The organism is Streptomyces paromomycinus (genome assembly GCF_003865155.1).
GTDB classification, from domain to species: domain Bacteria; phylum Actinomycetota; class Actinomycetes; order Streptomycetales; family Streptomycetaceae; genus Streptomyces; species Streptomyces chrestomyceticus.
This window is the reverse complement of the sequence record NZ_BHZD01000001.1, coordinates 4,263,853-4,320,873: the sequence shown is the minus strand read 5'-3', so window position 1 is coordinate 4,320,873 and position 57,021 is coordinate 4,263,853. Positions and strand designations below refer to the sequence as shown.

The window sequence follows — 57,021 nt, the reverse complement described above, 5'->3', positions numbered from 1 at the left end:
AAGTCCAGGAGTACCTGCGGCTCGCCGAAGCGGTGGACGAGGCGGCGCGCGAGGGCGGGCGGCTGCGCGCCTTTCTCCTCGCCGACCTCGCCCGCTACCGGGACGCCCTTCCCGGCTCCGCCCACGGCTACCTGGGGCAGCTCCAGGAGGCCCTGGCGGCCGGTTACGACCCCGTCCCCGCCGACCTCGCCGCCCTGCGCCTCCTGTGCGCGCGTCAGCGGGGGCCGGAGGAGCACGCGCGCCGTACCGCCCTGCTGCGCCACTGCGAGCACCTGGCCGAGCGCTCCGTACGGGCCAGGCTGCGCGCCCTTCCCGGTGGCCGGGTGGCGGACGAGCCCGCGCCTGTCCCCGCGCCCGCGCCGGATCCGCGCCCGAAGGCGCCGCGCACCGGCCGCCCCGTCCCCACGCCGGGGGAGGTCTTCCCGCCGCGCCGCAAGCCCGTGCGGCCCCCCGCGGCCCGGTCCGCGTGAGCCCTGCGTACTCTGGAAACCTCACTCCCGAAGGAGGCCCCTGGTCATGGATTACGTCGCAGCGCTGGTACCGCCCGTGGTGATGGCCGTGGCGTTCGTCGCGCTCATCGTGACGATCGTGAAGAGCCAGGGTGGCGAGAACAAGTCCAAGGAGGACGCGGCGGTCGACGCCGCGCTGGCCCGCGCCGAGGGCGCCCGCCAGGAGCCCAAGGCCCACGGCGCCTGACCGGCGCCGGCCGGGTCCGTCCCCGGCCACCCGCACCCGTCCGTACGGCCCGAGATTGCACATCTCGGGCCGTACTGCCTTTTTCCGGGTAAATCAACCGGGTAAGAACCGGCATTCGCGACATCTCCCACTATTGTGCTGGTGTGCCACGACGCTTGGGTGATCTGGAAGACGCGGTCATGACGCGGGTGTGGGAGTGGAACCGCCCGGTCACCGTTCGGGAAGTCCTGGAAGATCTGCAGAAGGAACGGTCGATCGCCTACACAACGGTGATGACCGTATTGGACAACCTCCATCAGAAGGGCTGGGTGCGCCGGGAAGCCGAAGGACGCGCCTATCGATATGAGGCGGTCTCCACTCGTGCCGCCTACTCGGCCGCACTGATGAACGAAGCGTGGTCCGCGAGTGACAACCCCGCGGCGGCGCTGGTGGCCTTCTTCGGGATGATGTCGCCGGAACAGCGGTACGCCCTCAGGGATGCCGTACGCATGGTGCAGGGCGACGAACCGGCGGAACCCGCACCGGCCCCGCCACCGGGCGGCCGCGCCGAACGCGAACCGCCCGTACCCCCGGAACAGGCCGAAGAGGGGGAAGCGGATGCGGGAGAAGTACCCGCGGCGGGATCCGGTGACCCGGGGCGATAGCGTCGCGCCATGCCGCCCCTGACTAATGGACTCACCGTCCGCCGTGCCCGGACCAGCGATGTACCGGCCGTACGCCGGCTCATCGACGCCTACTCCCCGGACGGCATCCTCCTCGACAAAGCCACCGTGACGCTTTACGAGTCCATCCAGGAGTTCTGGGTCGCCGAGCGGGACCAGGACGCCGAGGTCGTCGGCTGCGGGGCGCTGCACGTCATGTGGGAAGACCTGGCCGAGGTGCGCACATTGGCGGTGGACCCGCGGCACAAGGGCACCGGTGTCGGCCACCAAGTCCTCGACAAGCTGCTGCGCACCGCGGGCTGGCTCGGAGTGCGGCGCATTTTCTGCCTCACCTTCGAAGTGGACTTCTTCGCCAAGCACGGCTTCGTGGAGATCGGTGAGACGCCCGTCGACGGCGATGTCTACAGCGAGCTGCTGCGTTCCTATGACGAGGGCGTTGCCGAGTTCCTCGGTCTCGAACGAGTGAAGCCCAACACCCTGGGCAACAGTCGGATGCTTCTGCACCTGTGATCAGCGTTCTATGTCCGAATCGCGCCCCTATCTCATAGCTGTGGAAGCAAGCGTTCCCCGGCCGCGGAGCAACTGAACCCTACCCAGGGGTTTGTGTTTTTCCCGGAAAAGCGGTTTGCTTTCCGTCGTAATCCGCATTCGATGAAAGGGAAACCGGTGGCACAGAAGGTTCAGGTTCTTCTTGTCGACGACCTCAACGGCGGCGAGGCCCATGAGACCGTGACGTTCGCCCTCGACGGCAAGTCCTACGAGATCGACCTGTCCGACGACAACGCGCACAAGCTGCGCGAGTCGCTGGCCGAGTTCGTGAAGGCGGGCCGCAAGACCGGTGGCCGTTCCGGTGGCCGCGGCAAGGCGCGCGCGTCTTCCGGCGGCAGCCCGGACACCGCGAAGATCCGCGCGTGGGCGAAGGAGAACGGCTACAACGTCAATGACCGCGGCCGTGTGCCCGCGGAGATCCGTGAGGCGTTCGAGAAGGCGAACGGCTGACCGCCGTACCCGCAATCCGTTTGTCTTCGAGCTTGACGGCCGCGCAGCAGACGGGCCCGGTGGCATTCCGTTGCCGCCGCGCTCACGAGTCGTACGAGGTCGGGGGCGCGCCCCTGGCGATCCGCGAGGGGACCACCGCGGCCCCCGTGCCCTGCCCCTGTCCCCGTGGTGGGCAGAGCCGCCTCGATCTCGCGTCCCGGCTCGGGAGGCCGCACCCACCCGGCGGCCTCCCGTGGGCCCGATCCGTACGGCCACCACGCCTGCGGTGACGGCGGCGGGGACGGCGCGGGCATCCGGTCCCCGGTGCCGCGTGCGGTCAGATCCAGCCCCAGCGAGCCCCATTCCAGCCATTCCAGAAGCTCCGGCAACTCCTCCGCGGCACCCGCGGTCACGAGGACGAGCATCCTGGGACCGGCGGAGCCGCTGCGGTCGATCAGTACGGGCCCCGTGGGGCCCACCCGTCCCAGTACGGCCCGGCCCGCGTCGGCCGGCAGGTCGAGGGCGTCGAAGCGCACCCCGGTCAGCAGCTCCACCGGCTCCGTGCCGGTGGTCGGCCAGCGCAGCTCGTCCTCGTACCACTGCCGTACGGCGGCGAGGGCGGGGCGGGAGCGCGGGAGCGCGACGGGCATACCGGGAGCAACTCGCGAAACCCCGAGAAGTTACGCTGGGTTGACATGCGGGTACGGACTGTCGCCACGGAAGGGGGCGCGCGGGGGTGTGACGGCGCATCGGGCGGCGCTCGGGTGTTCGCCCATAGCGGATGGAACGGGCCCGCGCCGCATGGACCGTCCGGGGCGGCGGGTAGGACATCCCCAGTGGGGAGAGACGGTGCAGCGGCGTGCGCAGCGCTTTTTCCGGAGTTGCGGCGGACTCCGGGCGGGCGTGTCGGTGAGGGGCGCGTTCGCCACGGGCGTACTGGCCCGGGGCGTATATGCCTGGCCTGCGGGAACATCGTCTCGCACCATCGGGTTGGAGCAGATGTCGGCTGTTCGGCAGCAGATTTCCCCGCCGTCGCGGGGGTGATCCGGACGGATGTCGGCAGTTGGAATGAGCTGTCCCGTCCCACGGGACTAGCATGCGGAAGGACAGGGAGGGGACCGACCCCTAACTGCCTGACCGCTCTGAGGAGCGATTAACGATGTTCGAGAGGTTCACCGACCGTGCGCGGCGGGTTGTCGTCCTGGCTCAGGAAGAAGCCCGGATGCTCAACCACAACTACATCGGCACCGAGCACATCCTCCTGGGCCTGATCCACGAGGGTGAGGGTGTCGCCGCTAAGGCCCTGGAGAGCCTCGGGATTTCGCTCGAGGCGGTCCGCCAGCAGGTGGAGGAGATCATCGGCCAGGGGCAGCAGGCCCCGTCCGGTCACATCCCCTTCACCCCCCGTGCGAAGAAGGTCCTGGAGCTGTCGCTCCGCGAGGCCCTTCAGCTCGGCCACAATTACATCGGTACGGAGCACATCCTGCTCGGCCTGATCCGCGAGGGCGAGGGCGTCGCCGCCCAGGTCCTGGTGAAGCTGGGCGCCGATCTGAACCGGGTGCGGCAGCAGGTCATCCAGCTGCTCTCCGGCTACCAGGGCAAGGAGGCCGCCACCGCCGGCGGCCCGGCCGAGGGCACCCCCTCGACCTCGCTCGTCCTGGACCAGTTCGGCCGCAACCTGACGCAGGCCGCCCGCGAGACCAAGCTCGACCCGGTGATCGGGCGCGAGAAGGAGATCGAGCGGGTCATGCAGGTGCTGTCCCGCCGTACCAAGAACAACCCGGTCCTCATCGGCGAGCCCGGCGTCGGCAAGACGGCGGTCGTCGAGGGCCTGGCCCAGGCCATCGTCAAGGGCGAGGTGCCCGAGACCCTCAAGGACAAGCACCTCTACACCCTGGACCTGGGCGCCCTGGTCGCCGGCTCCCGCTACCGCGGTGACTTCGAGGAGCGCCTGAAGAAGGTGCTCAAGGAGATCCGCACCCGCGGCGACATCATCCTGTTCATCGACGAGCTCCACACCCTGGTGGGTGCGGGCGCCGCCGAGGGCGCGATCGACGCCGCGAGCATCCTCAAGCCCATGCTGGCGCGAGGCGAGCTGCAGACCATCGGTGCGACCACGCTCGACGAGTACCGCAAGTACCTGGAGAAGGACGCGGCCCTGGAGCGCCGCTTCCAGCCCATCCAGGTCGCGGAGCCGTCGCTGCCGCACACCATCGAGATCCTCAAGGGCCTGCGCGACCGTTACGAGGCGCACCACCGCGTCTCCATCACGGACGAGGCCCTGGTCCAGGCCGCCCAGCTGGCCGACCGCTACATCTCCGACCGTTTCCTGCCGGACAAGGCGATCGACCTGATCGACGAGGCCGGCTCCCGGATGCGCATCCGCCGGATGACCGCGCCGCCGGACCTCCGCGAGTTCGACGAGAAGATCGCCGACGTGCGCCGGGAGAAGGAGTCCGCGATCGACTCGCAGGACTTCGAGATGGCCGCGGGCCTGCGCGACAAGGAGAAGCAGCTCCTGGCCGCGAAGGCGAAGCGGGAGAAGGAGTGGAAGGCCGGCGACATGGACGTCGTCGCCGAGGTCGACGGCGAGCTGATCGCCGAGGTCCTGGCCACGGCGACCGGCATCCCGGTCTTCAAGCTGACCGAGGAGGAGTCCTCGCGGCTGCTGCGGATGGAGGACGAGCTCCACAAGCGCGTCATCGGCCAGAAGGACGCCATCAAGGCGCTCTCGCAGGCCATCCGCCGTACCCGGGCCGGTCTGAAGGACCCCAAGCGCCCCGGTGGTTCGTTCATCTTCGCCGGTCCGTCCGGTGTCGGTAAGACCGAGCTGTCCAAGACGCTCGCCGAATTCCTGTTCGGCGACGAGGACGCGATGATCTCCCTCGACATGTCGGAGTTCAGCGAGAAGCACACGGTCTCCCGGCTCTTCGGCTCGCCTCCCGGCTACGTCGGCTACGAAGAGGGCGGCCAGCTCACCGAGAAGGTGCGCCGCAAGCCGTTCTCGGTCGTGCTGTTCGACGAGGTGGAGAAGGCCCACCCCGACATCTTCAACTCCCTGCTGCAGATCCTGGAGGACGGTCGCCTGACCGACTCCCAGGGCCGGGTGGTGGACTTCAAGAACACGGTCATCATCATGACGACCAACCTCGGGACCCGGGACATCTCCAAGGGCTTCAACCTGGGCTTCGCCGCCCAGGGCGACACCAAGAGCAGCTACGAGCGGATGAAGAACAAGGTCAACGAAGAGCTCAAGCAGCACTTCCGGCCCGAGTTCCTCAACCGTGTCGACGACACGGTGGTCTTCCACCAGCTCACCGAGGAAGACATCATCCAGATCGTCGACCTCATGATCGCCAAGGTGGACGAGCGCCTGAAGGACCGCGACATGGGCATCGAGCTCAGCGGTGAGGCCAAGAAGCTGCTCGCCAAGCGCGGCTACGACCCGGTGCTGGGCGCCCGCCCGCTGCGCCGGACCATCCAGCGCGAGATCGAGGACGCTCTCTCGGAGAAGATCCTCTTCAGCGAGCTGCGCTCCGGGCACATCGTGGTCGTCGACATCGAGGGCGAGGGGGAGAACGCCAAGTTCACCTTCCGCGGCGAGGAGAAGGCGGCCCTGCCGGACGCCCCGCCCGTCGAGTCCGCGGCCGGCGGCCCGGACCTGTCGAAGGACGCGTGACGGCCGCCGGTACGGACCGGGCGCCCGGCGCCTGACCGGCACGGCACATGACGCCGCGGCCCGGGACCTCTTCCAGGTCCCGGGCCGCGGCGTTGCCGTGTGCGGGCAGCCGTACGGGCGCTGCAGCACAGGGCGCGGAGTACGGGGTACGCGACATCCGCAGCCGTGCGCGGAAGTGTTTTTCCGTAGCGGGTGCGGACGGATATCCGTAACCGCCGGGATGCGGGGCCGTCCGCTCCGGTACGGCAGCGGCACCGGCTATTGCCCGGCCCTCCCGGGCGTAAAGGGAAAACGCCATTCCGGATTGCTCCGGCGGCATTGCGCGGGCGCCACCCGCCCGAATGCGCCCCGGGCAATTCTGCGGAACCGGGAAGCCGAAGGCCGACCGCCGGGCACGGCCCCGGTAAGACAGGCCCCTGGGCCGCAGAGCCGCGATTTCACAGCTCGACGACGCGGATTGCGTCCGGAACGCCGGTGACCCGCGGCAGCCGGCGGCTGATCCGCAGTTCCTCCAGCCGGGGGAACGCGGCCAGCCACTCCATCGAGGCCCCGAGGCCGTACGCCAGCCAGAGGCGGCGCAGGCCGTCCGCCGGGACGATGCCGTCGATCAGCTCGGCCACCGTGAACTCCCCGGCGACCTGGAGGTACGGCCGGCCGCCGAGGTCGCGCAGCGCGGACAGCTCCGCCACGTCCGCCGCGGGGAAGAAGAGCTGGTCCGGGTCCAGGTGGGCGATGATCTCCCGGGCGTAACGGGCGGTGTCGTACCGCCGCCAGGCACCGGCGAGCTGGGCCCGCACCGGGTGGTAGGCCCGCTTGCGCAGCCCGGTCAGGTAGTCGATCGCCATGTCGTCGGCGATGGAGGTGGCCGTGACGGCGAGCAGGTACGCCTCGCCGTCCGAGACCTCGGCCGGCTCCGGCAGCATCTCCAGGACGATCGGGCCGATCCAGCCCAGGGCGCGGGCTCCGGCCACGGTGCTGGGGCGGACCATGTCCCGGGTGAAGCGCCGCACCCGGTGGCGGACCTCCGGGTCGAGTTCGGCGGCGTGCTCCACACAGGCCGCGGCGAGCAGCTTGCGGTGCCGGGCCTCCGCGGCCCGGATGCCCGGGAGCGGGGCCAGCAGGCCGTTCAGCAGCGCCGCGCACTCGTCGGGCCGGGCCAGGGCCACGGCCATCCTGATGACGTCCTCCCACTCAGAGAGGTGGGCGTGGTTCAGCAGCAGCCCGAAGTCGTGGCGCTGGACGGTGGCGCGGGCGGCCAGGAAGTCCTGGAAGGTGCGGTGCACGAAGTCGACGGTGTTCGGGGCCGGTTCGCGCAGCAGCCCGGTGCGGTTGAGCAGGTGGCGGTAGATCTCCTCGGGACCGCCCTGGCGCGCGGCGTCGGGGATGGCCGGCAGGTGCTGGGCGAGGGTGTCGACGGCGATCTCGCGGTCCATCTCCGAGCGGCCGTTGACCAGCATCCAGTGCGCGATCTTCTGGAGCAGCTGGATCTTGGGCTGGCGTGGCAGGTCGATGCCGTCCGTGGTGCCCATCGCCCGCTCCCGGTCGCGCCGCTCCAGCAGCATCGACAGGGCGGCCTCGTACAGCTCCTTGCGGCCGTCGGGCAGGTAGCCGCGGCGGTCGCGGTGCAGCGCGCAGAGCATCCCGCACATCAGTGGGTTGGTGGCGAGCCGCCCCAAGTCGCGGGTGATGCGTACGGCGTTGAGGAGGGTGCGTTCGTAGTGGCCGAGGCGGTCCAGGTCGTCCGGCTCCTGCTGGGCCGCGGCGCGGTGCCAGCGCTGGATGAACGCGGCGATGTCCTCGCGGCTCATCGGGGCCAGCGACAGTTCGGCGAAGCCGTCGGCCGTCAGCCAGTCGGCGCGTACGGCGGAGGGGCGGGAGGTGACGATCCAGATGTTGCCCGGGTACAGGGCGGTCCAGTCCCGGAGCTTGCGCCGCAGCCGCTCACGCCCGTCCTCGGGGGCCTCGTCCACGCCGTCGATCAGCAGCAGCCCCCGGCCGGCCCGCAGGACGCGGTCGGCCCAGCCCGGCGGCTGGGCCTCGGCGCCCGGGTAGCCGACCGCCGCGAGGAAGTCGCCGGGGGAGGGCAGGCCGTGCCGGGCGAAGCGGCGTACCGGCAGGAGGAAGGGCACCCGGCCGTACAGGGCGCGGTGCAGCGGGGCGGGCAGTTCGCCGCGGGCGGTGGCGACGGCCAGCCACTGGAGCAGCGTGGTCTTGCCGGAGCCGGCCACGCCCCGTACGAGGATCCGGCACCGGCCGGACAGGGCGTGCTCGGCGGGCACGGCGGGCTCCGGAGGGCCGCCGCTGTCCACGGCGGGCGGCTCGGTCTCGCAGCGCAGGCCCAGGTAGGCGGCGTCCAGCGGCCAGCTGTCCGGGGAGTGCGCGAGATCGATGCCGAAGATGGTCAGGTGGTTGTGGAGGACGGCGGTGTCGTGGGCGTACCGCGTCTCGAAGCCGGCGTCCTCGGCGGAGCGGGACGGCAGCCGGGCGGCCAGCGCGCCGACGGCGTCGTCGAGCCTGCCGAGGGCGCGCCGGTTCTCGACGAGGGTGCGGGCGCCGAAGCCGGACAGCCGGGTGAAGAACTCCAGGACGTGCAGGGCCGCGGTGTGCAGCAGGATGCCGTGCAGCTCGGCGCCGTCGCCGGTCAGGCCGTGGGTGGCATCGGGCGCGGCGCGGCGCAGCTGCCGGGTGAGCGCGGCCGCCTCCAGCCGGGCGTCCTGCACGATCTCCAGGTCGAGGTCGCCGAGGGCGCAGAGCGAACGGGCGAGGGCGTCCGCCACGGCCCGGTCCTCGTCGGGGGCGACGGGCCGCTCCCGTGCCGCGCCGGTGGCGCCGGGCAGCGGGGTCACGGCCCGGTCGACGAGCTTGGCGGCGATGCGCCGTACGTCGCGCTCCCCGAGGGTGCGCTGCTCGCCGCGGAAGGAGACCAGGCCGCTGATCCGTAACGGGCGGTCCACCAGGAAGGCGCCGGGGCCGGGGCGGACCAGGAGCTTCCTGACGAGCGGGGCGACGACTTTCGGAAGGAGCCGGGCCGTGATGATCATCGGGTCCATGCGGTGATCCCCCATCACCTGGTCGACGCCGGCCGGGCCGGGCGCCGTGGACTTCAAGCCTAGAGGCGACGGGGCACCAGGGGTTGCCCGGCCGAGTGATGCCGTACGGGGGAGCGCATTCTTCCCACGGGGGCTTTGGTCCCGATACGGACAGGCGAAAGACCCCGCGGAAGACGGGGGAGAGCCGGGGCCCGGTGACATGACGCACAGGCCCTCGGGCGCCTACTACGCGGAATAGCGGGTGCTTCGCGAGGTGCGGCGGGCGGGTGCGGGCGTGGGGAGCGCCGTGGCGCGGCGAGGGGGTTTCCGGGGTGTTCGGCAACGTCGTACGCCGTAGCAAATCCCCAGCTCAGAGGGGCGGTGACGGGAGCGGCCGGCGGTCGGAGGAGAGCGGTGGCCGCAGGGTTTGAGGCCGGGTGGCGAGGGTAGTCGCGGGGGCTTATTTCCCCAGCTTTTGCTACGGGATGGGGTAGTAGAAAGGGGTATTGGCAGCATGTCGGATTCGGGTTACCAAGGTGGGGCGTTCCCGGACGACGGCCGGGGCGCGGCCCTTTCCCTTTCCCGGAGGTAGTCCCCGCATGTCGAAGCACCACCCCCTGCACCGCCTGACGAAGAAGTCCACTCTCCGTACCCGCGCCTCCGTGCTCGCGGCGGGCCTGGGCGTCTCCGCGGCCATGGGCGCCGGGGTGGCCATGGCCGCCGGGAACGACGCGCCGGCGATCGCGCTGGACGGCCTGGCGTCCGACGTCCGCTCCTCGGTGGCCGCGCAGGCCGATGCCCAGAAGAAGGCGGCCGAGGCGGAGCAGCAGGAGGCCGAGAAGGCCAAGAAGGCCGCCGAGGAGAAGGCCCGCTCCTGGGTGAAGCCGGTGGACGACTACAAGCTGGGCATGACCTTCGGGCTGGCGGGCAAGCACTGGTCCCACAACCACAGCGGTCAGGACTTCGTGGTGCCCAGCGGCACGGCCGTGCACGCCGTGCACGGCGGCACCGTCGTCAAGGCCGGCCCGAACGGCGGCGGTGACGGTCCCGCGTACGGCAACGCGATCGTGATCAAGCACGACAGCGGTACGTACACCCAGTACGCGCACCTGACCAGCACCGAGGTCAAGCCGGGCCAGAAGGTGGAGACCGGCCAGGAGATCGCCAAGTCCGGCAGCACCGGCAACTCGACCGGGCCGCACCTGCACTTCGAGGTCCGTACCGGCCCGAACTACGGCTCCGGTGTCGAGCCGACCGCCTTCCTGAAGGCGCGCGGCGACGGCGTGTGATCCCTGCCCGCGGCGCCACCGGTGCCGCGGGTGCCGTCAGCCGAGGCCCGGCGGCTGGGCGGCGGTGATCAGTTCGGTGGCGACCTCCAGGACGGCCTTGCGCTTGTCCTCGGGGTCGCCTTCGACGTTCTGCATGGCGAACAGGCCCGCGTGCATCGAGAAGATCGCGGTGATGCAGCGCACCTGGTCCGTCAGCTGCGCCTCCGGCTCCCTGAGCAGCCCGGTGAGCCGGAGCATCCGCTGCTTGAAGGTCTCCCCGATGCTCAGGTCCCGTACGGTCGCCTGGTTCTCCTGCATGAAGCGGAAGAGGGGCTCGGCGGAGCGCAGCGCCTCGCTGTAGCGGCGCAGCACCTCGTGCTTGGTCTCCAGGGTGCGCGGCTGCGCGGCGGCCCACTCGATCAGCTCGTCGATCGGCCTGGCCAGATCCTGGAAGAGGCTGATGACGATGTCTTCCTTGGTCTTGAAGTGGTAGTAGAGCGCCGCCTTCGTGACGTCGAGCCGCTCGGCGATCTCGCGCAGCGAGGTCTTCTCGTACCCCTGCTCGGCGAACAGCTCCAGGGCGACGTCCTGAATGCGCTGGCGGGTGTTGCCCTTGCGCGCGTGCGGTGTGCCCATGCTGCTGTTCTCCTGCGTCGGTCGTCCGGGCCGTGGCCGAGGGGGCCGTACAAAACTTACTTGACGCCCGGCTAGTTGCTGGCTACCTTACTGCACTGTACTGAACTAGCCGGGCGGCAAGTAAGTGGGAGAAGCGAAAATGGGGATGTCGCAGACGAAAGCGACCCCGACGGGGGAGATACCGAAACCGGCGGAATCCGGGGGGAAGCAGCCGGCCAGCGTCCGTGTGGTGCTGTTCGCGCTGATGATCGCGATGCTGCTCGCGATGCTGGACAACATGATCGTGGGTACCGCGATGCCCACCATCGTGGGCGAACTGGGCGGGCTGAGCCATCTGTCCTGGGTGGTGACCGCGTACACGCTCGCGACCGCCGCCTCCACCCCGATCTGGGGCAAACTGGGCGACCTGTACGGCCGTAAAGGCGTCTTCCTGACGTCCATCGTGATCTTCCTGATCGGCTCCGCGCTCTCCGGCATGGCCCAGGACATGGGCCAGCTGATCGGCTTCCGGGCCGTACAGGGCCTGGGCGCGGGCGGTCTGATGGTCGGCGTCATGGCGATCATCGGCGACCTGATCCCGCCGCGTGAGCGCGGCAAGTACCAGGGCATGATGGCGGGCGTCATGGCCGTCGCGATGATCGGCGGGCCGCTGGTCGGCGGCACCATCACCGACCACCTCGGCTGGCGCTGGAGCTTCTACATCAACCTGCCGCTGGGCGCGATCGCCCTGGTCATGGTGACCGCGGTGCTGCACCTGCCGAAGAAGCGGTCGCAGGCGCGCATCGACTACGTGGGCGCCGTACTGCTCACCGTCGGCATCACCTCGCTGGTCCTGATCACCACCTGGGGCGGTACGGAGTACGACTGGCTGTCGGCCCAGATCGTCGGGCTCGGCGCGGTCGGCGTGGTGGCCCTGCTCGCCTTCGTCCTCACCGAGACCAAGGTGCGCGAGCCGGTGCTGCCGCTGCACATCTTCCGCAACAACAACTTCAGCCTCGTCACGCTCATCGGCTTCCTGGTCGGCTTCGTGATGTTCGGGTCGATGACCTTCCTGCCGCTGTTCCAGCAGACCGTGCAGGGCGCCTCGGCCACCAACTCCGGGCTGCTGCTCCTGCCGATGCTGCTCGCGATGATGGCGGTCTCGCTGGTCGCGGGCCGGGTCACCACCAACACCGGCAAGTACAAGATCTTCGTGGTGGGCGGCGGCGCGCTGATCACCGCGGGGCTGGCGCTGCTGTCCCTGATGGACACCGGCACCACCCGCTTCACCTCGGGTGTGTACATGGCGGTGCTCGGTGCCGGCATGGGCTTCCTGATGCAGACCACGATGCTGATCGCGCAGAACAGCGTCGAGATGAAGGACATGGGCGTCGGCTCCTCGTCCGCCACCCTGTTCCGTACGATCGGCGGTTCCTTCGGTGTCGCGATCTTCGGAGCGATCTTCAACAACCGGGTGACGGACGTGATGACCGAGCGGCTCGGCGCCGCGGGCGCGGGCGCGGCCGCAGGTGGCGGGCAGATGGACCCGAAGGCCCTGGCCAAGCTGCCGGCCGCGGTCAAGGACGCGTACATGCACGCGGTCTCCGGTGGCACCCACCAGGTCTTCGTGTGGGGCGCGCTGATCAGCGTCATCGGCTTCGCCGCGGCCTGGTTCCTCAAGGAGGTGCCGCTGCGCGGCGGGCCTGCCAAGCCGGCCGAGGGCGAGGGGCCCAAGGACGGCGGGGAGGCCCCGGCGAGCAAGGCCCCCTTGGTGGAGGCCGTCTGATCCGGCACTGAATTCCCTGGTCAGTGGCCCCGGGCGTGCGCGTCGGGGGCCACTGGCGTGTCTGGGGGCAGGTCGCCGCCGGGCCGTTGTCAGTGGTGCGTGTCAGCATCGGAACATGAACGGCGACGGGGTGCGGGACGAGCGGAGGGCCGGGCGCGCGGGCGGCGGTGGCGCGGCCCCGGTGCCGTCGGTGTCCCCGGCTCCGTCGGTGCCCCCTGCGCCCTCGGCGTCCCCTGCGCCTCCGGTGCCGCCCGCGCGGCTGCGGCAGCTGCGGCCGGCGAAGGACGCCATGGACCGCGACTGGGCCTCGCCGCTGGACCTGGGCGCGGTGGCGGCCCACGCCGGGTATTCACGCTTCCACTTCATCCGGGCCTTCAAGCAGGTGTACGGCCTGACACCCGGCCAGTACCTGAGCCGCCGCCGCATCGAGCGCGCCGAGGAACTGCTGCGTACCGCCGATCTCTCCGTCACGGAAATCTGCTGGCTGGTCGGCTTCGGCAGCCTGGGCACCTTCTCCGCCCGGTTCAAGGAGCAGACGGGGCTGACGCCGAGCGCGTACCGCCGGCGGCATGCGGGACAGGGCGCCGGGCTGATACCGGGCTGCTACGCCCTGCTGTGGTCCGGCGGCTTCAAGTCGTTCGGGAACCGGGACGGGACGGCCCCGGCGGACCGCAATTTCCGAGAAGGCGGGTAGCGGACGCGCTGCCTACGGTGAACAGGACCGCGCGGAAAGGCAACGGAGGCACGTCATGATCAAGGGTCTCGCCATCACCACCGTCTGGGTCCTCGACCAGGACCGGGCGAAGGAGTTCTACACGCAGAAGCTCGGGCTGGAGGTCCGTACAGACATGCGGATGGGCGGCGAGGACGGGATGCGCTGGCTGACCGTCGGCGCCGAGGACCAGCCGGGGGTGGAGCTGACACTGATGGTCCCCGGCCCGCCCGGCATGGACCCGGAGTCCGGCGAGCACCTCAAGCAGTTGGTGAGCAAGGGGCTGATGGGCGCCGGGGTGCTGGCCACGGACGACGTCAAGGCCGACTACGCGGCCCTGAAGGCGAAGGGCGTGGAGTTCCTCCAGGAGCCGCAGGAGCGCCCGTACGGCACCGAGGCGATATTCCGCGACGACTCCGGCAACTGGTTCTCGCTGACCCAGCGCAGCGAGCAGCTCGACCTGGGCAAGGACTGGGGGGAGTGCGTGGAGTAGCCGGCGCACCGAGGACGGCGGGCCGGGGCCGCCGGGCGGCTGGGCAGGCCGGGGCAGCCGCTCCTCACCGGTCCGGCGGTCGGCCCGGTCCGGCGGTCGGCCCGGTCCGGTGGCCGGCCCGGTCCGGTGGCCGTCCCTACCGGTCCGGCAACTGGATGACCGGGAAGCTGCCGGTGTTCGTCGGGGCGTTCTCCGGCAGCCACAGGACGGAGACCGCGCCGGTGGAGCCGTCCGTCAGCTCGTCCGCGTTGCGGAACGTCAGCCGGGCGCCCAGGACGCGGGCCTGGCCCGCCGCGATGGTCAGGCCGAGACCGTGACCGCGCCCGGCCCGGTCGCTGCTGCCGGTACGGAAGCGGCTGGGGCCCTCGCGCAGCAGGGCCTCGGGGAAGCCCGTGCCGTGGTCGCGTACGCGCACGACCCGGCCCTCGACGGTCACCTCGATCGGCGGCTTGCCGTGCCGGGCCGCGTTCGCGATGAGGTTGCCCAGGATGCGCTCCAGGCGCCGCGGGTCGGTGGAGACCTCGGCGTCCCGCAGGATCTCGATCTTGATGTCGGCGTTCAGAGCCCGCACCCGCCGGGTGACGAACTCGCCGAGCGGCACGTCCTGCAGTTCGGCCCGCTCCGCGTAGCCGTCCAGCCGGGCCACCTCCAGCACGTCCTCGACGAGGGTGCGCATCGCCTGGGCCCGGTCCCGTACCAGCTCCGAGGGGCGGCCCGGCGGCAGCAGCTCGGCCGCCGTGAGCAGCCCGGTGACCGGGGTGCGCAGCTCGTGGGCGATGTCGGCGGTCACCCGGCGCTCCGCCTCGATGCGCTTCTGGAGCGCGTCGGACATCGCGTCCACCGCCCAGGCCAGGTCGTCCGTCTCGTCCCGGATACGGCCGCCGACCTCGTCCCGGATGCGGACGGAGGTGTCGCCGTCGGCCAGCTTGCCGGCCGCCGCCGCGGCCTTGCGCAGCCGCTGGGACAGCCGTCCGCCGATCAGCACACCGAGCGCGCAGCCGCCGACCACGACCGCCGTCGAGCCGATCAGCAGCGCCTGGTCGAGGTCGTCGAGGACGGCGAACCGGTCGGGGAAGTAGCCCTCGATGGACAGCACCCGGCCGCCCGCGACCGGCGCCGCGGCCCACACCTTGGGCGTGGTCTGGCCGGTGTCCTCCAGGTAGGTGGCCCGCTTGCCCTTGGCGACCTCGTCCCGCAGCTCCTTGGGCAGCGCCGGGTCGTCCAGCTTCGCGCCGAAGCGCAGCTGGTGCGTGGATTCGTAGATCTTCTGCGTGAAGTTGAGGCGTTCGGTCTGCACGTCGCGGCTGTTGTCCAGCATCGAGCCGCGGGCCGCGTTGTGCACGACCAGGCTCAGCGCGATCGCGACCAGCGCTCCGACGAGCGCGATCGCGGCGCTGAGCTTCCACCTCAGACCGGTCCGCAGGGCGAGCCTGACCACCGCAGGAGTCAGCCTCTCAGCTTGTAACCGAAGCCGCGGACCGTCTCGATGCGGTCCTGGCCGATCTTGCCGCGCAGCCGCTGGACGTGGACGTCCACGACCCGGGTGTCACCGCCCCAGCCGTAGTCCCAGACCCGCTCCAGCAGCCGGTCGCGGGAGAGGACCGTACCGGGCGAGTTGGAGAACTCCAGCAGCAGACGCATCTCGGTGGGCGTCAGCGCGACCGGCTGGCCGCCTTTGCGCACCTCCATGCCCTCCGTGTCGACCTCCAGGTCGCCGAAGCGCAGCACGGCCTCGGCGGGCGCGGCCGCCTCCGTGGCGGCGGCGCCCGAGCCGTCCGGCCCCGAGGCGTGCCCGAAGCGGCGCAGCACCGCGCGGATCCGGGCGACCAGCACGGCGCCGTCGAACGGCTTGGTCACATAGTCGTCGGCGCCGGCCTCCAGGCCCAGCACCACGTCGATGGAGTCGGCCCGCGCGGACAGCATGATCACCGGCACGGTGGACTCGTCCCGGATGCGCCGGCACAGGCTGACGCCGTCCAGGCCCGGCACCATCACGTCCAGCAGGGCGATGTCGGGCCGGTCGGCGCGGAACGCCTCCAGTCCCGCCAGCCCGTCGGGCATGGCGGTGACCACGAAGCCGTCCCGCTCCAGCGCGAGCTGGGTCGCCTCGCGGATGACGTCGTCGTCCTCGACGAAGAGCACATGGGTATCGGCCATGCGGTGTTCTCAATCCTCCGGTGCGGGTTCCGGGGTCGCGGTCTCCGTGCCCCCGTTGTTGCTGTAGTCGGTGTGGTACCGGGCGTACTCGACGAAGCGGCCACCCGTCCAGCGGTAGGTCATCACATCCTCGCCGGAAGCGCAGCACACCTTGTCGCCGGTGTCGTAGGTCTGCTTGGAGACCTCCAGTTCCCCCTTGTTGACGCCCGCGCGCACCGAAGGCTGCTCGTCGGCGAAGACATTCTCGTACGTCCCGCCCTTCTTACGGTAGACGTACGAACCGATGCCGACCGAGTCCGCACAGGTCATCACGTTCACCACGACGTCGGGGTCCTTGCCGTGGGTGAGCGCGGCGTAGGTGACCTCGACCGGGTACTCCTCGGCGGCGCACGGCTTGCCGAGCGACTTCTTGACGTCGTCGCCGACCTTCGGGTCGTGCCGCACCAGGTCCACCGCGTCGACCTTCTCGTACGGGGCCGACACCGAGGGCGACGGGGACGGCGCGTGGACCGACCGGCCCGTGCTCGCCGGCGGGCTGCCGGCCGTGCCCTCGGTCCGCACCCCCTCGCCACCGGGATTGCACCCGGCCAGCAACAGCGAAAGGGCGGCCACTCCCGCGAGGGCCGCTCCGCCGCTGGTCCGCCGGACGGTGCTCCGTCCTCCGGCCGGCCTGTTCCTGGTCAAACCGCTCCCGCTCACAGTCCCTCTGGCTAAGCCACCGGTACCGCAGCCGGTCAGGCCGCGCACCGCTCCCGCTCCTGCTCGCCGCGCTCCAGCATCCGCGCGTCGATGTCGCGATTCTCCAGCTCCTGGCGCAGCCGGGCCAGGGCCCGGTGCAGCGTGCTCTTGACCGTACCGGTGGACATGCCCAGCGCCGCCGCGGTCTCCTCCGTGCTCATCTGCTCCCAGTGTCGCAGCACGACCACGCTGCGCTGCTTGGGCGCGAGCACCCCGAGGATGTCCATCAGCAGCGCCCGGTCGGCGCGCTGCTCGGTGCCGTCGTCGACGCTCGCGTCCGGGAGCTGCTCGGTGGGCACCTCCTCCAGCTTGCGGGCGCGCCACCACTCCGTCCGCGTGTTGATCATGACGCGGCGAAGGTAGGCGTCGGCCAGCGACTTGTCGGCGATGCCGTCCCAGCGCCCGTACGTACGCACCAGGGCCGTCTGGAGCAGGTCCTGGGCGTCGACCGGGTCGGGTACCAGGCGCCGGGCGCTGCGCAGCAGGGCCTCCTGCCGCGTCCGCACGTACTCTTCGAAGTCCAGTACCTTGCCGCCGCTGGTCGCCATCCCGACGCCTCCGATCCGCTTGCGATTCCCCACGTTGACCGCGCTGGTGGTCATCTCCAGCACGAGGAAGACGCTACGGAGGGGGTGTTGCGGCGTAATGTGCGAGGGCCCCACAAGGAGTGCACGGAAAACCGTCGGTTGTGTAACAGCCCCCCGGGGGTCATACCTCCGGCTGACGGGGGCCCGGGTCGGGTCATCCTCCTGGGGGACAGCCGGAGTGGCCGGAAGAGCTAGGAGCGGGCCCGGGAAGCGGTGACGCGGACCGCGCCGTCACCCGGCTGTCACAGAGCGCCCAGCACGGCCCTCACGTCTCACGACGTGCTCCGGCCGAGCGGCAGGCGGTACATGCCGCCCGGCAGCGGCTCCACCAGGCCGTCCGAGACAAGACCGTCGAGCGCCCGCGCGCGCTGCACCGGCTCGTCCCACACCGTGTCCAGCACCGCCTGCGGGACGGCTCCGACGGCTTCCCGCAGTACGGCGAGGAGCTTGCCGCGCACCTGGCGGTCCGTACCGGCGTACGTCTGACCGCGCCGCGGCGGCCCGTCGTGCGCGGGCGAACCCGCCAGCCGCCAGGCGCACTGCGCGGAGATCGGGCAGCGCACACACTCCGGGCCGCGGGCGGTGCACACCAGCGCGCCCAGCTCCATCGTGGCGGCAGCCCACTTGGCGGCGGTCTCCTCGTCCTGCGGCAGCAGCGCGCGGGCCAGCTTCCGCTCGGCGGCCGTGGTGGCGTTCGGCGGGTACTGCTGGCCGGAGACTGCGCGCGCGAACACCCGGCGGACGTTGGTGTCCAGTACGGCGTGCCGCTGTCCGTACGCGAAGGACGCCACGGCCGCGGCCGTGTACTCGCCGACGCCCGGCAGTGCGAGGAGCTGCGCGTGATCGCGCGGTACGTCGCCGCCGTGACGCTCCTGTATGGCGGAGGCGGCGGCGTGCAGGCGCAGCGCGCGCCGCGGATAGCCGAGGCGGCCCCAGGCGCGCACCGCCTCACCGGGCGGCTCGGCGGCCAGGTCGGCGGGGCGCGGCCAGCGCGCCAGCCACTGCTCGTACACCGGCAGCACTCTGCTGACCGGCGTCTGCTGCAGCATGAACTCGCTCACCATCACGCCCCAGGCGCCCGCCTCGGGGCGGCGCCAGGGCAGATCGCGGGCGTGCTCGTCGAACCAGTCGGTGACGGGGCCGTGCAGCCGGGCCCCTTCGGCGGCTTCGTTGGCGGCGGTGACAGCGGCGGCGCCGGTGGCGGCAGGAGTGGAAGTCATGGCACTGCCGATCCTGGCACGACGGCGCTCCGCCGTGAAACGCACGGGGCGCGCGCCACGTTGCGCCCACCCGCTCGCGGGAACGCCGGGCCGGTCCGGCCCGGGCCCGGCAGGGCCACTGAAGGCACGCGGAACGGGAGGGACGAGGATGTCCCCATGATGTGGACAACGACGGGACCGGCGGGAGAACGGCGATGACCACCACGGCGACCACCGAGGGTGACTGCCCGGACGCGATCCGCCGGGCCCTGGCCGCCCATACGACGCTGACCCTCGCGTACACCGACGACGAGGGCCCGCAGGCGTGCGCCGTGCTCTACGCCACCGCGGACGGGCCGGCGCCCTCCCTCGTCCTGGTCACCGCCGATTCGACCCGGCACGGCCGGGCCTTCGCACGGGCCGCCGACGCCGGGGACGGCGCCCGCGTCGCCTTCACGGCCCAGCGCGACGGCCAGGAGTGGACCGCGCTGACCGGGGTGCAGGGCCGGGGCTCCTGCCACCGGCTGGCGGGCGCGGACCGGGCGGCCGGGTGGCGTACGTACCTGGAGCGTTTCCCGTTCGTCGCGGCCGACGAACGGCTCGGCGCGGCACTGGAACGGACCGCACTCTGGGAAGTCCGCCCGACCTGGCTGCGGTTGATCGACAACGGCCGCGGCTTCGGGCACAAGGAGGAGTGGCACGCGCCGTGAGGCCACGGCCTGCCGAGGGGCGCCCCGAGGGGCGCCCCTGCCCCGGGAGGACCGGTCAGGCCCGTACCAGGATCTTCCAGCGTCCCGCTCCCAGGCGCACGACCAGAGAGGTCAGCGGCCCGGCGAGCAGCGTCACACACAGCGTGGCGGTCAGAGTGCCCAGCGCCAGGCCGGCCACCACGTCGTGCGGGTAGTGCGCACCGACGAACACCCGCGAGAAGCCGGTCAGCAGCGCGATCGGCAGTACCAGCCAGGCCAGCGCGCGCCAGGCGAAGACGATGCCGACGGCCAGTGCCGCCGCGATCGTGGAGTGGTTGCTGGGGAAGGACCAGTCGCCCTGGGGCGGGCACGGGACGATGGAGGCGGCGGCGCCCGCCACGGCCCGGCAGGGCCGCTCCTCGTTCACGAAGCTCTTGACGATCTCGCTCACCAGATACGCGACCGCCGTGGCTATCGGCACCAGGATCGCCAGCGCGACCAGCCGCTCCTCCCCCTTCCGGGACCGCCACCAGCCGACTACGGCCAGGGCCATGAGCAGCAGGATGCCGCCTTCGGTGCCTCCCGCGGCCAGTGAGTGGACCCAGCCGGGAGTGTCGTGCGCGAAGTCGGTGACGTCGCGATAGAGATCGGTGCTGTACATGAACGCATACGGTACGGACTGTTACGGGAAAGCCGCACCTGACCACCGTCGGGGGAAACCCCTGACGAAAGTGGGTGGCCGGGGGCGGGTGCGGGCCGGGCGGCGGCCCGCCGTGGATCACTTCGGGGCCGCCGCGCCGGAGCCACCGCGCCCCGCTCCGGAAAGATGATGTGAAAAGTTGCTGCTTCCTGCGGCGGGTACTGGCCGGTGTGACACCTGATCTCTCGTAGAGTTTCCGCGTGGGATCTCTGCGCAATCCGATCGGGCCGCTTCCCTCCTCCATCTACTGGCGGCGGAGGGCCGTTGCGCTGGCCGTCCTCGTCATGCTCGTCCTGTTGGTGGTGTGGGCCGTCAACTGGACCGGCAACGACGGGAAGACCGGCGACGAGGGCAAGGGGCGGGGCGGGCCGGGACCCGCGACGTCCATCACACCGGGCCCGAACGCGACGGATTCCGGGAACGACCAAAAACCGGGCGGCCGCGACGAGTCGGGCAGCGGCGGCTCCGCCACCGGCTCCGGAGGCGCGGCCGGCAGCGGCGCCGGCACGGGTGGCTCCGGCGGCGGTACGGGCGGTGGCGGCGCCTCGGGCGCCGGTGGCGGCGGCCCCATAGGGAAGGGTGACGGCGCCGTGGCGGCCGGCTCGGCGCTCGCGAACTGCGCGGCCGACAGCACCGAGTTGACGCTGCGCAGCCTGAAGGAGACCTACGCGCCCGGCGAGACGCCCACGTTCGAGGTCACGATCGAGAATTCGGCCGACAGCGCCTGCAAGGTGGACCTGGGGCGCGGCTACGCGGCCCTCACCATCAGCGGCCCCACCGACGACGAACGGGTGTGGTCCTCCGGCGACTGCCCGCCGGGCGGCGGCGGCACCGCGCCCGTGCAGGTGCCTGCGGGCGGCTCGGTCAAGCGGACCGTGGAATGGGACCGCAAGCCCAGCAACTCGGAGTGCGCGACGGCCGCCGCCAAGGCCGTCGGGCCCGGTACGTACCAGGTCGAGGCCAAGGTCGGCGGACTGGACGCGGTACGCGCCGAGTTCACCCTGGCCAAGGACTGACCCACTGCCAAGAGGCCTTCCCGGCACGGCGGGCCGGGCCGGGACGGTACCGATTGCGCTGTGAGCGTGAGCTGTTCCACTGCCGCCCGTGATCGGGGACAGTCGGCTCCATGAAGCTACTGATACTGGGCGGAACGGAGTTCGTGGGACGAGCGGTCACCGAAGCGGCGCTGGCCCGCGGCTGGCAGGTGACGGTCTTCCACCGTGGACAGCACGCAGCGCCGGCGGGGGCGTCCGCCGTACGGGGCGACCGCACCGACCCGGCCACCCTCGCCGCGCTCGCCGACAGCACCTGGGACGCCGTGGTGGACACCTGGGCCTGGGCGCCGACCGCGGTGCGCGACGCCGCCCGGCTGCTGGCCGACCGGGCCGGACGGTACGTGTACGTGTCCACCGGCTCGGTGTACCGGCACCCGGCCGGACCCGGGCACACCGAGGCCAGTCCGCTGGTGGAGGGCTCCCCGGACGCGGACGCGGTGGCGTACGCGGAGGACAAGCGCGGCGGCGAACTGGCCGCGCTGGCGGCCTTCGGGGAGGACCGTACGGTGCTGGCCCGCGCCGGACTGATCCTCGGCCCCTGGGAGAACATCGGCCGGCTGCCCTGGTGGCTGACGCGCATCGCCCGCGGCGGACCGGTGCTCGCGCCCGGACCGCGCGACCTGGGCCTGCAGTACATCGACGTCCGTGACCTGGCCGAGTGGGTCCTGCACGCCGCGGAGACCGGTCTGTCCGGCCCGTACAACCTCATCAGCGAGCCGGGCCACACCACGATGGGCGAGCTGCTGGAGTGCTGCGTGCAGGTCACCGGCTCCGACGCCGAACTGCGCTGGCACGGACCGGAGGACGTCCTCGCGGCCGGGCTGACCCCCTGGACCGAGCTGCCCCTCTGGCTGCCGCCGGGTGAGCTGTACGACGCCATCCACCGCGGCGACCCGGCCAAGGCGCACGCGGCGGGGCTGCGCTGCCGGCCGGCCGCGGAAACGGTCGCCGACACCTGGACGTGGCTCCGGAAGCTGGACGGCCCGCCCCCGCTGCGGCCCCGGCAGCCGGTCGGGCTGGCGCCGGAGAAGGAGGAAGCGTTCCTGCGGGGGTGAGCCGAGGCCGGCGGCGTGCGGGCGTCCGGACGCCCGCACGCGGTACGGCGCCGCGCGCCTACACGTACCGTTCGAGGATCGACGACTCCGCCAGCCGGGACAGGCCCTCGCGTACGGACCGGGCGCGGGCCTCGCCGACCCCGTCCACCGCCTGGAGGTCGTCCACGCTCGCCGCGAGCAGCTTCTGCAGCCCGCCGAAGTGGTCGACCAGCCGGTCGATGACGGCGCCCGGCAGCCGCGGCACCTTCGCCAGCAGCCGGAAGCCGCGCGGCGAGACCGCCGAGTCCAGCGTCTCGGGCGAGCCGCTGTACCCCAGCGCGCGGGCCACGATGGGCAGTTCCAGCAGCTCGGCGTGGCTGAGCGCGTCCAGTTCGGACAGCGCCTCCGGCACCGTACGGGAGCGCTTGGCCGTCGGCTCGGGAACGTAGTCGCGGGCCACCAGCTCGCGCTCCGGCTCGACGCCCGCGATCAGCTCGTCCAGCTGGAGGGAGAGCAGCCGGCCGTCCGTGCCCAGCTCGACCACGTACTCGGCGATCTCGGTCGCGATCCGGCGCACCATCTCCAGCCGCTGGGCGACCGCGGTGACGTCCCGGACCGTGACCAGGTCCTCGATCTCCAGCGCGGACAGCGTGCCGGCCACCTCGTCCAGCCGGAGCTTGTAGCGCTCCAGCGTCGCCAGGGCCTGGTTGGCGCGGGACAGGATCGCCGCCGACTCCTCCAGGACGCGGCGCTCACCGTCCACGTACAGCGCGATCAGCCGCATCGACTGGCTGACCGAGACGACCGGGAAGCCGGCCTGTATCGAGACGCGCTGCGCGGTGCGGTGCCGGGTACCGGTCTCCTCGGTGGGGATGGAGGCGTCCGGGACCAGCTGCACACCGGCCCGCAGGATCTTGGTGATGTCCTTGTCCAGGACCAGCGCGCCGTCCAGCTTGCACAGCTCGCGCAGCCGGGTCGCGGAGAACTCCACGTCCAGCACGAAGCCGCCGGTGCACATCGACTCGACGGTCTTGTCGAAACCGAGGACGATCAGACCGCCCGTGTTGCCGCGCAGGATGCGCTCCAGGCCGTCCCGCAGCGCGGTGCCGGGCGCCACGGCGCTCAGCGAGGCGCGCATCAGGCCCTCCGTGCCGCCGCTGTCGCCCGACCTGCGGGCGGGCGGCCCCCAACCGGACCTGCCACCAGACGACGATGCCCGGTCGTTGGCTGCCACTGCACTCCTCCGTCGCAAGGTCTGTCGGTGCCGCAGGCCGCCCGGCAGATGCCTTGGTCACGCAGCTCACGGGCTGCGCGGGCCGACGGCATGACTTCATTGACAGGCGAGACCGGGGCAAAGTCTACCGGCGCCCAGGCTAGAGGCTGTCTGCAAAGTCACGCCGTCCGCCCGCGCGGCGGCCGTGTCCCCGCGCGTCCGCCGCGCGCGCACGCCTGACCGGCGGGGCCGACGGCGCGGCCGCCGCCCCGCGCGGAGCGTCGTCACCGGCGGCTATCCGGCCGCGGCCGTCTCGCGCGGCGGCTCCCGGCGCGGCCGCTTGGGCAGCACCCGCAGCGCCTCGCCGACGTCGGCCACCTCCAGCACCCGCATGCCCGCCGGAATCTTGCCCGGGTCGGCCGGGACCAGGGCGTGGGTGAAGCCGAGCCGGGCCGCCTCGGCCAGCCGCCGCTGCACCCCCGTCACCCGCCTGACCTCGCCCGCCAGGCCCACCTCGCCGATCGCGACCAGGTTCTTCGGCAGCGGGCTGTCGCTGGCGGCGCTGGCCAGCGCGAGCGCCACGGCGAGGTCGGCGGCCGGTTCGGTCAGCTTCACACCGCCGACCGTGGCGCTGTAGATGTCGCGCTTGCCGAGGGCGGCGATCCGCCCGCGCTGCTCCAGTACGGCCAGCATCATCGAGACGCGGGAGGTCTCCAGGCCGGAGGTGGTGCGGCGGGGGGAAGGGATCTGCGTGTCGACGGTCAGCGCCTGCACCTCGGCGACCAGCGGGCGGCGGCCCTCCAGGGTGACCGTCAGGCACGTACCGGGCACCGGCTCGTCGCGGCGGGTCAGGAAGAGGCCGGACGGGTCGGCGAGTCCGGTGATGCCTTCGTCGTGCAGCTCGAAGCAGCCGACCTCGTCGGTGGTGCCGTAGCGGTTCTTCACACCGCGCACCAGGCGCAGCCGGGCGTGCCGGTCGCCTTCGAAGTTCAGTACGACGTCGACCAGGTGCTCCAGCAGGCGGGGGCCCGCGATGGCGCCGTCCTTGGTCACGTGGCCCACCAGCAGGGTCGCCATGCCGCGCTCCTTGGACGCCCGGATCAGGGCACCGGCGACCTCGCGGACCTGCGCCATGCCGCCGGGCGCGCCGTCGATCTCGGGCGAGGCCACGGTCTGGACGGAGTCCACGATCAGCAGCGACGGCTTGACCGAGTCCAGATGGCCCAGGACGGCGGACAGGTCGGTCTCGGCGGCGAGGTACAGGTGGTCGTCGATGGCGCCGATGCGGTCGGCGCGCAGCCGCACCTGGCTCGCGGACTCCTCACCCGTCACGTAGAGGGTGCGGTGGTCGGCGTTCGCGGCCTTGGCGGCCACGTCCAGCAGCAGCGTGGACTTGCCGACGCCGGGCTCGCCGGCCAGCAGCACCACGGCGCCCGGCACCAGGCCGCCGCCCAGTACGCGGTCCAGCTCGTCGACACCGGTCGAGCGGGCGGTGGCCTGGCGGCCGTCCACCTGGCCGATGGGCAGGGCCGCCGTCGTGACACGGCCGGGCGCGGTCGTCCGTACGGCGGGCGCGCCGCCGAACTCCTCGACGGTGCCCCACGCCTGGCACTCCGGGCAGCGGCCGAGCCACTTCGCGGTGGTCCAGCCGCATTCGGTGCAGCGGTACGAGGGCCGCTCCTTGGCCGAGGATTTACGAGTCGCCATGGAGTTCACCGTAGTCGCGGGGTGTGACAGCGCAGGGGCCGGGAGGCGGCGGGGGCGGGCGCTCGGGCGTGCCGTGGGGGGCGGACGGGGCCCGCGATCGGGGTATGTGTCTCCGCGACGCACGTGAAACCCGGCTCCGGTGTCCCCTTTTGAGGGAGAACATCACCCGTATGGATTAAAAGTGTCCATGCGGCGCGATAGTGCCTGCATCATCCGCCTACCGTCGCCGGGTGATGAGCAGCAGGTCCGATCACCCCACGCACGCCACCGGCGCACACCGGGCGGCCGCCGGCCGTGGCGCCGCCGCTCAGCGCCATGACCGGCCGCGGCTTCCCGAGCGGTACGAGCCCCACTTGGACGGGCTGTTCACCTACTGTCTGTCCGTCCTGTGCGAGCACGACGCGGCGACCGCCGTCCTCGGCGAGGTGCTCGCCGTCGCCGAACGGCACCACGGCCGGCGGCCGCCCGATCCCGGCCTGTACCGGTCCTGGCTGTACGCACTGGCCCGGTGGGCCTGCCTGCGGCGGCTGGTCGACCGCGTACCGGACGGCGGCCCGGCGCCCGAGAGCGGCCCGGCGCCCGGCACTCCCACCCCGCCCGGCACGGGAACGACCTCCGGCACGGGAACGACCTCCGCCACGCACACCCCCCCCGGCACGGAAACGACGTACGGCACCGGAGCGTCGTCCGCCCCGGGCGCCGCGCCCGCCATCCCTGGGCCGTCCGGCGAGGCCGCCGAAGCGGCCCGGCAGCGGCGCGAACTGGCCGGGCTGGCCTGGCCCGAAGCCGCCGGGACGACCCCCGAACAGCGCGAGGCGCTGGAGCTGTCCGTACGCCACCGCCTGTCCGCCGAGGAGGTCGCGGCGGTCCTCGGCGGCGACACCGACGCCACCCGGGCCCTCCTGGCCACCGCCGCCTGCGAGGTCGAGCGCACCCGTGCCGCGCTCACCGTCGTCGAGTTCGGCCGCTGCCCGGACGTCGCGCAGCTGGCGGCCGACACCCAGATGCTGCTCGGCGGCGCCCTGCGCCGGGAGCTGGTCCGGCACGTGGACGACTGCGCGGAGTGCCGCCGTACGGCCGAGCGGGCCACCGCGCACGGGCCCTGGCCGGGCACCGCGCCCCTCGATCACGGCGCGCTGCCGCTGGTCACCGCTCCGCGTACGGCCGTGCGCACCGCCATGGCGGCGGCGCGGGATTCGCGTTCGGGGCGTGCCGAAGGAGTGGCGGGCGCGGGCGTCTTCGTACGCTCCGGGCGTGCGGGGCGCACGGGTGGCGCAAACGGTTCTCCACGCTACGACCGGCGCGGATTCCCCGTCCGGCCCAAGGACCCGGCGGCCCGCCGACGCCGGCTGCGCACCCGGGCCGTGACCACGACCGTCATCGCCACCGTTCTCGCGGCGCCGGTGCTCGCCCTGTGGGCCGCCTACCGGGGCGCGCCCCTGACCGGCGAGAGCGAGGGCCCGTCGGTGTCGGCCGGCGACCCGGGCAGCGGCCCCTTCGACGGCCATCCGTACGAGAACGCGGGCAGCGCGCGTACGCCCACCGCGCCGCACCTGTTGTCGACGGGCAACTGGCCGGCCGGCCCCGATGTCTCGGTGCAGGTCGTGGGCGCGGACGGCACGCTGCTGCGGCCCGGCGAACCGGACCGTTCCGGCACCGGCCCCGGGCGGCTGACCGTCACCGCCGCACCACGTGGCGCAGCCACGGCCGTCACCCTCACCGCGTCCGGCGGGGAGCCGGTGCACTGGTCGGCGCGGACGGGCGCGCCGTGGCTCCGGCTGAGCGCCGCGGCAGGCGTACTGCGGCCGGGGGAGTCCACCACGCTTCTGGTGTCCGTGGACCACGGCCGGGAACCGGACGGCTACTGGAACGCGCGGGTCACCCTGGCACCAGGGGGCACGACGGTGACGTTGGAGGGGTGGGGCCAGGGGAACAGCGGCCACTGGCCGGGGCACCCGAGGCCGACGGGTCCCGGCCCCCGGCCCGAGCCGACGGCACCGGCCACCCCGACGCGGGAGCCGACCGGCGAGCCGCCGACATCCCCGACGCCGAGCCCGACGCCCACACCCACCACCCAGGAGCCGACGACGGGCCCGAGCCCGTCCCCCACCCCGTCCGCGGAGTGACCGCCGCAGGGGCGCGCGGCCCCTACTTCGGGTCCGCCGGATGCGGCGCCATCGGCAGCGTCGCCGCCAGCCGCTCCTCGCACAGCTCCACCAGGCGGTCGTACCCCTCCTTGCCCATCAGCTCGGTCAGCTCGGGCCCGTAGGACACGTACACCGGGTCGCCCGCGCCGTGTGCGGACGTCGCCGACGTGCACCACCAGTGCAGGTCATGGCCGCCGGGGCCCCAGCCGCGGCGGTCGTACTCGCCGATGCTGACCTCCAGGATCCGCGTGTCGTCGGGCCGGTCGATCCACTCGTACGTACGGCGGACCGGCAGCTGCCAGCAGACGTCCGGCTTGGTCTCCAGGGGCTCGCGGCCCTCGCGCAGCGCGAGGATGTGCAGCGAGCAGCCGGCCCCGGCCGGGAAGCCGGGGCGGTTCTGGAAGATGCACGAGCCCTTCCAGCGCCGGGTCTGGCGGTCGCCGTCCTCGTCCTCCTGGGTCCAGCCGGTGGACGTGCCGACGTCGTGGAACTGCCACAGGTCCGGTGTGAGGCGCGCCACGTGCTCCGCGACCCGCTGCTCGTCCTCCTCGTCGGAGAAGTGCGCGCCGAGCGTGCAGCAGCCGTCGTCCGCGCGGCCCGCCTCGATGCCCTTGCAGCCGCTGCCGAAGATGCACGTCCAGCGGGAGGTGAGCCAGGTCAGGTCGCAGCGGAAGACCTGCTCGTCGTCGGCGGGGTCGGGGAAGGTGACCCAGGCGCGGGCGAAGTCCAGGCCGCCGACCTCGTCGGCCCGAGCCCCCTGTGCCTGCGCCGCCGCCCGCGCGGCACGCTGCTTTTCCGCCTTCTTCAGGGCTTTTTCCTGCTTCGCCTTGTTCGTCTTAGCCACTGTTCCAGCCTAAGGCGACCGGCCGCTGCCGAAGTCGCTCCACGGTCGGGGGCTCGCCGTCGGTTCCCGGCCGCCCGCAGTAGGTTCGACGGTATGAGACTCGGAGTCCTCGATGTGGGGTCGAACACGGTCCATCTGCTGGTGATGGACGCGCACCCGGGTGCGCGCCCGCTGCCCGCCTACTCGCACAAGGCGGAGCTGCGGCTGGCCGAACTTCTCGACGAGGACGGCGCGATCGGTGACGCGGGCGTGGACCGGCTCGTGGCGACGGTACGGGCGGCGGTCGAGGTCGCGGAGGACAAGGGCGTCGAGGACGTCCTGCCGTTCGCCACCTCCGCGGTCCGCGAGGCGTCCAACGGCGAGGAGGTGCTGCGCCGGGTCGCCCGGGAGACCGGCGTGGAACTGCGGGTGCTGTCCGGTGAGGACGAGGCCCGGCTGACGTTCCTCGCGGCCCGCCGCTGGTTCGGCTGGTCGGCGGGCCGGCTGCTGGTGCTGGACATCGGCGGCGGCTCGCTGGAGATCGCGTACGGGCTGGACGAGGAGCCGGACGCGGCGGTGTCGCTGCCGCTGGGCGCTGGCCGGCTCACCGCGGCCGACCTGCCGGGCGATCCGCCGGAGGCGGAGGACATCCGGGCGCTGCGCAAGCGCGTACGGGCCGAAATAGCCCGGGTGGTGAGCGATTTCACGCGCTTCGGCACGCCCGACCACGTGGTCGGCACCTCCAAGACCTTCAAGCAGCTGGCCCGTATCGCCGGTGCCGCCCGGTCCGCCGAGGGGCTCTACACCCAGCGTGAGCTGGACCGTAAGGCGCTGGAGGAGTGGGTGCCGAAGCTGGCCGGGATGACCGGCGCGGAGCGGTCCAGGCTCCCCGGTGTCTCCGAGGGCCGCTCGGGCCAACTGCTCGCCGGGGCGCTGGTGGCGGAGGCCGGGATGGACCTGTTCGGCGTGCGCACGCTGGAGATCTGCCCGTGGGCGCTGCGCGAGGGCGTCATCCTGCGCCACCTCGACCACCTGCCCGCGAGGTAGGGGCGTGGCCGACACCCGTCGGCGGCGGCCCGTACCCTGTCCCTCGTGACGGAGCCAGTGGTGCGCATCCCGGATGCGAAGGTCGCCCTGTCCACGGCCTCGGTGTATCCGGAGTCGACGGCGACGGCCTTCGAGATCGCCGCGCGCCTGGGCTACGACGGCGTCGAGGTCATGGTGTGGACCGACCCGGTCAGCCAGGACATCGAGGCGCTGCGGCGGCTCTCCGACTACCACGGGGTGCCGATCCTGGCCGTGCACGCACCGTGCCTGCTGATCACGCAGCGGGTGTGGTCCACGGACCCCTGGGTGAAGCTGCAGCGCGCGCGGAACGCCGCGGAGAAGCTCGGGGCCTCGACGGTGGTCGTCCATCCGCCCTTCCGGTGGCAGCGCAACTACGCCCGCGAGTTCGTACGCGGAGTGTGGCGGATGGAGAGCGAGACGGACGTACGGTTCGCCGTCGAGAACATGTACCCGTGGCGCTACCGGGACCGCGAGATGCTGGCGTACGCGCCGGACTGGGACCCGACCAAGGACGACTACCGGCACTTCACCGTCGACCTCTCGCACACCGCCACCTCGCGCAGCGACGCCCTGGACATGGTCGACCGGATGGGCGAGCGCCTCGCGCACATCCACCTCGCCGACGGCAACGGCTCCAACAAGGACGAGCACCTGGTGCCGGGCCGCGGCTCGCAGCCCTGCGCCGAGCTGCTGGAGCGGCTCGCCGCCACCGGCTTCGACGGGCACGTCGTCGTGGAGGTCAACACCCGGCGCGCGATGTCCGCGGCCGAGCGGGAGGCGGACCTCGCGGAGGCGCTGGCCTTCACCCGGCTGCACCTGGCGTCGCCGACGTGGGTGCCGGGGTCGTGACGAGCGGCGGTACCGGCGCCGGGGGTACGGCCCCGGCCCGCAGGCGCGGCCGCCCGCCCCGTACGGAGGCCGGGGACGGGCCCGGTGCCCGGGAGCGCATCCTGACCGCGGCCCGCGCCGAGTTCGCCGCCCGCGGGTACGAGAAGACCTCGGTCCGCGGCATCGCCAAGGCCGCGGACGTGGACCCGGCCCTGGTCCACCACTACTACGGCACCAAGGAGCAGGTCTTCGCGGCGGCCGTCGAGATGTCCTTCGCGCCCGCTCTGAACGCGCCCGAGGCCGTCCTCGAAGGCGGCCTGGACGGTGTGGGCGAGCGGCTGACCCGTTTCGTCTTCGGCGTCTGGGAGAACCCGGTCACCCGCGAGCCCCTGCTGGCGATCGTGCGCAGCGCCCTCACCAACGACGTGGCCGCCGCGGTCTTCCGCAAGCTCGTCGCCCGCCAGCTGCTGCGCCGGATCGCCGGCGAGCCGGCCGTCCCGGACGCGGACCTGCGGGCCGAGCTGGCGGCGGCGCAGCTGGTGGGGACGGCGATGCTGCGGTACGTGATCAAGCTGGAGCCGCTGGCCTCGGCGGACCCGGAGCGGATCGTCGCCCGGGTGGCGCCGGTGGTGCAGCAGCACCTGACCGGGCCCTGACCGGGGCGGGCGCGCTCGCGGCCGGTGTCCGCCCAGCGGTCGTCCGTCTCACATGCCGGAGAAGCTGTCCAGATCTTGGAGCCGGGGCGTAGGCTCGACTGATTCACGTCCGTACGCGCACTGGGCGTACGAGAGATGTACACACACCCGAGGGAGTGGATCCACGTGCCCGAGCTGAGGTCCCGCACCGTCACCCATGGCCGCAACATGGCCGGCGCCCGCGCGCTCATGCAGGCGTCGGGCGTAGCGCGCGAGGACTTCGGCAAGCCCGTGATCGCCGTGGCCAACAGCTTCACCGAGTTCGTGCCGGGCCACACCCACCTCCAGCCGGTCGGCCGGATCGTGAGCGAGGCGATCAAGGCGGCCGGCGGCATCGCCCGCGAGTTCAACACCATCGCGGTGGACGACGGCATCGCCATGGGCCACGGCGGCATGCTCTACTCCCTGCCGTCCCGCGATCTGATCGCCGACTCCGTCGAGTACATGGTCGAGGCGCACTGCGCGGACGCGCTGATCTGCATCTCCAACTGCGACAAGATCACCCCGGGCATGCTGATGGCCGCGATGCGGCTGAACATCCCCACCGTCTTCGTCTCCGGCGGCCCCATGGAGGCCGGCCGCGCCACCCTCGTCGACGGCACGGTCCGAAAGCTGGACCTGATCAACGCGATCTCCGACGCGGTCGACGAGAACGTCTCGGACGAGGACATCCTCCGCATCGAGGACAACGCCTGCCCGACCTGCGGCTCCTGTTCGGGCATGTTCACCGCCAACTCGATGAACTGCCTGACCGAGGCCATCGGCCTGTCGCTGCCCGGCAACGGCTCGGTGCTGGCCACCCACACCGCCCGCAGGGCGCTGTACGAGAACGCCGGCCGCACGGTCGTGGAGATCACCAAGCGGTACTACGACCAGGACGACGCGACCGTCCTGCCGCGCAGCGTCGGCTCCCGCGCCTCCTTCGAGAACGCCATGGCCCTGGACATCGCCATGGGCGGCTCCACGAACACGATCCTGCACCTGCTGGCCGCCGCCCAGGAAGCCGGTCTCGACTACGACCTGGAGGACATCAACGCCGTCTCGCGCCGGGTGCCCTGCCTGGCCAAGGTCGCGCCGAACGTCGCCCCCGGCGGCACGTACTACATGGAGGACGTGCACCGGGCCGGAGGCATCCCCGCCATCCTGGGCGAGCTGTACCGGGCCGGGCTGCTCAACGAGGACGTGCACACCGTGCACAGCTCCTCGATGGCCGACTGGCTCAAGACCTGGGACGTCCGGGGCGGGTCCCCGTCCCCCGAGGCCGTCGAACTGTGGCACGCGGCCCCCGGCTGCAAGCGCTCCGCCACCGCCTTCTCCCAGTCCGAGCGCTGGGACAGCCTCGACACGGACGCCGCGGGCGGCTGCATCCGCGACTTCGCCCACGCCTACTCCGCCGACGGCGGCCTGGCGGTCCTCAAGGGCAACCTCGCCGAGGACGGCTGCGTCGTGAAGACCGCCGGCGTCGACGAGTCGATCTGGACGTTCGAGGGCCCGGCCGTGGTCTGCGAGTCGCAGGAGGAGGCCGTCGAGAAGATCCTCGGGAAGCAGGTCAAGGAGGGCGACGTGGTCGTCATCCGCTACGAGGGCCCCAAGGGCGGCCCCGGCATGCAGGAGATGCTCTACCCGACGTCCTTCCTCAAGGGCCGCGGCCTGGGCAAGGCGTGCGCCCTGGTCACCGACGGCCGCTTCTCCGGCGGCACCTCCGGCCTGTCCATCGGCCACGCCTCGCCCGAGGCGGCGTCCGGCGGCACCATCGCCCTGGTCGAGGACGGCGACCGCATCCGTATCGACATCCCGGACCGCACCATCGAACTCCTGGTGCCGGAAGCCGAGCTGACGGCCCGCCGGGAGGCGCTGGGCGGCGTGTACGCGCCGAAGAAGCGCGAGCGCAAGGTCTCGCAGGCCCTTCGCGCGTACGCGGCGATGGCCACCAGCGCCGACAAGGGCGCGGTGCGCGACGTGACGAAGCTGGGCTGAGCCCCCTCCGTAACGCCTCCTGAGGGCTCCGCCCGCCTCACCAGCGGGCGGGGTTCTCCGCGTTGGCGGCGAACACCGAGCCGTCCGGAGCCGCCGCGTAGATCCGCCCGCCCCGCGGGTCCGGCAGCGGCGCGGGCAGCTTCTCCAGGTAGCCGCTGCGGCCGGTGGCCAGCCTGGGCGGCGTCTGGCCGAGCAGCGCGCCGCGCCGGGTGTCCACGGCCAGCAGCCGGCCGTCGGCACCGGTGAAGTACAGCCGCTCGTCCTTCGGGTCGAGCACCGGCACCGACCCCCGGCTCACCGAGGTCTCCACGCTCCACCGCCGGTCACCGACGGCCTGGAGCGTGCCGCCGGTGGTGGCGAGCACGTAGATCGTCTCGCCGCGCACCACGCCCGCCGCGTCGTCGACCGGCGCGTCCAGCGGGAGGCGGCGCACCCGGTGGGTCGCCGGGTCGTAGCGGACGACGGCCGACGTACGGGTGACGAGCAGCGGGTCGGCGGCGGTCAGGTAGAGCGAGCCGGACGCGCCCGTACCGGCCGGGGTGAGCGAGCCGGGCAGCCGGCGTTCCCAGCGTAGGGAGCCGCGCACCGGGTCGATCGCGGTGACGACGGTGGAGGTGCCGTCGGCCGAGACGGTGGCGGCGTACGCCGTACGGCCGTCCCCGTACGCGGTGAACTGGCCCAGCGGCTGGGCCGGGAACCGGTGGTGCCAGCGCTCCCGGTGGGTGGCGCTGTCCAGGGCGGTGATCATGCCGTCCGGGGCGGTCAGCAGAATCGTCCCGCCCACGAACCGGACCTCGGCGTCGTACCCGCTCAGGTCCTTGCTCCAGCGCACCGCGCCCTGCCCCGCGGCCGACGGGTCCAGCGCGTCCAGCCGCTTGCCGTCCGGCGACCGTACGTGGAGCAGCCCGCCCGAGAACACCGGCGCGCCGGGCGGAATGTCGCTCTTGCGGACCGGCTCGCCCGGCCGCCGCCACGTCACCGCGCCGTGTTCCGCGTCCACCCGCGCGGCCTTCAGCCCCCGCTCGACGCAGAACAGCGCGGAAGCGCCGTACGCACAGAACGGCATCTCGGCCGGGTGGCCGGCGGGCCGCTGCACGAGCTGGGTGTGCCACGGGCGGAAGGCCGCGGCGGTGGTGTCGCCGGTGCGGCCGGTGGCGCTGTCGGCGGTGTGCGTCTGAAGGGCGGGCGCGTCCTCGGTACCCAGGACCCGTACGCCCGCGAAGATGCCGGCCCCGGCGAGCACGGCGGCCACGGCGGCCCAGGCCGCCCAGCGGCGGCGGCGCGGGGCGGGGGCGGATTCCGGGGGCGCGGCGTTCCCTTTTGGGGGCTCGGCGGAATTCGCCGCCTTGCCCTCTGCGTTCCGTCCAGCCTCCGGTTCCGGTTCCGGTTTCGCTTCGGCTTCCGTTCTTTCCGGTGCTGCTGCCGCTGCCGGTTCAGCTTCCGTGCGACGGGCGGCCCGTACGTGCGTGTCCGCCGCCGCGGCATCAGCGGCCCGGGTGCCAGCGGCCCCGGCACCGGCCGCTCCGGGCCCGGCCGGCGCGGAGACGACGTGCGCGGGCTGCCGCTGCGCCGGAACCCGCGCCTCCTCGGGAGCGGGCCCGCCCGTGAGCACGCCGCCGTGGGCCTCCACGGGCCCCTCGGTGTGCAGCATCCGCATCAGCACGTCCGGAGTCGGCCGGTCGGACGGCCGCTTCGCCAGACACGTACGGATCAGCGGCGCCAGGTCCTCCGGAACCCCCGTCAGGTCCGCCTCGTCGTGCACCACCTGGTACGCGACGATGTACGGGCTCTCCGAGTCGAACGGCCCCCGCCCGGTCGCCGCGTGCACCAGCACCGACCCCAGCGCGAACACGTCCGCCGCCGGCCCCACCTCGCGCGGCCGCTGGAACTGCTCGGGCGCCATGAACGGCGGCGTACCGATCAGCTTGCCGGTCTCGGTCCGCATCTCGCTGTCCGCCGGACGCGAGATGCCGAAGTCGATGACCTTGGGCCCGTCGGCGGCGAGCAGCACGTTGCCGGGCTTGAGGTCGCGGTGCACCACGCCCGCCCGGTGGATGTCGCGCAGCGCCTCGGCCAGCCCCGCGGCCAGCCTGCGGACCTCGTCGGGAGCGAGCGGCCCGGTGCGCTTCACCTGGTCGCCTAGGGTCGGCCCGGGGATGTAGAGGGTGGCCATCCAGGGCCGCTCGGCGTCCGGGTCGGCGTCCACGACCGGCGCGGTGAACGCGCCGCTCACCCGCCGCGCCGCCGCCACCTCCTGCCGGAACCGGCCGCGGAACTCGGGATCCTGGGCGAACTCGGCGTGCACCACCTTCACCGCCAGGCGCAGCCCCGACGACGACCGCGCCAGGTGGACCACACCCATCCCGCCCGCGCCCAGGCGTGCGTCCAGGCGGTACCGGCCCGCGTACAGCGGACGTTCCGCTTCCGGGTCCGTTCCGGAACCGCGCAGCGGCGGCATCTCCCCACCCCCGTGTCCATGGGCCGCAGATGCGACGCACGGAGCCTAGTCGATGGTGCGTACGGGCCAGGTGAGGCTTGCTAGCGTGCGCGGTGAACCGGCGCCGCCGTGACCCGCGTACGGGCCGGCCGGACCGTTCGTCCACACGGAGACCGTCCAACGGGGGAGTCCGCATGACCAGCACACCGGAGAACACCGCCGGCACCGCCGCGCGCACCACGGCAGACACGTCCGCGAGCACCGTCGCGGACGAGGCCGCGGTGGTCGCGGAGGCGGAGGCCGTCACCGAGGCCGAGGGCATCGCCGTTCAGGCGATGGCGGCGACCGCGGCCACCTACCCGGTCGCCCCCGGCTACCGCCTCAACGTCCGCAGCGGCCCCAGCAGCCGCAGCTCCCTTGTACGGCAGCTCCCGTACGGGGCGCGGGTCGCCATCCGCTGCCAGCGCAACGGCGAGCGGGTCAGCGGCCCGTACGGCACCAACGACATCTGGGACTGCATCGCCCCCGGCCAGTACGTCTCGGACACCTACGTCCGCACCGGCAGCGACGGCTTCGTGGCACCGCGCTGCGCGAACTGAACGGGCCGGGCCGCGGCGTGCCGTGTCCGGCCCGGCACGCCGCGGCAGCCGCGGCCCGGCCGGACGCCGCCCCGCCGGTACCGCATCTCAGCCGGCGGCCTGCCGGAGCTTCTCCGCCGCCTGGGCCGTGACCGACTCCACCAGACCGCCGTCGTCACCGGTGACCCCGGGGAACGTGACGACGGTGACGCTGGTGCCGACCCGGATCACGATCTCGTCGAACCGGTTGCCGCCCACCCGCAGACGGACGCCCACCGACTCGTCCCCGCGCCGCGGCGCGCTCAGCACCCCGTAGCTCACCGCGTACGGGCCCGCCTTCGCCGTCGCGCACGCCCGCCGCAACTGCCTGACCTGTTCGAGCTGCTGCCCGGCACCCCGCACGTCCGGGTACGCCTTGACCTCGAACATCAGGGAGGACCGGGCCATGCCGTTCTCCATCGTCCGGCTGACGACGGCGCTCGGCCGTACGGCGCGGAACGAGTCGGCGACCACCCGGTCGCACGCCGCGTCCCCCTTCAGGTCCTGAACACCGTGGTCGTCCTTCTCCACCGCGGGCGACAGATCTTCCTCCGCCACCGACCAGCCCACCGGCAGATCGATGGTCGAGAGCATCGCCCGGGCCACCTGCGCTCCCGTCAGAGGGCGCGGCTCCGCGGATGTCCCACCGGCATCCGGCGTCCCTCCGACTGCGGGGTGGCCGCCGACGGCCGTGGGGCGGGCGCCGGCGGTGGCGCCTCCCGCAGCCCCCGGCGCAGCGTCACCGCACCCCGCAACGGCGACCGCCAGCAGGGACAGCGCCCCGACCGCCGCGATCTGCCGCCTCGCCGTACCCCGTGCCGCATATCGCCTGCGCATCCCGCGCCTTCCCCCGATTGGCATGTACAGGCGGATGCTACCGACCGTTCCGCGCTGGGCTCACCGGGGATAATCGACCCCATGAGCGACGAGACACGTCCCACCCCGGACCGGTCCGGCCCCGAGCCGGCCGAGATCCGCTTCTTCGGGACGACCTGGGTGCACCACGACGGCGGCTACGGCCTGCGCCGGGCCGGCGCCGCCATCGGCTCCCTGGCGCTCGCCGCAGCAGGCGCGCTGGTGCTGCGCTTCGCCTTCCAGGGCCTGGAGATCGCCGAGGTCGGCTCGTTCCTCAACATCCTGATCGTGGCCTGCTTCGCCATCTGCAGCGCAGTAGCCTTCCGCCGCACCTGGGACCGCCTGACCCGCCCCGCCACCGACCCGGCCCCCGACCGCCCGGCCGACCGCTCCGCCCAGAGCCTGCTGCTCATCGGCTTCATCGGCTCTCTCCTCGCCTACTTCTGCCGCAGCCTCGTCGAGGCACCGGGGGAAGGGGTACGGCGCGCCGAGTACGAGGCGGAACGCGAACGCTACGAGCGTCGCCGCAACGCCCGCACGGGCAACCCGGCGGCCAAGAAGGCGACGAAGGCGAAGAAGAAGCGCGGGTAACGACCGCCCGGCGATTCACGTCCGGGGCCGCGACCGCGACCGCCTCACTCCCCGGGCGCGCAGGCCGCGGCGATCGCCAGGCTGTCCTCGTAGACGTGGTGCCGTACGATCTCGCCGCCCTCGACGGTGAACCGCAGCGCGAACGGCGACCGGAAGGGCTTGCCGGTGGCCCGCACCGTCCCCCAGAGCTGCCCGGTCAGCACGGCCTCCGGCCCCGAGATCACCAGCGCGTCGACCGACGCGCCGCCCGCGCCCGCGACGGTGTGCTCGCGCAGCTCGCGCCAGTGCGCCGCGACGTCGTCCCGCGTCGCGCGCGGCCGCAGCCACGGCACCGCCGGGTTGTCGGCGCACATCCAGTCGACCCGCTCCCCGTAGTGCGCGGCGATGCGCTCGGGAGTGGCCGCGGGATCCGCGACCGTGGCGAGGTAGGCGTCGACGACTGCGGCGGTGTCAGGAGCTTCGGCGGCGTCAGGGGCTTCGGCGGTGGCGACGGTGGCGACGGTGACGACGCGGGCATCAGTGCTGGTCATGCCGATGATGATGCGGGCCGCCCCGGCCTCCGTCGATTACTTCCGAGGTAATGGGGCGGTGGGGCGGTGAGGTGATGCCGACCGGGCCGCCGCTCCCTCAGTACTCCCAGTCCGGCTTCCCGTCCCCGAACAGCCAGTCGTCGAAGAGATCCGCCAGATCAACCTCCGTACGGTCCTGACAGAAGTCGATGAACTGCTGGGTGTCGGCGTTGCCGTGCCGGTGCTCGGCGGGCCAGTCCTTGAGGATCGCGAAGAAGTCCTTGTCGCCGACGGCCTTCCGGAGCTGCTGGAGGACCATGCCGCCGCGCTTGTAGACGGGCTCGCCGGTCACGTTCTCCGCGGTGCCCGGGTCGCCGGGCGGGAAGGCCCAGATGTTCTCGTCGTCCTCGTCGTCCTCGGCGGTCTTGTACAGCTCGTCGAACTGCTGCTGCGCCGTACGGCCGCCCTTGTCCTCCTCCCACAGCCACTCGGCGTACTGCGCGAACCCTTCGTTGAGCCAGATGTCCTTCCACGTCTTCGGCGTCACCGAGTCGCCGAACCACTGGTGCGCGGTCTCGTGCACGACCGTGCCCTCGTCCGGCGCCCCCGCGTAGACCGGCTTGGTCTGCGTCTCCAGCGCGCCCCAGTCGACCCGCTCGGGCGTGTGGTCGACGATGGCCCCGGCGGAGGAGAACGGATACGGGCCGAACCGTTTCACCGACCAGTCGAGGATCTCGTCCAGCTTGCCCAGCGGCCCGGCGCTCTCCTTGGCCTCCGCCGGGTCCACCGCCGTGTAGACGGGCAGCCCGCCCTTCGTGCGGGACTCCGCGACGGTGAACTTCCCGATCGTCGCGGTGGCGAGGTAGGAGGCCATCGGCTCGGCGTTGTGCCACTCGAAGGTGGTCCGGCCCTTGGCGCTCCTGCGGCCGCGCAGCTCGCCGTTGGCGACGGCGGTGTACCCGTCCGGCACGGTGATCTTGAAGTCGTACGCGGCCTTGTCGCCGGGGTGATTGTTGCCGGGGAACCACGTCATGGACCCGGCCGGCTGCCCCGCGACGAACGCCCCGTCCTCCGTACGGACCCAGCCCTCGGTCGCGCCGTCCGCGTCCGTCATCTCCTCGGGCGCGCCGTCGTACTCGACCGTCGTACGGAACGTGGCGCCCTTCTTGACCGTCGCGGGCGGGCGGACCGTCAGCTTGTGGCCCTTGCGGGAGAACTCGGCGGTCTCGCCGTCCACCCGCACGCCGTGCACCTTCATCCCCTGGAGGTCCAGCTGGAAGGAGGCGAGGTCGGCCTGCGCGGTGGCGCTGATCTCGGCGGTGGCGTCCAGCGTGCCGCCGCGTACGTCGTAGTCGAGGGCGAGACCGTAGTGCCCGACCTGGTACCCGCCGTTGCCGAGGGCGGGGAAGAGCGGGTCGTGCACACTGCCCGCGCCCTGCGTGCCGTCCAGCCGCGTCGCGCTCGTACAGGAGGACAGCAGCAGGGCGACGGAGAGCGCGGCGGTCGCACCGCAGGAGCGGAGAGGCCGGCGGATCACGGGGCTCCTAGGGTCGTAGGACGGTGGATCAAGCTCCATGACCCTACGGCCCTTTGGCCCCGCAACGCCGCTCCCTTCCGTTTAATGGCGCTTATCGACCCTTATGTCCTGGATGGGGGAGTGGGGAGGAGAGGGCGGGAGTAGGGGTGGTGGTGGCTTCGGTGGCTGCGGTGGTGGTGGCTGCGGTGGTGGCGGTGGCTGCGGTGGTGGCGACGGTGACCGTGGTGGTGGGGGTGGGGGTGGTGGCGGTGGCGGTGACGGCGATCGGATCGGGATCGTCCGGCCGCCGCCGCTCCGCCCAGTTGCCCAGCGCCGCCGCGCAGGCGCGGTCGAGGTGCCGCAGCCCGGAGAGGTCCAGGATCACGTCACGGTCGGGCGGCAGCGCTTCCAGCTGGTCCAGCAGCCTGGGCAGCCGCAGAAAGGTGGCGTTCCCCAGCGCGCGTACGCGAACGGGCCCGCCCCCGGGCCCGCCGTCCTCCAGGCCCGACACCTCCAGATGCGCGTGCGAGGTCTCCCACGCGGACTTCGCGACCGCCATCAGCAACCCGATGAGGACCCCCTCGAACATGTTGGTCACCACGATCGCCACCGCCGTCCCCACGAGCACCACGGCCTCCCCCCGATGCTCACGCCACAAGGGCCCCAGGTCCCGTACGGGAATGAGCTTGCAGCCCGCATGCACGAGCACCCCGGCCAGCGCCGCCAGCGGCACGACACCCAGCGCCGCCGGGAACGCCGCCGCGAACAGCAGCAGCCACGCACCGTGCAGCACCCGCGACGCCTTCGTACGAGCCCCCGCCCGCACATTCGCGGCGCTGCGCACGATCACCGCGGTCATCGGCAGCGCACCGAGCAGCCCGCACACCGCGTTGCCCGCCCCCTGCGCCATCAGCTCCTTGTCGTAGTCCGTACGCGGTCCGTCGTGCAGCCGGTCCACAGCGGCCGCGCTGAACAGCGACTCGGCCGACGCGATCAGCGCGAACGCGAGCACGGTGCCGACCGCGCCGACCCCCGCCAGCTGCCCGAAGTCCGCCCCGTCCGGCGGCTGCACGGCCGACAGCAGCCCCGTGACCTCCACTCGGGCCACCGGCAGACCGAGAACGGCGACGGTGACGGTGGCCAGCGCCACGGCCGCGAGCGGAGCCGGCAGTACGCGCGCCGCGCGCTTCCACCGGGGCCACAGCACCAGTACGGCGATGGTGCCGACACCGACCGCCGAGGCCGTCAGCGCCTGGTCCGACCAGATCGTGTCGGCCGCCAGCTCCGGCAGCCCGCCGAGATTGGCGAGCCCGGTGCCTGGCGGCCGGGTGTCGGTGAGCGCGTACAACTGCCCGGCGATCAGGACCAGTCCGATGCCCGCCAGCATGCCCTGGACGACGGCCACGGAGATCGCCCGGAACCAGCGCCCCAGCCGCAGCGCCCCCATGGCCAGTTGCAGCACACCGGCCGCCAGCACCAGCGCACCGAGCGCGCTCAGCCCGAACTCCTCGACCGCCTCGTACACGAGGACGGTCAGCCCGGCGGCCGGTCCGCTGACCTGGAGACTGCTGCCCGGCAGCAAGCCGGTGAGCAGGCCGCCGACGATGCCGGTGACGAGTCCGAGCTCGGCCGGGACACCGGAGGCCACGGCCACGCCGACGCACAGCGGCACGGCGACCAGGAAGACGACGAGGGAAGCGGTGAAATCCGCGCGTATGTCCGTTGTTTTCTGCAGGGACTTCTGCATGAGGGTGCCTCCAGGGCGTTGCGGCGGACCGCGCGGCGCGGATGTGCGCCGGGCGGGGTGAGTGGTGAGGGGGGAAGGACGGAGCGGACGGGTGTCCGGCGCAGCCGGGCACAGGGGCTCGCGGGCGTGGGTCGAGGGGGCGCGGGTGCAGGGGTGCGACTGCCGACGCGGTTCAACCGATGACCGACCACCGATGACCGACCACCGATGACCGACCACCGATCACGCAACGCCGGTCACTGAACGCCGATCAGTGATCATCGAACGCGGATAGCCGATCGCCGATCGCCGAACGTCCATTCGCGATCAGCAGCGGAACATGCGATCAGCAGCGGAACACGCGATGACTGATGGGAAGCTGTCCCGAACGCCTCAGAGGTGCGGCGCCACGACCGGCGACCAGGGCTGTCGCGTCCGGTCCGGCGGCCGGCCGGACGGCGGGGTCGTTTGCGCCCCTGCTCTGGTCCCCGGGGCGGGAGGTCGGTATGCCGGTCGCGGACCGTGCGGCGCGGCCGGTGGGGCAGCGTTCGCCCGCGGTTTCCGCCGGGCCGCCGTCCTCGTACGCGTACGCGTACGGTGCGGCCAGGCCGACGGTCTGCGTCCCCGCCCTGCCGCCGGCTCCGGCCCCGGCCCCGGCCACCCGCCCGTACGCACCCTCGGAACCGACCGGGAACGCCAGCAGCGCCGCCAAGAGGAACAGCAGCACGCGGCGCATGGCGTCGGCCCCCCTCCTCCCGCTGGTTGGACACTCACCTTCAGTGTGTCCAAAGCGGCATGACTTCGACCGAGTCGCTGTGTAACCGTCATGTAAACGCTGAGTTATCGAACAGGAGTGGTCGATTCCGTGCACTCCGGCGGCCGCCGGAGCACGCCTCGCCCCCTTGACGCGCCGTGTCGCGGGCGCGATATTCACCACATGATGAATTATGGTCGAGGCCGCCCCGCCCCGACCCAGCCCACCCGGACCGCTCCCGCAGAGACCACCCCCGTAGGAGCCACCCCCGTAGGAGCCACCCCCGCCGGGGCCTTCCCCGCCGGGACCTTCCCCTCCGGGACCGCCGCCGTCCGGGCCCGCGCCCTCACGGTCGTACGCGGTCGCCGCACCGTCCTGGACCACCTCGACTTCGACGTCCCGCCCGGCCGTGTCACCGGCCTCCTCGGCCCGTCCGGCTGCGGCAAGTCCACCTTGATGCGCGCCGTCGTCGGCACCCAGGCCAAGGTGACCGGCACCCTCGACGTCCTCGGCCACCCCGCCGGCCACGCCCGCCTGCGCCCCCGCATCGGGTACGTCACCCAGTCACCCGCGATCTACGACGACCTCACCGTCCGCCAGAACCTCGACTACTTCGCCGCGGTGCTGCGCCCCGGCCGCGCCGCCCGGGCCGAGCGCCGGGAAAGCGTGCGCCGCGCCGTCGAGGACGTCGATCTCGCCCCGCACGCCGACGACCTCGCAGGCAACCTCTCCGGCGGGCAGCGCAGCCGCGTCTCCCTGGCCGTCGCCCTCCTCGGAACCCCGGAACTCCTCGTCCTCGACGAACCGACCGTCGGCCTCGACCCCGTACTCCGCCGCGACCTGTGGCAGCTCTTCCACCGCCTCGCCGCCGACCGCGGCACCACACTCCTCGTCTCCTCCCACGTCATGGACGAGGCCGAGCGCTGCCACCGGCTGCTCCTGATGCGCGAGGGCCGCATCCTCGCCGAGGACACCCCCGACGCGCTGCGAACCCGTACGGGCACCACCACCGTCGAAGAGGCATTCCTCCACCTGGTGGACACAGCCACAACCACCACCCTCACCCCACCCACCGCCCGCACCCCACCCACCGACCGCACCCCGCCCACCCCGGCGCCCTGCCCTCCGGACCCCACTCCATCCGCCGCCCCGGAACCCCGCCGCCCGGAGCCCACCCCATGACCCGCACCCCGTCACAGTCCACGCACCCCCGCCCCCGCCCCCGCCCCAGCCCCAGCCCTCATCCCAGCCCCAGCCCCCGCTCAGGGGCCCGAGTCCTGGCCACCGCCGCCCGGGTACTGCACCAACTCCGCCACGATCCGCGCACCATCGCCCTGATGCTGCTCGTCCCCTGCGTGATGATCGCGCTGCTCCGTTACGTCTTCGACGCGCATCCCCGTACGTTCGACAGCGTCGGCGCCTCGCTCCTCGGCATCTTTCCGATGATCACGATGTTCCTGGTGACCTCCATCGCCACCCTCCGCGAACGCACCTCGGGCACCCTCGAACGCCTCCTCGCCATGCCCCTGTCCAAGGCCGACCTCCTCGGCGGCTACGCCCTGGCCTTCGGCGCCCTCGCCGTCGTCCAGTCCGCCCTCGCCACCGCCCTGTCCGTCTGGCTGCTGGACCTGGACATCACCGGCTCTCCCTGGCTGCTCCTCCTGGTCGCCGTCCTGGACGCCCTCCTCGGCACCGCCCTCGGCCTCTTCGTCTCGGCCTTCGCCTCGACCGAATTCCAGGCCGTCCAGTTCATGCCGGCCGTCCTGATGCCCCAACTCCTGCTGTGCGGCCTCTTCGCCCCACGCGACGCTATGCAGCCGGCCCTCGAAGCGGTCTCCGCCGCCCTCCCGATGTCCTACGCGGTCGACGCCATGTCCGAGATCCTCACCCACCCCGCCCTCACCACCATGTTCCTCCGCGACATCCTCATCACCACCACCTTCACCCTCCTCACTCTCACCCTCACCACCCCCACCCTCCCCCGCCGAACCCCCTGACCCAGTCCCTCCCATCCACCTCCCTCGGCGCGACCTCCCGGGCTGCCCATGCGACCCGCCCCAGCGACACCGCGCCCACACCCGTCCAGCTACGTACTCCCCCTCACCCAAACCGCGCCCACCCAGACTCACCCCAACTCCAGGCCTCCACCCCAGTCACCTCGGGCCCGCCCGTCTGCACCCGGCCCCCAGCCATGCCAAACCCGCCCGTCTGCACCCGGCCCCCAGCCGTTTCAGGCCCGTCCGTCTCCACCCGGCCCCCAGCCATTTCAGGCCCGTCCGTCTCCACCCGGCCCCCAGCCATTTCAAGCCCGTCCGTCTCCCACCCGACCTCAGCCATTTCAAGCCCGTCCGGCGATTGAGGACGAGCCCGCCGGGCGATCACGGCGTCCAACAACCGCACCGCCCGCACCCACCCCCACTCCCGCCCCCACCCCACCTCCCTGCCCCATGGCCCGCAACGTGGACGCCCCCCACCTCCCACCCCCGCACGATGCGAGGATGACCAGCAGGGCAACGCAGCCCCGCCCACCGCCCGGCCGCCAAGGCCAAGACCAAGACCAAGGTCAGGGCCAAGGCCAGGGCCAAGCCCACCCCATACCCCCATCAGCCCCACCGGCGAGGTGAACCGCACCATGACCCAGAAGGTCGCCGTACTCGGCACCGGAAAAATCGGCGAAGCCCTCCTCAGCGGCATGATCCGAGGCGGCTGGGCCCCCGCCGACCTCATGGTCACCGCCCGCCGCCCCGAACGCGCCGACCAGCTCCGCACCCGCTACGGCGTCACCCCCGTCTCCAACGCGGAGGCCGCCAAGGCCGCGGACACGCTGATCCTCACCGTCAAGCCGCAGGACATGGGCACCCTCCTCGCGGAGCTGGCCCCGCACACCCCCGCCGACCGCCTGGTCATCAGCGGCGCCGCCGGCATCCCCACCGCCTTCTTCGAGGAGCGGCTGCCCGACGCCACCCCCGTCGTACGGGTCATGACGAACACCCCCGCCCTGGTCGACGAGGCGATGTCCGTCATCTCGGCCGGCACCCACGCCACCGCGGCCCACCTCACCCGCGCCGAGGAAATCTTCGCCACGGTCGGCAAGACGCTGCGGGTCCCGGAGTCCCAGCAGGACGCCGCGACCGCCCTTTCCGGCTCGGGCCCGGCGTACTTCTACTTTCTAGTCGAGGCGATGACCGACGCCGGCATCCTGCTCGGTCTGCCGCGCGACAAGGCGCACGACCTGATCGTGCAGGCGGCGATCGGCGCGGCGACCATGCTCAGGGACAGCGGCGAGCACCCGGTCACCCTCCGCGAGAACGTGACCTCGCCCGCCGGCACCACCATCAACGCCATCCGCGAACTGGAGAACCACGGCGTGCGCGCGGCCTTGATCGCCGCCCTCGAAGCGGCCCGCGACCGCAGCCGCGAACTCGCCTCGGGCAACGGCTGACCCGCCGCCCGCCCTCGCTGGCCCCCGGCCCCCGCCCCCCCCGGGCCCGGACCCCGGGGGCCGAAACCCCGGGGCCGTGGCCACCGCCGCAAACAACACCCGCAACCCCCACCCCAACACCCACAACGGTGGCCACCTCACCCCCCTCTCACGCCGCTGACCGACCCCTCTCACACCGCCGGCATCAACCCCACCGCCCGATACGCCGCATCCACCCGCGGCCGCGCGATCGCCCGGGCCCGCTCGGCCCCGTCCCGCAGGACGGAGTCCACGTACTCCGGATCCTTCACCAGCTCCGCGTGCCGTTCCCGCACCGGCCGCAGCAGTTCCACCACCGCCTCCGCCGTGTCCTTCTTGAGCGCGCCGTACGAGTCGTACTCACCCGCCAGTTCCGCGGGCTCACCCGCACCGCACGCGGCAAGGACGTCCAGCAGGTTGGCCACCCCGGGCCGCTCGGCCCGGTCGTACACGACGTCCGACCCGGTGTCCGTCACGGCCCGCATCACCTTCTTGCGCACCACGTCCGGCTCGTCGAGCAGATAGACGATGCCCGAGGTGCGGGCGTGCGACTTCCCCATCTTCGACGTCGGCTCCTGGAGGTCCATCACGCGCGCGGCCACCTTCGGCACCGTCGCCTTCGGCACCACGAACGTCTGCCCGTAGCGCTGGTTGAACCGCACCGCCAGGTCCCGCGTCAGCTCCACGTGCTGCGCCTGGTCCTCACCCACCGGCACTTCGCCGGTCCCGTACGCGAGGATGTCGGCGGCCATCAGGGCCGGATACGTCAGCAGCGACAGCCGCACACTCCCGCCCCGGGCCCGCTCCCGCTCGGTCTTCTCCTTGTACTGGATCATGCGCCGCATCTCACCGTCGGACGCCGTGCACTCCATCAGGTAGGCCAGTCGCGTGTGCTCGTCGACATGGCTCTGCACGAACACCGTGCAGAGCCGCGGATCGAGCCCCACCGCCAGCAACAACGTGGCGGCCTGCCGACTGAGCCTTCGCACCCGCGCCGGATCGTGCTCCACGGTCAGCGCGTGCAGGTCCACGACGCAGAACAGCGCGTCCGCCCGGTGCTGGTCCTCGTCCGCCCACCCGCGCAGCGCGCCGAGGTAGTTCCCCAGGGTCAGGTGCCCTGTCGGCTTCACACCACTGAAGATCCGTGTCCGCGTCATCTCTCTCGTCTCCCGAACTACTGGTTCCGGGACCGCCGCGCCCACCGGCCGGCTGCGAGGAGATACGCGAAACGGCCGCCGGGTACGGCGGCCGTTGTCTGCATGCACTGGGGGCGGCCGCCGTCAGGCGGGCCACCACTGCTGTACGAGTGCACGCGTCGTCATGGGTGCCACGGTACGCCCGGATCCGCCTCCTGGCACGGGTTTGAAGCGCCCCAACCCCTCGTGTAGGGTTCTCCGAGTTGCCACGGAGCCGACAGGCCTCCACGGCAGCCCCTCACGCCGACTGGCGGCACCATCACCACTGCACGACTCCCGAACGGGAAGAATTTCGCATGCCGAAATTCCGACCACTGACTCGATTATGCGTCACCGGGAAAAGGCACTAAAGTAGTGATCACGCCGGAAGGCGCGAACAACCCCCTTCGACGGGGAATCGGATTCACTTTCGAACCGACCAGCTTCCTTCACCGGAAGCCCGGAACGAAAAGCGGATCTGATAGAGTCGGAAAGGCCGAAAAGCGAAAGCCGGACGGCCGCCCCGCTCCAGCAGGGAGCCGGAAACGGAAAGCGGAAACGCCGAACGGATCTGGTAAGGTTGGAACCGCGAAGAAGCCGAAAGGCCGAAACGCACCGGCGGAAATCAGGACCGCGAGGATCTGATAGAGTCGGAAACGCAAGACCGAAGGGAAGCGCCCGGAGAGCCTGGTGAAACAGGCACAAAGGAAGCGTCCGTTCCTTGAGAACTCAACAGCGTGCCAAAAGTCAACGCCAGATATGTTGATACCCCGTCCACCGGCACACGCCGGAGGATGAGGTTCCTTTGAAAAGTCCACCAGCATCCGAGCGGTGCGGGTGGCACACACAGCGAGGACGCTGTGAACGGGAAGCCTATTCCGCTTCCTGTTCCGCTCTCGTGTGTGTTGACCCGATTACGGGTAAACATTCACGGAGAGTTTGATCCTGGCTCAGGACGAACGCTGGCGGCGTGCTTAACACATGCAAGTCGAACGATGAACCTCCTTCGGGAGGGGATTAGTGGCGAACGGGTGAGTAACACGTGGGCAATCTGCCCTGCACTCTGGGACAAGCCCTGGAAACGGGGTCTAATACCGGATACGACACGGGATCGCATGATCTCCGTGTGGAAAGCTCCGGCGGTGCAGGATGAGCCCGCGGCCTATCAGCTTGTTGGTGGGGTAATGGCCTACCAAGGCGACGACGGGTAGCCGGCCTGAGAGGGCGACCGGCCACACTGGGACTGAGACACGGCCCAGACTCCTACGGGAGGCAGCAGTGGGGAATATTGCACAATGGGCGCAAGCCTGATGCAGCGACGCCGCGTGAGGGATGACGGCCTTCGGGTTGTAAACCTCTTTCAGCAGGGAAGAAGCGCAAGTGACGGTACCTGCAGAAGAAGCGCCGGCTAACTACGTGCCAGCAGCCGCGGTAATACGTAGGGCGCAAGCGTTGTCCGGAATTATTGGGCGTAAAGAGCTCGTAGGCGGCTTGTCACGTCGGATGTGAAAGCCCGGGGCTTAACCCCGGGTCTGCATTCGATACGGGCAGGCTAGAGTTCGGTAGGGGAGATCGGAATTCCTGGTGTAGCGGTGAAATGCGCAGATATCAGGAGGAACACCGGTGGCGAAGGCGGATCTCTGGGCCGATACTGACGCTGAGGAGCGAAAGCGTGGGGAGCGAACAGGATTAGATACCCTGGTAGTCCACGCCGTAAACGTTGGGAACTAGGTGTGGGCGACATTCCACGTCGTCCGTGCCGCAGCTAACGCATTAAGTTCCCCGCCTGGGGAGTACGGCCGCAAGGCTAAAACTCAAAGGAATTGACGGGGGCCCGCACAAGCGGCGGAGCATGTGGCTTAATTCGACGCAACGCGAAGAACCTTACCAAGGCTTGACATACACCGGAAAACCCTGGAGACAGGGTCCCCCTTGTGGTCGGTGTACAGGTGGTGCATGGCTGTCGTCAGCTCGTGTCGTGAGATGTTGGGTTAAGTCCCGCAACGAGCGCAACCCTTGTTCTGTGTTGCCAGCATGCCCTTCGGGGTGATGGGGACTCACAGGAGACTGCCGGGGTCAACTCGGAGGAAGGTGGGGACGACGTCAAGTCATCATGCCCCTTATGTCTTGGGCTGCACACGTGCTACAATGGCCGGTACAATGAGCTGCGATACCGCGAGGTGGAGCGAATCTCAAAAAGCCGGTCTCAGTTCGGATTGGGGTCTGCAACTCGACCCCATGAAGTCGGAGTCGCTAGTAATCGCAGATCAGCATTGCTGCGGTGAATACGTTCCCGGGCCTTGTACACACCGCCCGTCACGTCACGAAAGTCGGTAACACCCGAAGCCGGTGGCCCAACCCCTTGTGGGAGGGAATCGTCGAAGGTGGGACTGGCGATTGGGACGAAGTCGTAACAAGGTAGCCGTACCGGAAGGTGCGGCTGGATCACCTCCTTTCTAAGGAGCACTTCTTACCAAGCCTGGCTTGGTCAGAGGCCAGAACATCGGCGAATGTCCGGTGCTGGTTGCTCATGGGTGGAACGTTGACTACTCGGCACACTCGGTTGATGGATCGTTAGTACTGCTTCGGCGTGGAACGTGATCGGTCGGCTGGTTGTGTCGGGCACGCTGTTGGGTGTCTGAGGGCACGGACCAAGGGTCTGTACCTTCAAACGTCGGCCCCGGTAAAGGCCTGCTTCGGCGGGTTGTGACGGGTGGCTGGTCGTTGCTTGAGAACTGCACAGTGGACGCGAGCATCTGTGGCCAAGTTTTTAAGGGCGCACGGTGGATGCCTTGGCACCAGGAACCGATGAAGGACGTGGGAGGCCACGATAGGCCCCGGGGAGCTGTCAACCGAGCTTTGATCCGGGGGTGTCCGAATGGGGAAACCCGGCAGTCGTCATGGGCTGTCACCCATACCTGAACACATAGGGTATGTGGAGGGAACGCGGGGAAGTGAAACATCTCAGTACCCGCAGGAAGAGAAAACAACCGTGATTCCGGGAGTAGTGGCGAGCGAAACTGGATGAGGCCAAACCGTATTGGTGTGATACCCGGCAGGGGTTGCCAGTGCGGGGTTGTGGGATCTCTTTTCTGCAGTCTGCCGGCTGTGGGACGAGTCAGAAACCGTTGATGTAGGCGAAGGACATGCGAAAGGTCCGGCGTAGAGGGTAAGACCCCCGTAGCTGAAACGTCAGCGGCTCGTTTAAGAGACACCCAAGTAGCACGGGGCCCGTGAAATCCCGTGTGAATCTGGCGGGACCACCCGCTAAGCCTAAATATTCCCTGGTGACCGATAGCGGATAGTACCGTGAGGGAATGGTGAAAAGTACCGCGGGAGCGGAGTGAAATAGTACCTGAAACCGTGTGCCTACAAGCCGTGGGAGCGTCGCTATGCAGCTTGCTGCATAGTCGTGACTGCGTGCCTTTTGAAGAATGAGCCTGCGAGTTTGCGGTATGTTGCGAGGTTAACCCGTGTGGGGAAGCCGTAGCGAAAGCGAGTCCGAAGAGGGCGTTCAGTAGCGTGCCCAAGACCCGAAGCGGAGTGATCTAGCCATGGGCAGGTTGAAGCGGAGGTAAGACTTCGTGGAGGACCGAACCCACCAGGGTTGAAAACCTGGGGGATGACCTGTGGTTAGGGGTGAAAGGCCAATCAAACTCCGTGATAGCTGGTTCTCCCCGAAATGCATTTAGGTGCAGCGTCGTGTGTTTCTTGCCGGAGGTAGAGCACTGGATAGGCGATGGGCCCTACCGGGTTACTGACCTTAGCCAAACTCCGAATGCCGGTAAGTGAGAGCGCGGCAGTGAGACTGTGGGGGATAAGCTCCATGGTCGAGAGGGAAACAGCCCAGAGCATCGACTAAGGCCCCTAAGCGTGTGCTAAGTGGGAAAGGATGTGGAGTCGCAGAGACAACCAGGAGGTTGGCTTAGAAGCAGCCATCCTTGAAAGAGTGCGTAATAGCTCACTGGTCAAGTGATTCCGCGCCGACAATGTAGCGGGGCTCAAGCACACCGCCGAAGTCGTGTCATTGCAGTATGTACTCCTAACGGGGACTGTGATGGGTAGGGGAGCGTCGTGTGCCGGGTGAAGCAGCACCGGAAGGTAGTTGTGGACGGTTCACGAGTGAGAATGCAGGCATGAGTAGCGATACACACGTGGGAAACGTGTGCGCCGATTGACTAAGGGTTCCTGGGTCAAGCTGATCTGCCCAGGGTAAGTCGGGACCTAAGGCGAGGCCGACAGGCGTAGTCGATGGACAACCGGTTGATATTCCGGTACCCGCTTTGAAGCGCCAAACATCGAATCAGGCGATGCTAAGTCCGTGAAGCCGCCCTGAGCTCTTCGGAGCGTAGGGGAGTGGTGGAGCCGACGAACCAGACTTGTAGTAGGTGAGTGATGGGGTGACGCAGGAAGGTAGTCCAGCCCGGGCGGTGGTTGTCCCGGGGTAAGGGTGTAGCCCGTGCGGTAGGCAAATCCGTCGCACGTTAAGGGTGAGACCTGATGCCGAGCCGATTGTGGTGAAGTGGATGATCCTATGCTGTCGAGAAAAGCCTCTAGCGAGTTTCATGGCGGCCCGTACCCTAAACCGACTCAGGTGGTCAGGTAGAGAATACCGAGGCGTTCGGGTGAACTATGGTTAAGGAACTCGGCAAAATGCCCCCGTAACTTCGGGAGAAGGGGGGCCATTGCTGGTGATGAGTCTTGCACTCTGAGCTGGTGGTGGCCGCAGAGACCAGCGAGAAGCGACTGTTTACTAAAAACACAGGTCCGTGCGAAGCCGTAAGGCGATGTATACGGACTGACGCCTGCCCGGTGCTGGAACGTTAAGGGGACCGGTTAGCTCTGTTTCGACAGGGCGAAGCTGAGAACTTAAGCGCCAGTAAACGGCGGTGGTAACTATAACCATCCTAAGGTAGCGAAATTCCTTGTCGGGTAAGTTCCGACCTGCACGAATGGCGTAACGACTTCTCGACTGTCTCAACCATAGGCCCGGTGAAATTGCACTACGAGTAAAGATGCTCGTTTCGCGCAGCAGGACGGAAAGACCCCGGGACCTTTACTATAGCTTGATATTGGTGTTCGGTTCGGCTTGTGTAGGATAGGTGGGAGACTGTGAACTCGTCACGCCAGTGGCGGGGGAGTCGTTGTTGAAATACCACTCTGGTCGTGCTGGATGTCTAACCTGGGTCCGTGATCCGGATCAGGGACAGTGTCTGGTGGGTAGTTTAACTGGGGCGGTTGCCTCCTAAAGAGTAACGGAGGCGCCCAAAGGTTCCCTCAGCCTGGTTGGCAATCAGGTGTTGAGTGTAAGTGCACAAGGGAGCTTGACTGTGAGACTGACGGGTCGAGCAGGTACGAAAGTAGGGACTAGTGATCCGGCGGTGGCTTGTGGAAGCGCCGTCGCTCAACGGATAAAAGGTACCCCGGGGATAACAGGCTGATCTTCCCCAAGAGTCCATATCGACGGGATGGTTTGGCACCTCGATGTCGGCTCGTCGCATCCTGGGGCTGGAGTCGGTCCCAAGGGTTGGGCTGTTCGCCCATTAAAGCGGTACGCGAGCTGGGTTTAGAACGTCGTGAGACAGTTCGGTCCCTATCCGCTGTGCGCGTAGGAGTCTTGAGAAGGGCTGTCCCTAGTACGAGAGGACCGGGACGGACGAACCTCTGGTGTGCCAGTTGTCCTGCCAAGGGCATGGCTGGTTGGCTACGTTCGGAAAGGATAACCGCTGAAAGCATCTAAGCGGGAAGCCTGCTTCGAGATGAGGGCTCCCTCCTCCTTGAGAGGGTAAGGCTCCCAGTAGACGACTGGGTTGATAGGCCAGATATGGAAGCCCGGTAACGGGTGGAGTTGACTGGTACTAATAGGCCGAGGGCTTGTCCTCAGTTGCTCGCGTCCACTGTGTTAGTTCTGAAGTAACGAACTCGCCTTGTCGGCTGGAGTTGTTATCTTCATAGTGTTTCGGTGGTCATAGCGTTAGGGAAACGCCCGGTTACATTTCGAACCCGGAAGCTAAGCCTTTCAGCGCCGATGGTACTGCAGGGGGGACCCTGTGGGAGAGTAGGACGCCGCCGAACAATTTTTCAGCTCCGGTCCCTGAACCTCTGGTTCAGGGACCGGAGCTTTTTTGCGTTCCCGCATAACGCGCGTCAGCCGGCCTTCCTTCTCCAGAACACCGCGGTGGTGAGGGAGAAGAGCAGCAGGTTGGCGATGCTCAGGGCAGCTCCTTGGAGGGCCGTACCCACGGTGCCGGGCCAGAGCTTGGTGACGAGAGTGCCGATGAGGGTGCAGACCAGCGGGTTCGCGATGCACATCCAGCGGGGCAAGGCCGTACCGCCGCGGAGGACGAGGACGGCCAGCCAGACGGAGCCGACGCCCCAGAGGGCCAGGAGTACCGCGTACGGGATGAAGAGCACCGTGGCGAGGTCGCCCGGAAGAGTGGTCAGTGCGGCGGAGTCGGCGCCGGACTCGTGCACCGCCTTCGCGGCCTGGCCCCAGTAGAAGAACGAGCCGTGGGCGAAGGGGGCGAGCGCGTAGCCGGCCGTCAGGAGGAGGAAGGGCGCCAGGGCGAGCCGGCGGGGCTGCGGGAGAAGAGCGTGGCGGAAGTGGTGGCAGGCGTAGAGATAGAGCGGCCCGGTCAGGACGCCGAGCAGGGCTCCCCAGGCCAGGCGGGTGGTGGAGGCGGGGAGCATCGCGGCCAGGGAGTCGCGGGCCATGCCGTCGTAGGAATGCAGGATCGGGTACTGGTCCGGCGACCCCATGGGCTTGCCGAGCAGGAGGATGTCGCCGACGAGCCAGGCCGCGGAGGCCAGGATTCCGGCGAGGCCGGCCAGGCGGAGGGCGGGAAGGCTGCCGGTGTGCGGGATGAGGGGCGCGGCCGCGGACGCCGGGTCGGAGTCGGGAAGGGACGTGGCTCGGGGCAAGGTGGTGCCTCCACGAGTAGCGCATTAGTTAGGTGAGGCTAGCCTAACTGGCAAGTGCGGTGTGGGAGGGGAGAATTACGTGTGGCCAGAGGGGCGGGCGGCTGGGATGCTGGGCCGATGGGGTATCTGATCAGGCCGGTCAAGGCGGACGAGTGGAAGCGGCTCAGGGAACTCCGGCTGGCGGCGCTCTCCGATCCGGTGGCGCGCATCGCCTTCAACGAGTCCTTCGAGAAGGTCGCGGCCTACCCGGACGAGGTGTGGCAGCGGCGGGCGGCGCGCAGTGACGAGGACCGGGATCCGCTGACGTTCGTCGGCGAGGCGCCGGACGGCAGTTGGGGCGGCATGGTCGTCGTGCTCGTCGAGCAGGAGGGCGCGGACGAGCGGGGTGGCGAGGCGCCGTGGGCGCACATCGTCGGGGTGTACGTACGTCCGGAGCACCGCGGTACGGGGCTGGTGCGCGATCTGTTCGCGGCCGCCGTGGAATGGGCGTGGAGCCGGTCCGGGCCGGCGGTGGAGCGGGTGCGGCTCTGGGTGCACCAGGAGAACGATCGCGCGGCGGCCCTCTACCGGTCGCTGGGTTTCGTCGAGACCGGCCGGACGATGGCCGATCCCAAGGACGAGGCCGCCGTCGAGCACGAGATGGCGCTGGAGCGCGCGTAGCCTGGCGCAGGTCAGCAGGTCAGCAGGTCAGCAGGTCAGCAGGTCAGCAGGTCAGCAGGCCGGCCGCCGGTCAGGTCGGGAGCGGGGTGTGGGGCCAGCGGGCGCGAGCCTGTTCCTGGGAGCGCATCGTGACCAGCGTCAACAGCCCCTGGGCGCGGCCGGTTTCGAGCAGGCCGGGCAGGGTGGGGAACGGCGCCAGCGCCGCGATGTCATCCAGGACGAGGGTGAGTGGTGGGTCGAGCCGACCGGCGGATGACCGTTCGGCCATGCGGCGGCCGCGCTCGACCACGTTGGAGAGGAGTGCGACGAGCAGTGGCATCGCACCCGGAGTGGTTCGCGGATCCTCGATGGATTCCCCTACCACGTAGAGTGTTCCCCCTTCGTCGATGAAAGATTCGAGAAGGAGGGCATCGGTTCGCGCCGGATTGCAGGCGTCCCGGATGTGGATCGAGGCCAGCGACGTGAGGGTGCGGGAGACCAACTCCTGAGCCATCTCACGGCGTTCCGCGTGCGCGGTCAGTACGGACTCCAGCTCGCCCGCCTGGCCCGCCGAGGCTTTCTGGTTCGTGCGCAGGATGCGTACGGGCTCGTGCGCGGCGCCCTTGGTGTGGGCCCAGCGGTGCAGTTGACGGAAAGGCCGCCCATCCACGGCGGCGGCGTGCAGCCAGCAGCGCAGCAGGGTCGTCGCGGCGTCGGCCACCGCGGAGTCGAGGGTGCTGGAGGGGCGTACGGGGGCGAGGAGCGCGGCCGCGCGGGCCGCGGCGGTGGCGATGTCCTCGCAGCCGGACGTCGGCGACCAGCGCATCCGGGCCGGGGTGTCCAGGAGGTGCTGCGGGTCGTAGGTCAGCAGCGGGCCCAGTTTGGCGCGGCCGTCCTTGGTGTCGGCCCAGAGGGCGGGGTCGGTGGTGGCCACGACGAGCGGGCCTTCGGCGGCTGCGACGGCGGCCGCGGCGAGCGCGCCGGCCTGACGGCGGTCGGCGCCGTAGTGGACGGCCGACGTGGGGGCGGGGAGGTGAGTGGGGGGAATGGTGGGGGTGGTGGGAACGGCTGGAGTGACTGGGGTGGTTGGGGTGGTTGGGATTGGGGTGCCTGCGGGGGCGGGGGCGGGGGTGGGGATCGGGACGGACGCTACGGGCGCTCCCGAAGCCGTCGGCGCTGCGGATTCCGAGGCCGGTGGTGCGGCAGTCTCCGAGGCCAGTAGTGGCGTTGCGGGGGTCGCGTAGAGCGGTGCTGCGCTGGGCGTAGGTGCGGGGGAAGGGGCGGCAGCCGTGGGCCGGCCGTTCGTAGCTTCCGGTCCGCCCTGTACGGGGGCTTTGGCGGTCCCGGCCGGCCCGGCGGCCTCGGTAGCCTCGTACGTCTGAGCGGCTCCACCCGTCCCGGCGACCCTGGCCGCCCCAGCAGCCCCTTCCCGCCCGACGGCCCCGGCGCTTCCGTCCCACCCGGCTGTCTTGCCCACCGCGCGCCGATTGGCCCGCACAGTCCGGTAGCGGGCGATCGTCCCCAGGGCGAAGACCGTCAGGACGACGAGGACCAGCAATTCGCTGATGAGGATGCCCCAGAACAGCCCGTATCCGGAGAGCTGTGCGGCCGGGGTGTCGGGCCAGGCGGCGGCGAGGTCGTGCGGGGCGCCTATGAGGCTGCGCAGGGCCAGTGGCGTACGGGTGAAGGTCACGCCGTCCGGCCAGGCGCCGTGGGTGAAGAGTCCGGCCAGGCCGGTCGCCGTCCAGGCCAGCACGGTGAGGCCGAGGAGGAAGGCGAGGACGCCGATCAGGAGGGAGTCGGGGACACCGCGCCCCCGCCCGCCACCCGGGCCCCCGGGGCCACCCGAGCCACCCGGGCCGCCGGGACCCCCTGCGCCTCCCGAGCCGCCCTGCGGGCCCGCACCACCGTGCCCGTACCCGTACCCGTGCCCGTCCCCGTTCCCGTATGCCCGCGTCACGCCACCGTCTCGCTCGACTCGTCCCGGAACTGCCGCTGCATCGCCAGCGCTTCGGCCCGTGCCTCGGCCTCCGCGTCCGCCGCCCGCCCGATCGCGAGCGCTTCCTCCGTCAGCGTCGCGGAGCTCTCGGTCATCGCCCGGTCGGTGTAGACCAGCGGCCGTTCCGCCTCGGTGATCAGGTGTTTGACGACCTGGACGTTGCCGTTGACGTCCCACACCGCGATGCCGGGGGTGAGCGTCGGGATGATCTCGACGGCCCAGCGCGGCAGGCCCAGGACGGCGCCGGTGGCCCGGGCCTCGTCGGTCTTCTGGGCGTAGATCGTGCGGGTGGAGGCCATCTTCAGGATCGCGGCGGCTTCCTTGGCGGCGGCGCCGTCCACCACGTCGCTGAGATGGTGGACGACGGCGACGAAGGACAGGCCCAGGCGGCGGCCGAACTTCAGCAGCCGCTGGAAGAGCTGGGCGACGAACGGCGAGTTGATGATGTGCCAGGCCTCCTCGACGAGGAAGATCCGTTTCTTCCGGTCGGGGCGGATCCAGGTGTGCTCCAGCCAGACGCCGACGATCGCCATCAGGATCGGCATCGCGATCGAGTTGCGGTCGATGTGCGAGAGGTCGAAGACGATCAGTGGCGCGTCGAGGTCGATGCCGGCGGTGGTCGGGCCGTCGAACATGCCGCGCAGGTCGCCGTCGACCAGCCGGTCGAGCACCAGCGCCACGTCCAGGCCCCAGGCCCGTACGTCGTCTATGTCGACGTTCATGGCCTCCGCTGATTCCTCCTCCGGGTGGCGCAGTTGCTCCACGATGTCGGTGAGGACCGGCTGGCGGTTGGTGATCGTCTCGTTGACGTACGCGTGGGCCACCTTCAGCGCGAAGCCGGAGCGCTCGTCCAGGCCGCGCCCCATGGCGACCTCGATGATCGTACGGAGCAGGGCGAGCTGGCCGGTGGTGGTGATCGACGGGTCGAGGGGGTTGAGGCGGATGCCGCCGTTGAGGGCGGCGGTGGGGTCCAGGCGGATGGGGGTGATGCCGAGCTGCTCGGCGATCAGGTTCCACTCGCCGACGCCGTCCTCGCCCTGTGCGTCCAGGACGACGACCTGGCGGTCGCGGAAGCGCAGCTGGCGCAGGACGTAGGTCTTCTCCAGCGCCGACTTGCCGTTGCCGGACTCGCCGAGGACGAGCCAGTGCGGGGCCGGCAGCTGCTGGCCGTAGAGCTGGAAGGGGTCGTAGATGTAGCCCTTGCCGCTGTAGACCTCGCGGCCGATGATCACGCCGGAGTCGCCCAGGCCCGGTGCGGCGGTCGGCAGGTAGACGGCCTGGGCCTGG

The 57,021-nt window shown here is 70.9% G+C and carries 46 protein-coding genes and 3 rRNA genes (2 of these 49 cut by a window edge); 27 read left to right on the top strand and 22 right to left on the bottom strand.

Features of this window, described 5'->3' with window-relative positions:
• The 5 genes from OEIGOIKO_RS17965 to OEIGOIKO_RS17945 all read left to right on the top strand — a co-directional run.
• On the top strand, positions 1–470 hold the 3' portion of the coding sequence (locus tag OEIGOIKO_RS17965) for a hypothetical protein (RefSeq protein ID WP_125058765.1). It extends 115 nt beyond the left edge of the window; 470 of the gene's 585 nt are visible here — the last part of the coding sequence; its start codon lies beyond the left edge, outside the window; it ends in the stop codon at positions 468–470.
• Positions 471–516: 46 nt separating this feature from the next.
• Positions 517–696 carry a hypothetical protein gene (locus OEIGOIKO_RS17960; RefSeq protein ID WP_003982975.1) on the top strand — a complete coding sequence of 60 codons (180 nt, stop codon included), beginning with the start codon at positions 517–519 and terminating at the stop codon, positions 694–696.
• Between the two features lie 179 nt (positions 697–875).
• The gene (locus OEIGOIKO_RS17955; protein ID WP_246178046.1) at positions 876–1,340 is read left to right on the top strand and encodes a BlaI/MecI/CopY family transcriptional regulator; all 465 of its coding nucleotides are present in this window, start codon (positions 876–878) and stop codon (positions 1,338–1,340) included.
• Positions 1,341–1,349: 9 nt separating this feature from the next.
• A complete protein-coding gene (locus OEIGOIKO_RS17950; protein ID WP_125054919.1) occupies positions 1,350–1,868 on the top strand; it encodes an amino-acid N-acetyltransferase in 519 nt (172 codons plus the stop codon).
• 156 nt (positions 1,869–2,024) lie between these two features.
• Complete coding sequence (locus OEIGOIKO_RS17945) at positions 2,025–2,357, top strand: histone-like nucleoid-structuring protein Lsr2 (protein ID WP_030025331.1); 333 nt, start codon at positions 2,025–2,027, stop codon at positions 2,355–2,357.
• Here OEIGOIKO_RS17945 and OEIGOIKO_RS17940 read toward each other — a convergent pair.
• Positions 2,288–2,986, bottom strand: coding sequence for an SCO3374 family protein (locus OEIGOIKO_RS17940; RefSeq protein WP_246177390.1), 699 nt, complete (start codon positions 2,984–2,986; stop codon positions 2,288–2,290). The genes OEIGOIKO_RS17945 and OEIGOIKO_RS17940 overlap by 70 nt on opposite strands.
• A 509-nt stretch (positions 2,987–3,495) precedes the next feature.
• Between OEIGOIKO_RS17940 and OEIGOIKO_RS17930 the strand changes: the two genes are divergently transcribed.
• A complete protein-coding gene (locus OEIGOIKO_RS17930; protein WP_031005653.1) occupies positions 3,496–6,015 on the top strand; it encodes an ATP-dependent Clp protease ATP-binding subunit in 2,520 nt (839 codons plus the stop codon).
• A 437-nt stretch (positions 6,016–6,452) separates the two neighbouring features.
• Here the strand turns inward: OEIGOIKO_RS17930 and OEIGOIKO_RS17925 are convergent, their stop codons facing one another.
• Positions 6,453–9,122, bottom strand: a complete 2,670-nt coding sequence (locus OEIGOIKO_RS17925) for an NACHT domain-containing protein (RefSeq protein WP_246177389.1) — start codon at positions 9,120–9,122, stop codon at positions 6,453–6,455.
• 521 nt (positions 9,123–9,643) lie between these two features.
• Between OEIGOIKO_RS17925 and OEIGOIKO_RS17920 the strand changes: the two genes are divergently transcribed.
• Complete coding sequence (locus OEIGOIKO_RS17920) at positions 9,644–10,333, top strand: M23 family metallopeptidase (protein WP_125054918.1); 690 nt, start codon at positions 9,644–9,646, stop codon at positions 10,331–10,333.
• 36 nt (positions 10,334–10,369) lie between these two features.
• On the opposite strand, the gene OEIGOIKO_RS17915 is transcribed toward OEIGOIKO_RS17920, so the two are convergent.
• Positions 10,370–10,948 (bottom strand): TetR/AcrR family transcriptional regulator, encoded by a 579-nt coding sequence (locus OEIGOIKO_RS17915; protein ID WP_125054917.1) that lies wholly within the window; start codon positions 10,946–10,948, stop codon positions 10,370–10,372.
• Positions 10,949–11,093: 145 nt separating this feature from the next.
• Between OEIGOIKO_RS17915 and OEIGOIKO_RS17910 the strand changes: the two genes are divergently transcribed.
• The 3 genes from OEIGOIKO_RS17910 to OEIGOIKO_RS17900 all read left to right on the top strand — a co-directional run bounded on the left by OEIGOIKO_RS17910 (position 11,094) and on the right by OEIGOIKO_RS17900 (position 13,918).
• Entirely contained in the window at positions 11,094–12,713 is a 1,620-nt protein-coding gene (locus OEIGOIKO_RS17910) for an MDR family MFS transporter (protein WP_125054916.1), read from the top strand.
• A 289-nt stretch (positions 12,714–13,002) separates the two neighbouring features.
• Complete coding sequence (locus OEIGOIKO_RS17905) at positions 13,003–13,407, top strand: helix-turn-helix transcriptional regulator (RefSeq protein ID WP_125058763.1); 405 nt, start codon at positions 13,003–13,005, stop codon at positions 13,405–13,407.
• Between the two features lie 55 nt (positions 13,408–13,462).
• Positions 13,463–13,918, top strand: coding sequence for a VOC family protein (locus OEIGOIKO_RS17900; RefSeq protein ID WP_125054915.1), 456 nt, complete (start codon positions 13,463–13,465; stop codon positions 13,916–13,918).
• A gap of 136 nt (positions 13,919–14,054) precedes the next feature.
• Here OEIGOIKO_RS17900 and cseC read toward each other — a convergent pair whose 3' ends face one another.
• The 5 genes from cseC to OEIGOIKO_RS17875 form a co-directional block, all read right to left on the bottom strand.
• Positions 14,055–15,356 carry a two-component system sensor histidine kinase CseC gene (gene cseC, locus OEIGOIKO_RS17895; protein WP_125054914.1) on the bottom strand — a complete coding sequence of 434 codons (1,302 nt, stop codon included), beginning with the start codon at positions 15,354–15,356 and terminating at the stop codon, positions 14,055–14,057.
• An 8-nt stretch (positions 15,357–15,364) separates the two neighbouring features.
• Positions 15,365–16,075 (bottom strand): two-component system response regulator CseB, encoded by a 711-nt coding sequence (gene cseB, locus OEIGOIKO_RS17890; protein WP_125054913.1) that lies wholly within the window; start codon positions 16,073–16,075, stop codon positions 15,365–15,367.
• 9 nt (positions 16,076–16,084) lie between these two features.
• Entirely contained in the window at positions 16,085–16,687 is a 603-nt protein-coding gene (locus OEIGOIKO_RS17885; RefSeq protein WP_125058762.1) for a hypothetical protein, read from the bottom strand.
• A 122-nt stretch (positions 16,688–16,809) separates the two neighbouring features.
• On the bottom strand, positions 16,810–17,361 hold the full coding sequence (locus OEIGOIKO_RS17880; protein WP_030023568.1) for a SigE family RNA polymerase sigma factor: 552 nt from the start codon (positions 17,359–17,361) through the stop codon (positions 16,810–16,812).
• Between the two features lie 311 nt (positions 17,362–17,672).
• The gene (locus OEIGOIKO_RS17875) at positions 17,673–18,620 is read right to left on the bottom strand and encodes an HhH-GPD family protein (protein ID WP_125054912.1); all 948 of its coding nucleotides are present in this window, start codon (positions 18,618–18,620) and stop codon (positions 17,673–17,675) included.
• Between the two features lie 194 nt (positions 18,621–18,814).
• On the opposite strand from OEIGOIKO_RS17875, the gene OEIGOIKO_RS17870 reads away from it, so the two are divergent.
• Positions 18,815–19,309: a pyridoxamine 5'-phosphate oxidase gene (locus OEIGOIKO_RS17870; protein ID WP_125054911.1), complete on the top strand. Its 495-nt coding sequence runs from the start codon at positions 18,815–18,817 to the stop codon at positions 19,307–19,309.
• Positions 19,310–19,364: 55 nt separating this feature from the next.
• Here OEIGOIKO_RS17870 and OEIGOIKO_RS17865 read toward each other — a convergent pair whose 3' ends face one another.
• Positions 19,365–19,949: a phosphatase PAP2 family protein gene (locus tag OEIGOIKO_RS17865; RefSeq protein WP_125054910.1), complete on the bottom strand. Its 585-nt coding sequence runs from the start codon at positions 19,947–19,949 to the stop codon at positions 19,365–19,367.
• Between the two features lie 239 nt (positions 19,950–20,188).
• On the opposite strand from OEIGOIKO_RS17865, the gene OEIGOIKO_RS41620 reads away from it, so the two are divergent.
• Together OEIGOIKO_RS41620 and OEIGOIKO_RS17850 are read left to right on the top strand one after the other, a co-directional pair.
• Positions 20,189–21,004 (top strand): hypothetical protein, encoded by an 816-nt coding sequence (locus OEIGOIKO_RS41620; RefSeq protein ID WP_170251739.1) that lies wholly within the window; start codon positions 20,189–20,191, stop codon positions 21,002–21,004.
• 110 nt (positions 21,005–21,114) lie between these two features.
• The gene (locus OEIGOIKO_RS17850; protein WP_125054907.1) at positions 21,115–22,098 is read left to right on the top strand and encodes an NAD-dependent epimerase/dehydratase family protein; all 984 of its coding nucleotides are present in this window, start codon (positions 21,115–21,117) and stop codon (positions 22,096–22,098) included.
• A 58-nt stretch (positions 22,099–22,156) separates the two neighbouring features.
• Here the strand turns inward: OEIGOIKO_RS17850 and disA are convergent, their stop codons facing one another.
• Entirely contained in the window at positions 22,157–23,311 is a 1,155-nt protein-coding gene (gene disA, locus OEIGOIKO_RS17845; RefSeq protein ID WP_031005685.1) for a DNA integrity scanning diadenylate cyclase DisA, read from the bottom strand.
• A gap of 273 nt (positions 23,312–23,584) precedes the next feature.
• A complete protein-coding gene (gene radA, locus OEIGOIKO_RS17840) occupies positions 23,585–24,997 on the bottom strand; it encodes a DNA repair protein RadA (RefSeq protein WP_125054906.1) in 1,413 nt (470 codons plus the stop codon).
• A 233-nt stretch (positions 24,998–25,230) separates the two neighbouring features.
• Between radA and OEIGOIKO_RS17835 the strand changes: the two genes are divergently transcribed.
• Entirely contained in the window at positions 25,231–27,123 is a 1,893-nt protein-coding gene (locus OEIGOIKO_RS17835) for a sigma-70 family RNA polymerase sigma factor (RefSeq protein ID WP_125054905.1), read from the top strand.
• Positions 27,124–27,145: 22 nt separating this feature from the next.
• On the opposite strand, the gene OEIGOIKO_RS17830 is transcribed toward OEIGOIKO_RS17835, so the two are convergent.
• Positions 27,146–27,988, bottom strand: coding sequence for a hypothetical protein (locus OEIGOIKO_RS17830; protein ID WP_125054904.1), 843 nt, complete (start codon positions 27,986–27,988; stop codon positions 27,146–27,148).
• 93 nt (positions 27,989–28,081) lie between these two features.
• Between OEIGOIKO_RS17830 and OEIGOIKO_RS17825 the strand changes: the two genes are divergently transcribed.
• From OEIGOIKO_RS17825 to ilvD, 4 genes are all read left to right on the top strand, one after another.
• On the top strand, positions 28,082–29,014 hold the full coding sequence (locus OEIGOIKO_RS17825) for a Ppx/GppA family phosphatase (protein ID WP_125054903.1): 933 nt from the start codon (positions 28,082–28,084) through the stop codon (positions 29,012–29,014).
• Positions 29,015–29,071: 57 nt separating this feature from the next.
• Positions 29,072–29,884, top strand: a complete 813-nt coding sequence (locus OEIGOIKO_RS17820) for a sugar phosphate isomerase/epimerase family protein (protein WP_125058761.1) — start codon at positions 29,072–29,074, stop codon at positions 29,882–29,884.
• Complete coding sequence (locus OEIGOIKO_RS17815; RefSeq protein WP_125054902.1) at positions 29,881–30,519, top strand: TetR/AcrR family transcriptional regulator; 639 nt, start codon at positions 29,881–29,883, stop codon at positions 30,517–30,519. The genes OEIGOIKO_RS17820 and OEIGOIKO_RS17815 overlap by 4 nt, the downstream gene beginning before the upstream one ends.
• Before the next feature lie 165 nt (positions 30,520–30,684).
• The gene (ilvD, locus tag OEIGOIKO_RS17810) at positions 30,685–32,535 is read left to right on the top strand and encodes a dihydroxy-acid dehydratase (protein WP_125054901.1); all 1,851 of its coding nucleotides are present in this window, start codon (positions 30,685–30,687) and stop codon (positions 32,533–32,535) included.
• A gap of 37 nt (positions 32,536–32,572) precedes the next feature.
• On the opposite strand, the gene OEIGOIKO_RS17805 is transcribed toward ilvD, so the two are convergent.
• Complete coding sequence (locus tag OEIGOIKO_RS17805; RefSeq protein WP_125054900.1) at positions 32,573–34,993, bottom strand: protein kinase domain-containing protein; 2,421 nt, start codon at positions 34,991–34,993, stop codon at positions 32,573–32,575.
• A gap of 173 nt (positions 34,994–35,166) precedes the next feature.
• Between OEIGOIKO_RS17805 and OEIGOIKO_RS17800 the strand changes: the two genes are divergently transcribed.
• The gene (locus OEIGOIKO_RS17800) at positions 35,167–35,571 is read left to right on the top strand and encodes an SH3 domain-containing protein (RefSeq protein ID WP_125054899.1); all 405 of its coding nucleotides are present in this window, start codon (positions 35,167–35,169) and stop codon (positions 35,569–35,571) included.
• Between the two features lie 87 nt (positions 35,572–35,658).
• Here OEIGOIKO_RS17800 and OEIGOIKO_RS17795 read toward each other — a convergent pair whose 3' ends face one another.
• The gene (locus OEIGOIKO_RS17795) at positions 35,659–36,183 is read right to left on the bottom strand and encodes a hypothetical protein (RefSeq protein WP_125054898.1); all 525 of its coding nucleotides are present in this window, start codon (positions 36,181–36,183) and stop codon (positions 35,659–35,661) included.
• A 324-nt stretch (positions 36,184–36,507) separates the two neighbouring features.
• On the opposite strand from OEIGOIKO_RS17795, the gene OEIGOIKO_RS17790 reads away from it, so the two are divergent.
• Entirely contained in the window at positions 36,508–37,035 is a 528-nt protein-coding gene (locus OEIGOIKO_RS17790) for a hypothetical protein (RefSeq protein ID WP_125054897.1), read from the top strand.
• Between the two features lie 44 nt (positions 37,036–37,079).
• On the opposite strand, the gene OEIGOIKO_RS17785 is transcribed toward OEIGOIKO_RS17790, so the two are convergent.
• The 4 genes from OEIGOIKO_RS17785 to OEIGOIKO_RS17770 form a co-directional block, all read right to left on the bottom strand.
• The gene (locus OEIGOIKO_RS17785; RefSeq protein WP_125054896.1) at positions 37,080–37,565 is read right to left on the bottom strand and encodes a nuclear transport factor 2 family protein; all 486 of its coding nucleotides are present in this window, start codon (positions 37,563–37,565) and stop codon (positions 37,080–37,082) included.
• A 97-nt stretch (positions 37,566–37,662) separates the two neighbouring features.
• A complete protein-coding gene (locus OEIGOIKO_RS17780) occupies positions 37,663–39,081 on the bottom strand; it encodes a M1 family metallopeptidase (RefSeq protein ID WP_125054895.1) in 1,419 nt (472 codons plus the stop codon).
• Between the two features lie 91 nt (positions 39,082–39,172).
• Positions 39,173–40,807, bottom strand: coding sequence for a SulP family inorganic anion transporter (locus tag OEIGOIKO_RS17775; RefSeq protein ID WP_246177388.1), 1,635 nt, complete (start codon positions 40,805–40,807; stop codon positions 39,173–39,175).
• 325 nt (positions 40,808–41,132) lie between these two features.
• Positions 41,133–41,522, bottom strand: a complete 390-nt coding sequence (locus OEIGOIKO_RS17770; protein WP_125054894.1) for a hypothetical protein — start codon at positions 41,520–41,522, stop codon at positions 41,133–41,135.
• 201 nt (positions 41,523–41,723) lie between these two features.
• Between OEIGOIKO_RS17770 and OEIGOIKO_RS17765 the strand changes: the two genes are divergently transcribed.
• From OEIGOIKO_RS17765 to proC, 3 genes are all read left to right on the top strand, one after another.
• Positions 41,724–42,722 carry an ABC transporter ATP-binding protein gene (locus OEIGOIKO_RS17765; protein ID WP_125054893.1) on the top strand — a complete coding sequence of 333 codons (999 nt, stop codon included), beginning with the start codon at positions 41,724–41,726 and terminating at the stop codon, positions 42,720–42,722.
• Positions 42,719–43,537, top strand: coding sequence for an ABC transporter permease (locus OEIGOIKO_RS17760; protein ID WP_125054892.1), 819 nt, complete (start codon positions 42,719–42,721; stop codon positions 43,535–43,537). The genes OEIGOIKO_RS17765 and OEIGOIKO_RS17760 overlap by 4 nt, the downstream gene beginning before the upstream one ends.
• A gap of 635 nt (positions 43,538–44,172) precedes the next feature.
• A complete protein-coding gene (gene proC, locus OEIGOIKO_RS17755; protein WP_125054891.1) occupies positions 44,173–44,982 on the top strand; it encodes a pyrroline-5-carboxylate reductase in 810 nt (269 codons plus the stop codon).
• A 170-nt stretch (positions 44,983–45,152) separates the two neighbouring features.
• On the opposite strand, the gene trpS is transcribed toward proC, so the two are convergent.
• Positions 45,153–46,157: a tryptophan--tRNA ligase gene (gene trpS / locus OEIGOIKO_RS17750; protein WP_125054890.1), complete on the bottom strand. Its 1,005-nt coding sequence runs from the start codon at positions 46,155–46,157 to the stop codon at positions 45,153–45,155.
• Between the two features lie 945 nt (positions 46,158–47,102).
• On the opposite strand from trpS, the gene OEIGOIKO_RS17745 reads away from it, so the two are divergent.
• From OEIGOIKO_RS17745 to rrf, 3 genes are all read left to right on the top strand, one after another.
• A 16S ribosomal RNA gene (locus OEIGOIKO_RS17745) occupies positions 47,103–48,631 on the top strand.
• Positions 48,632–48,935: 304 nt separating this feature from the next.
• Positions 48,936–52,057: ribosomal RNA gene (locus tag OEIGOIKO_RS17740) — 23S ribosomal RNA — on the top strand.
• A 76-nt stretch (positions 52,058–52,133) separates the two neighbouring features.
• Positions 52,134–52,250: ribosomal RNA gene (gene rrf / locus OEIGOIKO_RS17735) — 5S ribosomal RNA — on the top strand.
• The 16S, 23S and 5S rRNA genes sit together here, the layout of an rRNA operon.
• Positions 52,251–52,322: 72 nt before the next feature.
• Here rrf and OEIGOIKO_RS17730 read toward each other — a convergent pair.
• Positions 52,323–53,096, bottom strand: coding sequence for a DUF6796 family protein (locus tag OEIGOIKO_RS17730; protein ID WP_125054889.1), 774 nt, complete (start codon positions 53,094–53,096; stop codon positions 52,323–52,325).
• Positions 53,097–53,213: 117 nt separating this feature from the next.
• Between OEIGOIKO_RS17730 and OEIGOIKO_RS17725 the strand changes: the two genes are divergently transcribed.
• Positions 53,214–53,756 carry a GNAT family N-acetyltransferase gene (locus OEIGOIKO_RS17725; RefSeq protein ID WP_125054888.1) on the top strand — a complete coding sequence of 181 codons (543 nt, stop codon included), beginning with the start codon at positions 53,214–53,216 and terminating at the stop codon, positions 53,754–53,756.
• A 70-nt stretch (positions 53,757–53,826) separates the two neighbouring features.
• On the opposite strand, the gene OEIGOIKO_RS17720 is transcribed toward OEIGOIKO_RS17725, so the two are convergent.
• Positions 53,827–55,527 (bottom strand): type IV secretory system conjugative DNA transfer family protein, encoded by a 1,701-nt coding sequence (locus OEIGOIKO_RS17720; protein ID WP_125058760.1) that lies wholly within the window; start codon positions 55,525–55,527, stop codon positions 53,827–53,829.
• A 164-nt stretch (positions 55,528–55,691) separates the two neighbouring features.
• Positions 55,692–57,021: the 3' portion of an ATP-binding protein gene (locus tag OEIGOIKO_RS17715; RefSeq protein WP_125058759.1), read on the bottom strand. 95 nt of this gene lie beyond the right edge of the window; only the last 1,330 of its 1,425 coding nucleotides appear in the window; the start codon falls outside the window, past its right edge; the stop codon is at positions 55,692–55,694.

Excerpts from the sequence above, each read along its gene's own strand:
- OEIGOIKO_RS17795 (WP_125054898.1), bottom strand. The coding sequence starts at position 36,183 with ATGCTCTCGACCATCGATCTGCCGGTGGGCTGGTCGGTGGCGGAGGAA.
- OEIGOIKO_RS17790 (WP_125054897.1), top strand. The coding sequence starts at position 36,508 with ATGAGCGACGAGACACGTCCCACCCCGGACCGGTCCGGCCCCGAGCCG.
- OEIGOIKO_RS17870 (WP_125054911.1), top strand. The coding sequence starts at position 18,815 with ATGACCACCACGGCGACCACCGAGGGTGACTGCCCGGACGCGATCCGC.
- OEIGOIKO_RS17785 (WP_125054896.1), bottom strand. The coding sequence starts at position 37,565 with ATGACCAGCACTGATGCCCGCGTCGTCACCGTCGCCACCGTCGCCACC.
- OEIGOIKO_RS17765 (WP_125054893.1), top strand. The coding sequence starts at position 41,724 with ATGATGAATTATGGTCGAGGCCGCCCCGCCCCGACCCAGCCCACCCGG.
- OEIGOIKO_RS17940 (WP_246177390.1), bottom strand. The coding sequence starts at position 2,986 with ATGCCCGTCGCGCTCCCGCGCTCCCGCCCCGCCCTCGCCGCCGTACGG.
- OEIGOIKO_RS17770 (WP_125054894.1), bottom strand. The coding sequence starts at position 41,522 with ATGCGCCGCGTGCTGCTGTTCCTCTTGGCGGCGCTGCTGGCGTTCCCG.
- radA (WP_125054906.1), bottom strand. The coding sequence starts at position 24,997 with ATGGCGACTCGTAAATCCTCGGCCAAGGAGCGGCCCTCGTACCGCTGC.
- OEIGOIKO_RS17905 (WP_125058763.1), top strand. The coding sequence starts at position 13,003 with ATGGACCGCGACTGGGCCTCGCCGCTGGACCTGGGCGCGGTGGCGGCC.
- OEIGOIKO_RS17915 (WP_125054917.1), bottom strand. The coding sequence starts at position 10,948 with ATGGGCACACCGCACGCGCGCAAGGGCAACACCCGCCAGCGCATTCAG.
- OEIGOIKO_RS17950 (WP_125054919.1), top strand. The coding sequence starts at position 1,350 with ATGCCGCCCCTGACTAATGGACTCACCGTCCGCCGTGCCCGGACCAGC.
- OEIGOIKO_RS17920 (WP_125054918.1), top strand. The coding sequence starts at position 9,644 with ATGTCGAAGCACCACCCCCTGCACCGCCTGACGAAGAAGTCCACTCTC.
- cseB (WP_125054913.1), bottom strand. The coding sequence starts at position 16,075 with ATGGCCGATACCCATGTGCTCTTCGTCGAGGACGACGACGTCATCCGC.
- OEIGOIKO_RS17805 (WP_125054900.1), bottom strand. The coding sequence starts at position 34,993 with ATGCCGCCGCTGCGCGGTTCCGGAACGGACCCGGAAGCGGAACGTCCG.
- OEIGOIKO_RS17960 (WP_003982975.1), top strand. The coding sequence starts at position 517 with ATGGATTACGTCGCAGCGCTGGTACCGCCCGTGGTGATGGCCGTGGCG.
- OEIGOIKO_RS17930 (WP_031005653.1), top strand. The coding sequence starts at position 3,496 with ATGTTCGAGAGGTTCACCGACCGTGCGCGGCGGGTTGTCGTCCTGGCT.
- OEIGOIKO_RS17825 (WP_125054903.1), top strand. The coding sequence starts at position 28,082 with ATGAGACTCGGAGTCCTCGATGTGGGGTCGAACACGGTCCATCTGCTG.
- OEIGOIKO_RS17910 (WP_125054916.1), top strand. The coding sequence starts at position 11,094 with ATGTCGCAGACGAAAGCGACCCCGACGGGGGAGATACCGAAACCGGCG.
- trpS (WP_125054890.1), bottom strand. The coding sequence starts at position 46,157 with ATGACGCGGACACGGATCTTCAGTGGTGTGAAGCCGACAGGGCACCTG.
- OEIGOIKO_RS17835 (WP_125054905.1), top strand. The coding sequence starts at position 25,231 with ATGAGCAGCAGGTCCGATCACCCCACGCACGCCACCGGCGCACACCGG.
- OEIGOIKO_RS17800 (WP_125054899.1), top strand. The coding sequence starts at position 35,167 with ATGACCAGCACACCGGAGAACACCGCCGGCACCGCCGCGCGCACCACG.
- OEIGOIKO_RS17725 (WP_125054888.1), top strand. The coding sequence starts at position 53,214 with ATGGGGTATCTGATCAGGCCGGTCAAGGCGGACGAGTGGAAGCGGCTC.
- OEIGOIKO_RS17875 (WP_125054912.1), bottom strand. The coding sequence starts at position 18,620 with ATGACTTCCACTCCTGCCGCCACCGGCGCCGCCGCTGTCACCGCCGCC.
- OEIGOIKO_RS17760 (WP_125054892.1), top strand. The coding sequence starts at position 42,719 with ATGACCCGCACCCCGTCACAGTCCACGCACCCCCGCCCCCGCCCCCGC.
- proC (WP_125054891.1), top strand. The coding sequence starts at position 44,173 with ATGACCCAGAAGGTCGCCGTACTCGGCACCGGAAAAATCGGCGAAGCC.
- OEIGOIKO_RS17900 (WP_125054915.1), top strand. The coding sequence starts at position 13,463 with ATGATCAAGGGTCTCGCCATCACCACCGTCTGGGTCCTCGACCAGGAC.
- OEIGOIKO_RS17955 (WP_246178046.1), top strand. The coding sequence starts at position 876 with ATGACGCGGGTGTGGGAGTGGAACCGCCCGGTCACCGTTCGGGAAGTC.
- OEIGOIKO_RS17880 (WP_030023568.1), bottom strand. The coding sequence starts at position 17,361 with ATGGCGACCAGCGGCGGCAAGGTACTGGACTTCGAAGAGTACGTGCGG.
- OEIGOIKO_RS17850 (WP_125054907.1), top strand. The coding sequence starts at position 21,115 with ATGAAGCTACTGATACTGGGCGGAACGGAGTTCGTGGGACGAGCGGTC.
- OEIGOIKO_RS17775 (WP_246177388.1), bottom strand. The coding sequence starts at position 40,807 with ATGCAGAAGTCCCTGCAGAAAACAACGGACATACGCGCGGATTTCACC.
- OEIGOIKO_RS17865 (WP_125054910.1), bottom strand. The coding sequence starts at position 19,949 with ATGTACAGCACCGATCTCTATCGCGACGTCACCGACTTCGCGCACGAC.